At 41.1% G+C, this 55,436-nt stretch carries 63 protein-coding genes, 3 pseudogenes and 1 riboswitch (2 of these 67 cut by a window edge); of the genes and pseudogenes, 45 read left to right on the forward strand and 21 right to left on the reverse strand.

Translation table 11 applies throughout. The features are described 5' to 3' along the window. The 8 genes from ACQYAD_RS16530 to ACQYAD_RS16565 form a co-directional block, all read left to right on the forward strand. Positions 1-374, forward strand: the 3' portion of a protein-coding gene (locus tag ACQYAD_RS16530; protein ID WP_430239836.1) for a peptidoglycan D,D-transpeptidase FtsI family protein. The gene continues 1,780 nt to the left of window position 1, outside the view; 374 of the gene's 2,154 nt are visible here — the last part of the coding sequence; its start codon lies beyond the left edge, outside the window; the stop codon is at positions 372-374. Positions 375-598: 224 nt separating this feature from the next. Beyond that, positions 599-1,507, forward strand: a complete 909-nt coding sequence (locus tag ACQYAD_RS16535) for a phosphate ABC transporter substrate-binding protein (protein ID WP_430239838.1) — start codon at positions 599-601, stop codon at positions 1,505-1,507. A gap of 75 nt (positions 1,508-1,582) precedes the next feature. After that, positions 1,583-2,503, forward strand: a complete 921-nt coding sequence (gene pstC, locus ACQYAD_RS16540; RefSeq protein WP_430239841.1) for a phosphate ABC transporter permease subunit PstC — start codon at positions 1,583-1,585, stop codon at positions 2,501-2,503. Then, a complete protein-coding gene (gene pstA, locus ACQYAD_RS16545; RefSeq protein WP_430239842.1) occupies positions 2,503-3,390 on the forward strand; it encodes a phosphate ABC transporter permease PstA in 888 nt (295 codons plus the stop codon). Before pstC ends, pstA begins: the two co-directional genes overlap by 1 nt. Positions 3,391-3,419: 29 nt before the next feature. Beyond that, complete coding sequence (pstB, locus tag ACQYAD_RS16550) at positions 3,420-4,208, forward strand: phosphate ABC transporter ATP-binding protein PstB (protein WP_430240017.1); 789 nt, start codon at positions 3,420-3,422, stop codon at positions 4,206-4,208. 12 nt (positions 4,209-4,220) lie between these two features. Then, positions 4,221-4,994 (forward strand): phosphate ABC transporter ATP-binding protein PstB, encoded by a 774-nt coding sequence (pstB, locus tag ACQYAD_RS16555; protein WP_430239844.1) that lies wholly within the window; start codon positions 4,221-4,223, stop codon positions 4,992-4,994. Between the two features lie 14 nt (positions 4,995-5,008). Continuing rightward, entirely contained in the window at positions 5,009-5,668 is a 660-nt protein-coding gene (gene phoU / locus ACQYAD_RS16560; protein ID WP_430239847.1) for a phosphate signaling complex protein PhoU, read from the forward strand. 140 nt (positions 5,669-5,808) lie between these two features. Continuing rightward, positions 5,809-7,572 (forward strand): methyl-accepting chemotaxis protein, encoded by a 1,764-nt coding sequence (locus ACQYAD_RS16565; protein ID WP_430239849.1) that lies wholly within the window; start codon positions 5,809-5,811, stop codon positions 7,570-7,572. 83 nt (positions 7,573-7,655) lie between these two features. Here the strand turns inward: ACQYAD_RS16565 and ACQYAD_RS16570 are convergent, their stop codons facing one another. Next, on the reverse strand, positions 7,656-8,024 hold the full coding sequence (locus tag ACQYAD_RS16570; protein ID WP_430239850.1) for a hypothetical protein: 369 nt from the start codon (positions 8,022-8,024) through the stop codon (positions 7,656-7,658). Positions 8,025-8,369: 345 nt separating this feature from the next. Between ACQYAD_RS16570 and ACQYAD_RS16575 the strand changes: the two genes are divergently transcribed. From ACQYAD_RS16575 to ACQYAD_RS16615, 9 genes are all read left to right on the forward strand, one after another. After that, the gene (locus ACQYAD_RS16575; RefSeq protein WP_430239851.1) at positions 8,370-9,011 is read left to right on the forward strand and encodes a DUF4912 domain-containing protein; all 642 of its coding nucleotides are present in this window, start codon (positions 8,370-8,372) and stop codon (positions 9,009-9,011) included. Further along, positions 9,004-10,245 (forward strand): glycosyltransferase family 4 protein, encoded by a 1,242-nt coding sequence (locus ACQYAD_RS16580; RefSeq protein ID WP_430239853.1) that lies wholly within the window; start codon positions 9,004-9,006, stop codon positions 10,243-10,245. Before ACQYAD_RS16575 ends, ACQYAD_RS16580 begins: the two co-directional genes overlap by 8 nt. 24 nt (positions 10,246-10,269) lie before the next feature. Continuing rightward, positions 10,270-10,893: a hypothetical protein gene (locus ACQYAD_RS16585; protein WP_430239854.1), complete on the forward strand. Its 624-nt coding sequence runs from the start codon at positions 10,270-10,272 to the stop codon at positions 10,891-10,893. Between the two features lie 123 nt (positions 10,894-11,016). After that, positions 11,017-11,166, forward strand: coding sequence for a 50S ribosomal protein L33 (rpmG, locus tag ACQYAD_RS16590; RefSeq protein ID WP_430239855.1), 150 nt, complete (start codon positions 11,017-11,019; stop codon positions 11,164-11,166). Positions 11,167-11,250: 84 nt separating this feature from the next. Then, a complete protein-coding gene (locus ACQYAD_RS16595; RefSeq protein WP_430239856.1) occupies positions 11,251-11,817 on the forward strand; it encodes a 5-formyltetrahydrofolate cyclo-ligase in 567 nt (188 codons plus the stop codon). Further along, positions 11,814-12,602, forward strand: coding sequence for a DUF92 domain-containing protein (locus ACQYAD_RS16600; RefSeq protein ID WP_430239858.1), 789 nt, complete (start codon positions 11,814-11,816; stop codon positions 12,600-12,602). The genes ACQYAD_RS16595 and ACQYAD_RS16600 overlap by 4 nt, the downstream gene beginning before the upstream one ends. Before the next feature lie 79 nt (positions 12,603-12,681). Next, positions 12,682-13,641, forward strand: a complete 960-nt coding sequence (locus tag ACQYAD_RS16605) for an L-lactate dehydrogenase (protein WP_430239860.1) — start codon at positions 12,682-12,684, stop codon at positions 13,639-13,641. 60 nt (positions 13,642-13,701) lie between these two features. After that, entirely contained in the window at positions 13,702-13,896 is a 195-nt protein-coding gene (locus ACQYAD_RS16610; protein WP_430239863.1) for a hypothetical protein, read from the forward strand. Positions 13,897-14,037: 141 nt separating this feature from the next. Further along, positions 14,038-15,567 (forward strand): rhomboid family intramembrane serine protease, encoded by a 1,530-nt coding sequence (locus tag ACQYAD_RS16615; protein ID WP_430239865.1) that lies wholly within the window; start codon positions 14,038-14,040, stop codon positions 15,565-15,567. On the opposite strand, the gene ACQYAD_RS16620 is transcribed toward ACQYAD_RS16615, so the two are convergent. Further along, positions 15,530-16,402, reverse strand: a complete 873-nt coding sequence (locus ACQYAD_RS16620; RefSeq protein ID WP_430239866.1) for a hypothetical protein — start codon at positions 16,400-16,402, stop codon at positions 15,530-15,532. The two genes, ACQYAD_RS16615 and ACQYAD_RS16620, sit on opposite strands and share 38 nt — an antisense overlap. 183 nt (positions 16,403-16,585) lie before the next feature. On the opposite strand from ACQYAD_RS16620, the gene ACQYAD_RS16625 reads away from it, so the two are divergent. The 6 genes from ACQYAD_RS16625 (at position 16,586) to ACQYAD_RS16650 (ending at position 20,596) form a co-directional block, all read left to right on the forward strand. Further along, the gene (locus ACQYAD_RS16625; RefSeq protein WP_430239869.1) at positions 16,586-16,801 is read left to right on the forward strand and encodes a YqgQ family protein; all 216 of its coding nucleotides are present in this window, start codon (positions 16,586-16,588) and stop codon (positions 16,799-16,801) included. Between the two features lie 5 nt (positions 16,802-16,806). Further along, on the forward strand, positions 16,807-17,784 hold the full coding sequence (locus tag ACQYAD_RS16630; RefSeq protein WP_430239871.1) for an ROK family glucokinase: 978 nt from the start codon (positions 16,807-16,809) through the stop codon (positions 17,782-17,784). Between the two features lie 154 nt (positions 17,785-17,938). Next, positions 17,939-18,526, forward strand: a complete 588-nt coding sequence (locus ACQYAD_RS16635) for a M14 family zinc carboxypeptidase (RefSeq protein ID WP_430239872.1) — start codon at positions 17,939-17,941, stop codon at positions 18,524-18,526. Further along, positions 18,495-18,839, forward strand: a complete 345-nt coding sequence (locus ACQYAD_RS16640) for a hypothetical protein (protein ID WP_430239874.1) — start codon at positions 18,495-18,497, stop codon at positions 18,837-18,839. The genes ACQYAD_RS16635 and ACQYAD_RS16640 overlap by 32 nt, the downstream gene beginning before the upstream one ends. 211 nt (positions 18,840-19,050) lie before the next feature. Next, complete coding sequence (locus ACQYAD_RS16645; RefSeq protein ID WP_430239875.1) at positions 19,051-20,199, forward strand: hypothetical protein; 1,149 nt, start codon at positions 19,051-19,053, stop codon at positions 20,197-20,199. Positions 20,200-20,278: 79 nt separating this feature from the next. After that, the gene (locus ACQYAD_RS16650) at positions 20,279-20,596 is read left to right on the forward strand and encodes an MTH1187 family thiamine-binding protein (protein WP_430239876.1); all 318 of its coding nucleotides are present in this window, start codon (positions 20,279-20,281) and stop codon (positions 20,594-20,596) included. A 70-nt stretch (positions 20,597-20,666) separates the two neighbouring features. Here ACQYAD_RS16650 and ACQYAD_RS16655 read toward each other — a convergent pair whose 3' ends face one another. Next, positions 20,667-20,843 carry a DUF2759 domain-containing protein gene (locus ACQYAD_RS16655; protein WP_430239879.1) on the reverse strand — a complete coding sequence of 59 codons (177 nt, stop codon included), beginning with the start codon at positions 20,841-20,843 and terminating at the stop codon, positions 20,667-20,669. A gap of 182 nt (positions 20,844-21,025) precedes the next feature. Here ACQYAD_RS16655 and ACQYAD_RS16660 point away from each other — a divergent pair, with 182 nt between their 5' ends. Further along, a complete protein-coding gene (locus ACQYAD_RS16660; RefSeq protein ID WP_430239881.1) occupies positions 21,026-21,661 on the forward strand; it encodes an MBL fold metallo-hydrolase in 636 nt (211 codons plus the stop codon). Positions 21,662-21,826: 165 nt separating this feature from the next. Further along, positions 21,827-22,924, forward strand: coding sequence for a class I SAM-dependent methyltransferase (locus tag ACQYAD_RS16665; RefSeq protein ID WP_430239883.1), 1,098 nt, complete (start codon positions 21,827-21,829; stop codon positions 22,922-22,924). A gap of 122 nt (positions 22,925-23,046) precedes the next feature. Here the strand turns inward: ACQYAD_RS16665 and ACQYAD_RS16670 are convergent, their stop codons facing one another. From ACQYAD_RS16670 to ACQYAD_RS16725, 12 genes are all read right to left on the reverse strand, one after another. Further along, positions 23,047-23,289 carry a DUF2626 domain-containing protein gene (locus ACQYAD_RS16670; RefSeq protein ID WP_430239885.1) on the reverse strand — a complete coding sequence of 81 codons (243 nt, stop codon included), beginning with the start codon at positions 23,287-23,289 and terminating at the stop codon, positions 23,047-23,049. An 83-nt stretch (positions 23,290-23,372) separates the two neighbouring features. Then, positions 23,373-24,074: a helix-turn-helix transcriptional regulator gene (locus ACQYAD_RS16675; protein ID WP_430239887.1), complete on the reverse strand. Its 702-nt coding sequence runs from the start codon at positions 24,072-24,074 to the stop codon at positions 23,373-23,375. 169 nt (positions 24,075-24,243) lie between these two features. Further along, complete coding sequence (locus tag ACQYAD_RS16680) at positions 24,244-24,432, reverse strand: YqzE family protein (RefSeq protein WP_430239889.1); 189 nt, start codon at positions 24,430-24,432, stop codon at positions 24,244-24,246. Between the two features lie 37 nt (positions 24,433-24,469). Continuing rightward, positions 24,470-24,853: a competence type IV pilus minor pilin ComGG gene (gene comGG, locus ACQYAD_RS16685; protein ID WP_430239890.1), complete on the reverse strand. Its 384-nt coding sequence runs from the start codon at positions 24,851-24,853 to the stop codon at positions 24,470-24,472. Beyond that, entirely contained in the window at positions 24,850-25,329 is a 480-nt protein-coding gene (gene comGF / locus ACQYAD_RS16690) for a competence type IV pilus minor pilin ComGF (protein WP_430239892.1), read from the reverse strand. The genes comGG and comGF overlap by 4 nt, the downstream gene beginning before the upstream one ends. Continuing rightward, the gene (locus tag ACQYAD_RS16695; protein WP_430239894.1) at positions 25,277-25,615 is read right to left on the reverse strand and encodes a hypothetical protein; all 339 of its coding nucleotides are present in this window, start codon (positions 25,613-25,615) and stop codon (positions 25,277-25,279) included. The genes comGF and ACQYAD_RS16695 overlap by 53 nt, the downstream gene beginning before the upstream one ends. Continuing rightward, complete coding sequence (gene comGD, locus ACQYAD_RS16700; RefSeq protein WP_430239897.1) at positions 25,599-26,039, reverse strand: competence type IV pilus minor pilin ComGD; 441 nt, start codon at positions 26,037-26,039, stop codon at positions 25,599-25,601. The genes ACQYAD_RS16695 and comGD overlap by 17 nt, the downstream gene beginning before the upstream one ends. Next, on the reverse strand, positions 26,039-26,347 hold the full coding sequence (comGC, locus tag ACQYAD_RS16705) for a competence type IV pilus major pilin ComGC (protein WP_430239899.1): 309 nt from the start codon (positions 26,345-26,347) through the stop codon (positions 26,039-26,041). The genes comGD and comGC overlap by 1 nt, the downstream gene beginning before the upstream one ends. A gap of 17 nt (positions 26,348-26,364) precedes the next feature. After that, positions 26,365-27,396: a competence type IV pilus assembly protein ComGB gene (comGB, locus tag ACQYAD_RS16710; RefSeq protein WP_430239901.1), complete on the reverse strand. Its 1,032-nt coding sequence runs from the start codon at positions 27,394-27,396 to the stop codon at positions 26,365-26,367. Next, entirely contained in the window at positions 27,383-28,468 is a 1,086-nt protein-coding gene (gene comGA, locus ACQYAD_RS16715) for a competence type IV pilus ATPase ComGA (RefSeq protein WP_430239903.1), read from the reverse strand. The genes comGB and comGA overlap by 14 nt, the downstream gene beginning before the upstream one ends. A gap of 100 nt (positions 28,469-28,568) precedes the next feature. Further along, a complete protein-coding gene (locus ACQYAD_RS16720; RefSeq protein ID WP_430239905.1) occupies positions 28,569-29,360 on the reverse strand; it encodes a YqhG family protein in 792 nt (263 codons plus the stop codon). Then, on the reverse strand, positions 29,338-31,023 hold the full coding sequence (locus ACQYAD_RS16725) for a DEAD/DEAH box helicase (protein WP_430239906.1): 1,686 nt from the start codon (positions 31,021-31,023) through the stop codon (positions 29,338-29,340). Before ACQYAD_RS16725 ends, ACQYAD_RS16720 begins: the two co-directional genes overlap by 23 nt. Before the next feature lie 150 nt (positions 31,024-31,173). Continuing rightward, positions 31,174-31,264, forward strand: a riboswitch (glycine riboswitch). A gap of 146 nt (positions 31,265-31,410) precedes the next feature. Between ACQYAD_RS16725 and gcvT the strand changes: the two genes are divergently transcribed. From gcvT to gcvPB, 3 genes are read left to right on the forward strand one after another with little or no spacing between them, the layout of a single operon-like run. After that, on the forward strand, positions 31,411-32,517 hold the full coding sequence (gene gcvT, locus ACQYAD_RS16730; protein WP_430239908.1) for a glycine cleavage system aminomethyltransferase GcvT: 1,107 nt from the start codon (positions 31,411-31,413) through the stop codon (positions 32,515-32,517). A gap of 13 nt (positions 32,518-32,530) precedes the next feature. After that, positions 32,531-33,880 (forward strand): aminomethyl-transferring glycine dehydrogenase subunit GcvPA, encoded by a 1,350-nt coding sequence (gene gcvPA, locus ACQYAD_RS16735; RefSeq protein ID WP_430239910.1) that lies wholly within the window; start codon positions 32,531-32,533, stop codon positions 33,878-33,880. Beyond that, complete coding sequence (gcvPB, locus tag ACQYAD_RS16740) at positions 33,873-35,333, forward strand: aminomethyl-transferring glycine dehydrogenase subunit GcvPB (RefSeq protein WP_430239911.1); 1,461 nt, start codon at positions 33,873-33,875, stop codon at positions 35,331-35,333. Before gcvPA ends, gcvPB begins: the two co-directional genes overlap by 8 nt. A 48-nt stretch (positions 35,334-35,381) precedes the next feature. Here the strand turns inward: gcvPB and ACQYAD_RS16745 are convergent, their stop codons facing one another. Further along, positions 35,382-35,765 (reverse strand): rhodanese-like domain-containing protein, encoded by a 384-nt coding sequence (locus ACQYAD_RS16745; RefSeq protein WP_430239913.1) that lies wholly within the window; start codon positions 35,763-35,765, stop codon positions 35,382-35,384. Positions 35,766-35,970: 205 nt separating this feature from the next. Here ACQYAD_RS16745 and ACQYAD_RS16750 point away from each other — a divergent pair, with 205 nt between their 5' ends. The 5 genes and pseudogenes from ACQYAD_RS16750 to ACQYAD_RS16770 form a co-directional block, all read left to right on the forward strand. Next, positions 35,971-36,807: a lipoate--protein ligase family protein gene (locus ACQYAD_RS16750; RefSeq protein WP_430239914.1), complete on the forward strand. Its 837-nt coding sequence runs from the start codon at positions 35,971-35,973 to the stop codon at positions 36,805-36,807. Positions 36,808-37,154: 347 nt separating this feature from the next. Beyond that, positions 37,155-37,943, forward strand: a pseudogene (locus ACQYAD_RS16755) (ribonucleotide reductase N-terminal alpha domain-containing protein); the annotation flags it as partial. A 220-nt stretch (positions 37,944-38,163) separates the two neighbouring features. Further along, entirely contained in the window at positions 38,164-39,036 is an 873-nt protein-coding gene (locus tag ACQYAD_RS16760) for an LAGLIDADG family homing endonuclease (RefSeq protein ID WP_430239915.1), read from the forward strand. A gap of 73 nt (positions 39,037-39,109) precedes the next feature. Next, positions 39,110-39,760: pseudogene (locus tag ACQYAD_RS16765) on the forward strand (vitamin B12-dependent ribonucleotide reductase); the annotation flags it as partial. A gap of 251 nt (positions 39,761-40,011) precedes the next feature. After that, positions 40,012-41,130 (forward strand): annotated as a pseudogene (locus ACQYAD_RS16770) (vitamin B12-dependent ribonucleotide reductase); the annotation flags it as partial. A 223-nt stretch (positions 41,131-41,353) separates the two neighbouring features. On the opposite strand, the gene ACQYAD_RS16775 reads toward ACQYAD_RS16770, so the two are convergent. After that, positions 41,354-42,193: a hypothetical protein gene (locus ACQYAD_RS16775; RefSeq protein ID WP_430239916.1), complete on the reverse strand. Its 840-nt coding sequence runs from the start codon at positions 42,191-42,193 to the stop codon at positions 41,354-41,356. 5 nt (positions 42,194-42,198) lie between these two features. Next, positions 42,199-42,525: a PadR family transcriptional regulator gene (locus ACQYAD_RS16780; RefSeq protein WP_430239917.1), complete on the reverse strand. Its 327-nt coding sequence runs from the start codon at positions 42,523-42,525 to the stop codon at positions 42,199-42,201. A gap of 369 nt (positions 42,526-42,894) precedes the next feature. Between ACQYAD_RS16780 and ACQYAD_RS16785 the strand changes: the two genes are divergently transcribed. From ACQYAD_RS16785 to ACQYAD_RS16815, 7 genes are all read left to right on the forward strand, one after another. After that, complete coding sequence (locus ACQYAD_RS16785; RefSeq protein ID WP_430239918.1) at positions 42,895-43,101, forward strand: helix-turn-helix transcriptional regulator; 207 nt, start codon at positions 42,895-42,897, stop codon at positions 43,099-43,101. Beyond that, positions 43,098-43,532 carry a hypothetical protein gene (locus ACQYAD_RS16790; RefSeq protein WP_430239920.1) on the forward strand — a complete coding sequence of 145 codons (435 nt, stop codon included), beginning with the start codon at positions 43,098-43,100 and terminating at the stop codon, positions 43,530-43,532. Before ACQYAD_RS16785 ends, ACQYAD_RS16790 begins: the two co-directional genes overlap by 4 nt. Before the next feature lie 483 nt (positions 43,533-44,015). Then, the gene (locus ACQYAD_RS16795; protein WP_430239921.1) at positions 44,016-44,345 is read left to right on the forward strand and encodes a MutS-related protein; all 330 of its coding nucleotides are present in this window, start codon (positions 44,016-44,018) and stop codon (positions 44,343-44,345) included. 254 nt (positions 44,346-44,599) lie between these two features. Continuing rightward, on the forward strand, positions 44,600-45,703 hold the full coding sequence (locus ACQYAD_RS16800; protein WP_430239923.1) for a CdaR family transcriptional regulator: 1,104 nt from the start codon (positions 44,600-44,602) through the stop codon (positions 45,701-45,703). A 100-nt stretch (positions 45,704-45,803) separates the two neighbouring features. Then, a complete protein-coding gene (locus tag ACQYAD_RS16805; RefSeq protein WP_430239925.1) occupies positions 45,804-47,078 on the forward strand; it encodes a GntP family permease in 1,275 nt (424 codons plus the stop codon). Between the two features lie 33 nt (positions 47,079-47,111). Then, entirely contained in the window at positions 47,112-48,245 is a 1,134-nt protein-coding gene (locus tag ACQYAD_RS16810; RefSeq protein ID WP_430239926.1) for a glycerate kinase, read from the forward strand. Between the two features lie 126 nt (positions 48,246-48,371). Then, entirely contained in the window at positions 48,372-49,256 is an 885-nt protein-coding gene (locus ACQYAD_RS16815) for a patatin-like phospholipase family protein (RefSeq protein WP_430240019.1), read from the forward strand. A 27-nt stretch (positions 49,257-49,283) separates the two neighbouring features. Here the strand turns inward: ACQYAD_RS16815 and ACQYAD_RS16820 are convergent, their stop codons facing one another. Continuing rightward, complete coding sequence (locus ACQYAD_RS16820) at positions 49,284-49,667, reverse strand: SA1362 family protein (RefSeq protein WP_430239927.1); 384 nt, start codon at positions 49,665-49,667, stop codon at positions 49,284-49,286. 66 nt (positions 49,668-49,733) lie between these two features. After that, positions 49,734-50,678, reverse strand: coding sequence for a DUF1385 domain-containing protein (locus ACQYAD_RS16825; protein WP_430239929.1), 945 nt, complete (start codon positions 50,676-50,678; stop codon positions 49,734-49,736). Positions 50,679-50,933: 255 nt separating this feature from the next. Between ACQYAD_RS16825 and ACQYAD_RS16830 the strand changes: the two genes are divergently transcribed. The 3 genes from ACQYAD_RS16830 to efp all read left to right on the forward strand — a co-directional run bounded on the left by ACQYAD_RS16830 (position 50,934) and on the right by efp (position 53,284). Then, entirely contained in the window at positions 50,934-51,437 is a 504-nt protein-coding gene (locus tag ACQYAD_RS16830; protein ID WP_430239930.1) for a YqhR family membrane protein, read from the forward strand. 206 nt (positions 51,438-51,643) lie between these two features. After that, positions 51,644-52,705 (forward strand): M24 family metallopeptidase, encoded by a 1,062-nt coding sequence (locus ACQYAD_RS16835; RefSeq protein ID WP_430239932.1) that lies wholly within the window; start codon positions 51,644-51,646, stop codon positions 52,703-52,705. Positions 52,706-52,726: 21 nt separating this feature from the next. Beyond that, a complete protein-coding gene (efp, locus tag ACQYAD_RS16840) occupies positions 52,727-53,284 on the forward strand; it encodes an elongation factor P (protein WP_430239933.1) in 558 nt (185 codons plus the stop codon). A gap of 91 nt (positions 53,285-53,375) precedes the next feature. Here efp and ACQYAD_RS16845 read toward each other — a convergent pair whose 3' ends face one another. Further along, entirely contained in the window at positions 53,376-54,041 is a 666-nt protein-coding gene (locus ACQYAD_RS16845) for an SIMPL domain-containing protein (protein WP_430239934.1), read from the reverse strand. A 124-nt stretch (positions 54,042-54,165) separates the two neighbouring features. Between ACQYAD_RS16845 and spoIIIAA the strand changes: the two genes are divergently transcribed. After that, the gene (gene spoIIIAA / locus ACQYAD_RS16850; RefSeq protein ID WP_430239935.1) at positions 54,166-55,089 is read left to right on the forward strand and encodes a stage III sporulation protein AA; all 924 of its coding nucleotides are present in this window, start codon (positions 54,166-54,168) and stop codon (positions 55,087-55,089) included. After that, positions 55,090-55,436, forward strand: the 5' portion of a protein-coding gene (gene spoIIIAB / locus ACQYAD_RS16855) for a stage III sporulation protein SpoIIIAB (RefSeq protein WP_430239937.1). 169 nt of this gene lie beyond the right edge of the window; 347 of the gene's 516 nt are visible here — the first part of the coding sequence; the start codon lies at positions 55,090-55,092; its stop codon lies off the right edge, out of view.

Raw genomic sequence — 55,436 nt, forward strand, 5'->3', positions numbered from 1 at the left:
TGAAGGATGAATGGATTAAGCATGTTCAAGATGGAATGAAACTAGTTGTCAATGATCCGCAAGGTACTGGATATGGATATATTACAAATAAGCAATACAATATTGCGGGAAAAACAGGTACGGCACAAGCATTGTATGACGGGCCGCTGCCGGTGCATCCAATGACATGGAATGTAACGTTTGTTGGTTATGCTCCATATGACGATCCTGAAATCGCGATATCGGTTGTTGTCCCGTGGTCGACAACCGATCAGACACATGTAAACTTGGAAATTGCCAATGAGGTTTTTAAAGCCTATTTTGATCTGAAGCAAAGCAGAATGAACCAAAGCGCAACTCCGGCTGTTCAGCCGCAGCCAGCACAAGGACAATAAAACAGCTTTCAAATGAACCTGTCTAAAATGGCAGGTATTTTTTTTGCGAAGTTTTGCAAACACTAATGAAGCAGGGCCCAATTGCTAAAAAAATAAACCCGATTTACAAAATATCGACACAGATTTACAAAAGCTTTACAATTCATTAAAACTCGGTTAACACTGAAACATTATGCTAATGATGTAGGACAAAACAACCACATTACGTAGGGGGAATTAAGGAAATGAAAAGTGTTAAGAAATTGAGCCTTCTTATGGTCATTGCAGCGGTTATGGTTATTGCAGCTGCTTGTGGAGGCGGAACTTCAACGGATAAGAATACGGCAAAAAACGAACCTGCAAAACAAACAAAGGAACTTTCTGGCCAACTTGTCCTTTCCGGTTCAACTGCATTACAGCCACTTGCATCTGCTGCAGCTGAACAATTTATGAATAAAAATCCAAAAGTCAGCATCCAAGTGAACGGCGGAGGATCTGGTACAGGTTTATCACAGGTTGCTCAAGGTGCTGTTCAAATCGGAAACTCTGACGTTTTTGCTGAAGAGAAAAAGATTGAAGGTCTTGTTGACAATAAAGTTGCAGTTGTTGGTATGACAGCAGCCGTTAACCCGAAAGTCGGCATTAAGGATATTAAAAAGGCTGATTTAATTAAAGTGTTTACCGGCAAAATTACAAACTGGAAAGAGCTTGGCGGACCAGATCAAAAAATCACACTTGTAAACCGTCCAGATTCTTCAGGTACTCGTGCAGTTTTCAACAAATTTGCTCTTGACGGTGCAACGCCTGCTGAAGGAATTACAGAAGATGCTTCAAATACGGTTAAGAAGATTATCAGCGAAACTCCCGGAGCAATCGGTTACCTTGCGCTTTCTTACTTCACTGATGATTCTGTAACAGCAATGTCAATCGATGGTGTTAAAGCAACTCCTGAAAACATTCAGTCTGGTAAATTCCCTGTATGGGCTTATGAGCACATGTATACAAAAGGTGAGCCAACAGAACTTGAGAAAGCATTCCTTGACTACATGACTAGTGACGAAGTACAAACGAATATTTTACCTAAGCAAGGTTATTTACCAGTAACAAAAATGCAAGTAGAACGTGATGCAACTGGAAAAGTAACAAATAAATAAGCTTGTGATTAACGGGGTAAATGCTCGAGAGCATTTACCCTATTATGACGTAATTTAGGGGTGTATTATTTTTTTATGGAAAAATTGGTTCCTGCAAAAGACAGATTGTTAAAATCTGAGAAAAATTGGATGAATGGTGAAGTAAGGGGTAAAATCCTTGTTTTTTTAGCAGCAATTATTATGATTGCGGCAACAATTTCGATTACAATTTTTATTGGACAAAAGGGCTTGCAGGCCTTTCTTAAGAACGGTGTAAGTCTTATTGAATTCTTAACCAGCAAAGTTTGGAACCCGACAAATCAGCAAAACCCGGCATATGGAGCTCTGCCATTTATTTTTGGATCCTTTGCTGTAACTTTTTTATCGGCGCTCATCGCTGCGCCGCTCGGTATTGGAGCAGCCATTTTTATGACGGAAATCGCCCCATCATGGGGTAGAAAGGTTTTACAGCCTGTCATTGAATTATTGGTAGGAATTCCATCTGTTGTTTATGGATTCATCGGGCTTACAGTGTTGGTTCCATTTATTCGAAACCATGTGGGGGGGCTTGGCTTTAGCTTGCTTTCCGGAATGATCGTCCTTTCGATAATGATTTTGCCGACGATTACAACAATTGCTACGGATGCGATGGCATCCCTGCCAAGCGCATTACGTGAAGGCTCGTATGCCCTTGGCGCCACTCGCTGGCAAACCATTCGGAAAGTATTGATTCCAGCCGCAACACCGTCTCTTTTAACAGCAATCGTTCTTGGGATGGCAAGGGCGTTTGGCGAGGCATTGGCTGTCCAAATGGTTATTGGCAATGTCAGCAAATTTCCGCACAGCATTACAGATGCATCTGCAACCTTGACGACGATCATCACATTAAACATGGGGAACACTGTCTTTGGCAGTGTGGAAAACAATGTTTTGTGGTCGATGGGGCTTATTTTGTTAATCATTTCGTTTATCTTTATTTTAATCATCCGTTATCTTTCAGCAAGGAGGAAGGTATAATGAACAGTAGAACAGCCGATCGGATTGCGACAGGAGTTTTTATTGCCATTGCAGCTATCATTATTTCCTTGCTGATTGGATTATTTTATTTCATTTTAGTAAACGGTTTGAAGCAAATCTCCGTGCAGTTTTTAACCAGACCATCAAGCAATATGCTAGCTGGGGGCGGCATACGGGATCAATTGTTTAATTCGTTCTATGTGTTGTTTATTACCATGCTGATTACGGTTCCACTTGGTTTGGGCGGCGGCATTTACATGGCTGAATATGCAAAGCCGGGAAAAGTGACCGATTTTATTCGTGCATGTGTTGAAGTGTTGGCATCCCTGCCTTCAATTGTAATTGGAATGTTTGGATTGTTGATGTTTGTTACCTTAACCGGATGGGGATATACGATAGTAGGAGGAGCTTTGGCTCTGACCGTCTTTAATTTGCCGGTGATGGTGCGCGTTAGTGAAGACGCGATTCGCTCGGTTCCGAGAGAATTAAAGGAAGCGAGCCTCGGACTAGGAATCACGCATTGGCATACGATAAAAACTGTTTTGATTCCGAGCGCTTTCCCATCGATTTTAACAGGGGCGATCCTAGCCGCAGGGCGTGTGTTTGGTGAGGCTGCCGCCTTGTTATTTACAGCCGGATTATCAACACCAAGACTCGATTATGCAAACTGGAATCCTTTTTCAGCAACATCACCTTTAAATATTTTCCGTCCGGCAGAAACGCTTGCTGTCCATATTTGGGCAGTTAACACGCAAGGACTGATCCCTGACGTAAAAGAAGTCGCGAATGGTTCGGCTGCAGTTCTTGTCATTTGTGTATTGCTATTTAATTTATTAGCCCGGGCTATTGGCAGTCTCGTTTATAAAAAAATGACGGCGACGAAATAAGGAGTGATGAGGAAATGGCTACATCGACGATGGAAAAACCGGTTACCGTAACACAATACCAAAAAGAGCAAATTTTAATAGTCAACAACTTGGAAATTTTTTATGGCGAAAAACGTGCTGTAAATGGCATCAGCATGGATATCGAAAAAAATGCCATTACCGCCTTAATCGGACCTTCCGGCTGCGGAAAATCAACCTTCCTAAGAAGCATTAACCGGATGAACGATTTGATCCCCAGTGCAAGAGCAGAGGGCGAGATCCTCTACGAGGGTTTAAATATACTTTCAAATGATATTAATGTGGTTGCTTTACGGAAAGAAATTGGTATGGTTTTTCAAAAGCCAAACCCTTTCCCAAAATCGATTTATGAAAACATTACACATGCACTGAAATTTTCTGGAATTAAAAAGAAAAGTCTGCTTGATGAGATTGTTGAAGAGAGTTTGCAAAAAGCTGCATTGTGGGATGAAGTAAAGGATCGTTTGCATAAATCGGCTCTCTCCCTTTCCGGCGGACAACAGCAGCGACTTTGCATTGCAAGGACGATTGCAATGAAGCCTGCGGTTATGCTTCTGGATGAGCCATCTTCCGCACTTGATCCGATTTCCAATGCGAAAGTGGAAGAACTGATCGTTGAATTGAAAAAGGATTACTCGATCGTGATTGTCACACACAATATGGGGCAGGCTTCCCGGATTTCGGATAAAACAGCGTTCTTCTTAAATGGGGACTTGGTTGAATACGATGAAACGGAGAAGATTTTCACCAATCCTGAAGAGAAAAAGACGGAAGAGTATATTTCAGGAAGGTTCGGATAAGGGGGAAAAGCAGTGACTGTTGCAACTATTTCGAATAAAGCATTTGATATAAATGATTTAAATTTGTGGTATGGCGATCACCATGCACTCAAAAACATAGACTTTCCAATTTACCAAAAGGAAGTTACCGCTATTATTGGACCATCTGGATGCGGTAAATCCACATTTATTAAAACGTTAAATTTAATGATTAACACAATTCCAAACGTAAAAATGTCTGGAGAGATCAATTTTGATGGAAAAAATATTTTAACGAATAAAATTGATCTTGTGGAATTGCGGAAGCGGGTCGGTATGGTGTTCCAAAAAGGAAATCCGTTTCCTCAGTCCATTTTCGACAATATCGCTTATGGGCCAAGAATCCATGGAACAAAGAAGAAGAAGGATTTGGACGAGATCGTCGAGAAATCATTACTGGATGTCGCGTTATGGGATGAAGTAAAGGATCGCTTGGACGCCCCAGCATTGGGTCTTTCCGGCGGACAGCAGCAAAGATTATGCATCGCCCGGGCACTTGCAACAAAACCGGAAGTGCTGCTAATGGATGAGCCGACTTCTGCTCTTGATCCTATTTCCACATTGAAAATCGAAGAATTAGTGTTAGAATTGAAAGAAAAATATACGATTGTCATCGTCACCCACAATATGCAACAAGCAGCTCGAGTATCGCATAAGACGGCATTTTTCTTAATGGGCGAATTAATTGAGTTGGATTCGACTGAGAAAATATTCTCCCGGCCATCTGACGAGCGAACAGAAGGTTATATTACAGGAAGATTCGGATAAAAAGGGGGATTTTTATGCACACACGATCAAATTTTGATAGCAATTTAAAGGAATTAAAAGAAATGCTATTAGACATGGCGCAAAAAGCTGAGTCTGCTGTAAAAGAGGCGATGCTCGCACTCGTTAATCAGGATCTTGAAAAAGCGAGACAAGTGGTAGACGGAGACAACATTCTCGACCGGATTGATCATGAAATTAACGACAAGGCATTGATTCTGATAGCGAAAGAATCACCAGTGGCAACCGATCTGCGCAAAATCATTGTCGCAATCAAAATCTGTACGGAAGTGGAGCGAATTGGCGATCAGGCAGTCAATATTGCGAAGTCGACTTTGCACATCGGCAAGGAAAAACAATTTAAAGAAATCATTGATATTCCGAAAATGATGGATCTTTCCTTGGACATGCTAACAGATGCGATGACGGCGTTTTATTCTGAAGACGTGGTTCTTGCAAAACGATGCGCCGAAAAAGATGACCAAGTGGATGAAATGTACGGAAAATTGATTCAAGAATTAATGGGCTATATCCCGGAAAATCCGAATGCAACAAACCAAATCACGCAGTTGGCGTACGTCTGCCGCTACATTGAGCGGATTGCCGACCAGACAACAAACATTGCCGAAAATGTAATTTTTCTAGTTACTGGAAAGCGTTATGATTTAAATGCATAATGTTTAAAAGCGATGATGCACTGGCATTATCGCTTTTAATTTGTTGTAAATTTTGTGTAAAAATATGATAAAAATGAATTATTTTCTGCTGAAATTTTTTATGATAGCTGTATGAAACAAGCATAAGTGGGGGACAGAAGATGGATAAACGTAAAAGACAGAAAAATTTTTTTGCCTTATTATTGAATCAAAAGACCCATTCTATAAAATGGCGGAATATCCCGATTCGCTATAAATTGCTGCTATCAATGGGTTTTAGTACACTGCTCTTCATTATTGCAACAATCTTGGTTATTATGTTGCTGCAAAATGTGAAAAAAGACATGCAATTTGTTAAAGATAAAGGCGAACAAGCCGTTCTTGTCTCCGATATTGATTCGCTGATGAATGCGAAGGACACACGGATTGCCGATTACATAACCTTTTTGAAAATGGATGATGTGAAAAAATATCGAGAATTAAGAAATGAAATGAACGACAAATTGGTTGTTCTGAAGAAAGGAACAGACAACAAAGCCATCTTTGCGTTAATGAATCAAGTTGAAGCAAACAATAAAGAAATTGACCGTCTATTTATCGATCAGGTGATCCCTTCCGTTGTCCGGCTTGATCATGACCTGTACACAAAGGTGCGGAAAAATATATCGGATCTTCGAGAAAAGAATTCAGCGATCTTAAACAAGCTTAGCAAAGAAATACGGGCGGAGCGCGACACAGCGATTGCAGATGCCGAAAACCGAATGGCAGTACTAATTTTTGAAATCATTCTCATTGTGGTCTTATCGGCGTTGCTAAGTGGTGTGCTTGTCTTTTTCCTGGCTCAATCATTGAAAAAACAGCTTTCGACCATTGTAACTACAACCAAACAAGTGGCTGCTGGCCAATTAAATGCTGAAAATCTATCTTATAATGGGGAAGATGAACTGGGTGAAATCACTACTGCAGTGAACGGAATGATCGCCAGTTTGCGGGAAATGGTAAAAGGTATTAAAATCGCTTCGGAAAATTTGTTTCACAACAGTGATCAATTGAAGGATTCGTGTATTGCTGTTAAAGACTCAAGCGAATCAACTTCGGACACGATGATCTTGCTATCCCGGGGTGCTGAGCAGCAAACTTCTTCAACCCTTCAGCTGTTTTCACATTACGAATCGCTAAATGGCGAGATTAGCCGTTCAACAAAAAAAGGGGCCGCCTTAAAGAAATCCGGTCACCAGGTTTTAGAGGCAGCTTCGAATGGAAAACAATTAATGGATAATTCTGTATTAAAAATTGAAAATGTCCATCAAATGATCGAAAATACGCTTGCTGATGTGGTGGTTCTAGATGAAGAAACACGCGAAATCAATCGTTTAGCAGATGTGATTAAATCGATTGCTGGCCAAACCCATTTGCTGGCACTTAATGCATCAATTGAAGCGGCAAGAGCGGGCGAGTTTGGCAAAGGTTTTGCCGTCGTGGCACAAGAGGTAAAAAAACTTGCCAGTGAAGTCGAGTCTTCTTTAAGTGAAATTAATGGAATTGTTCATTCAATTCAAAGCATGTCAAAAGGGATCATGGAATCATTGCACAAAGGCTTCGAAGAATTAACTTCTAGTAAGAATCAGATTAATCATACAGGCAACAGTTTTGACACCATTAAAACAGGTATCGAGCAAATGGTACGAAATGTTGAGGAAATAGCCAAGTACTTAGAGAATATATCTGTTGGCAGTGAAGAAGTAAAGGCCGCTTTTGAGGCCATTACTGGCACATCACAAACATTTAGTGCCGGAGCGATTGAAACATCTGCGACAATTAAGCAGCAAGATGAAGAACTAGAGAAGATTTTGGCGCATGCACAAAAAATGAGCAAAGAAGCAAGCATACTTGCGAATTTGGTTAAAAACTTTCAAACCGCTTAATGAAAAACAAATGGTAGAGACGATGAAAGCCTGCTGAAAAAACGCTATTCAGCAGGCTTTATTTTCGCAAAAATACAATATACTTATTCTTTTTCTGCATAGGCTTCGAGAATTTCATAAACCTCTTCGGTGGATAAGGAAGATAGGCTGGCGATTTGTTCAATCGGTTTTCCTTGTTGTGCAAGAGCCCAGACTTGATTTTTTATAATATCATGAATTTCCTTTCTTTTTTTGATTGGTGGTGAAGCCGGTCTTGGAAAGGCATCATCAGCAACAAGCAGTTCCTCTTCAAGAATGTTCATTTTCTTTTTTAACTGATACAGTTCTTGAACTTGCTGCATTGTAAACTGGTCAACTTCCTCCTTTAATTCCTTATAAGGGTCTTTTTGTAAAAAAGAAAGGATAAGGAAAAAAAGGGACAGACCAAATAGCACAAGCATCGTCATTTCCATAAATTGCACCTCAACTGTTCACTTACTAGTTGTATTTTACCATTATGCATTCTTTTTTTCGACACGACTGTTCAATAATATTGGACTTCTTTTTAGCTGCTCCGTGAAGCGATGTGTCGAAAAATGTTGGTTTCTATATAAAAAGCAGGTGTCGAATTTTCTTTTTTTCAGCAGTTGAAAAAAACATTTCGTTTTAATGCCCTGCTGGATAAGGGAAGGCGGGAAACGACAAATTGCGTTTATTGTACTGTTTCTTTGTGAGTGATACTATTAAAGTAGAAAAATTCATGAATAATGGAGATAAAAGTTGCATAGACTAAGTAGTTTGCGGACTGGAGGAAAGACATGCTTGATGAAATGATCAAACGAAGACGGAATGGTTTTTCCTTCCGGCAAGTTGCAAAGGGACTAAAGACAACGGCAGGATCTGTCCGCTATCGGTGGCATAAAGAGGTAAACAGCAACGATCACGAGAAGCAGTCGGCGGATCATGCAGGCTCTTTCGTCGCTGTCACTCCCGTATATACGACAGAACTTGTCATGAAACAAACGGATACTCAAAAGGTTGCATTAAACTGGCAGGCTGTTGAGCTTCCGAAAGCGGTAGTGAAACATTTTTTTCAAGCCGATTTCGATGATCTTGTTCAAGTGATTCGAATCTATGATGTTACGAAACGAAGCTTTATTGGCTCGAATGCTCATCATTATTACGAATTGGCCGTTTCGTATTCACATGAAAGCTGGAATGTAAAAGGACTTCCTTCTAATCGAAGTTATATTGCGGAATTGGGAGTAAAAATGAAGGAAAATGACTTTTTTCCAATTCTGCGTTCAAATTCTGTTCAGCTTGGCTGTGCAAACGAAATAGATGTAGAAATAGGCAGTGAAGCAAACGGAGAAACAACTCCCGTTTGGCTGGAACATGTGAGCACTTATAGCTATTACCAAGAAACATCGCAAAAAGAAATGGAGACTAAAAATGACTGAAGCTTGCCCGCAAAAAAGACAGGATGTTGAAAGTCCAAACGTTAAAATTCTTATGCTCACATGGGAATATCCACCAAATGTTGTTGGCGGCTTATCAAGACATGTACATGGTTTGTCAAAACATCTTGCCATGATCGGTGTAGAAGTGCATGTGGTAACCGCAGGAAATGGCGGACTGCCACCATATGAATACGCTGATGGGGTTCATATTCACAGGGTTAAACCATTAAAGGAAAATGATGAGCAATTTCTTCGATGGATAGCTGGTTTGAATGTTGCAATTGCTTCAGAAGCCGCAAAATTGGCTGCGAAAATAAATTTCAAACTGATCCATGCCCATGACTGGCTTACCGGTGCTGCAGCCATGGCCTTAAAAGATGTATTGGGATTACCGCTTTTGGCAACAATACACGCCACTGAATATGGAAGAAATGCAGGAATTCACAATGAAATGCAACGGGCCATTCATGAGCAGGAACAACATTTATTGAATATGGCAGACCATGTCATTGTATGCAGTGAATTTATGAGGGAAGAACTTTCACTCGTATTTGGATTAGACAAGGAGAGAATCTCGATCATTGCAAATGGAATTGATTGCATCGAAGCCCTACCGGAAAAAGAAATCGCTTTCCCCAAATGGGAAGGAAAAAAACGTATTTTTTCCGTTGGACGTGTCGTTTCGGAAAAAGGATTTGCGACCTTGATTGAGGCAGCTGCACTCGTCAAACAAGCCAATGAAGCCATCCATTTCTTGATTGCTGGCAAGGGTCCAATGCTGGAGACATATCGGCGTCAAATTATGGAACGGAATTTGCAAGAGTACATTACGTTTGTCGGCTATATCTCGGATGAAGAGAAGGATGCCTTCTACCGACAGTGTGACATTGCTATTTTTCCAAGCTTGTATGAGCCGTTTGGGATTGTTGTTTTAGAATCAATGAATCACGGTAAACCAACCATTGCTTCAAGAGTTGGCGGATTGCAAATGATTCTTCAACACATGGAAACCGGATTATTCATTGAACCGGGTGATGCAGCGCAATTGCTTGAACAGATTCATTTTTTACTTGAAAATCCACAAAAAGCGCAAGAAATTGGTTTACAAGGCAGAAAAATGGTGAAAAGTTTATATGGTTGGACACGAATTGCAACAGAGACAAAACGAGTAATGGAGGATCTTCTTCTCCAACAGCAAATCAATCCAAATGATGAACAATTGATTCGAAAATAAATTTTTAAAAAGGTGTAAAGAGAAATGGGAAAACTAACTGAACTTGATAAAGTAGAAGAAATTTCTTTTTCGTCAACCAAACTTGATTCTCTCCATTTTACTCCGGGCATATGGCTGAATGGAAATTGCCATTGGCTTCACGACGTTCGGGAAAAAGTAATGTATTCTGAAAAAATGACTGTCAAAGTAGTGCTCGAAAGGATTCATTCAAAAATTTGGTATTATCGGCTATTTGTCAGCAATCATAGTACGGAACCGAAAGATATGAAGGTTTTAGCTGCCCATTATCATCCCAATCTGCTTGAAAAACAGTTTTCATTTGCCTCGCCAACAGACCGAAATGTGTATCATTTAATCAATGAAGATGTTTATATGGTGAATGCCCGCTGCAATGGAAAACCTGCTAACGAGTATACGATTCAACCATTCTGGAATCTCATTTCCAATCAAATTTGGAATTGTGAGCACCTCGGCAGCCTCAAATATCAGCCGATGGTTAAAGGACCGGCCACAAGCATTTTAGCGTTGGATACAACGATTGGAGCCCGTGAAACAGTGCAAATACAGTCATGGGTAATCCACGGGAAAAGCAGGCAGGAAGTTGGGCTGCTCAATCATGTGTTATTGAATAAACAGCTGAAACGATAGTTTCAACCATTCCCAAAAGGCTGTTTGCTGAACTTTTAAAAACAGTACTAGCATTTCCCTTTGAAAGATGGTATTATAGAAAAGTCGTATGAACTTTACTAGCAAGTTTGGAGGGAAATGAACATGCGTGTGAATATTACGTTAGCTTGCACTGAATGTGGAGACCGTAACTATATTTCAACAAAAAATAAACGTAACAATCCTGACCGTCTTGAGCTTAAAAAATATTGCCCAAGAGAAAAGCGGACAACAACACATCGTGAAACAAAATAAAGCAGTAGGAGCTTCCTGCTGCTTTTTTTGTTAGGATAAATTACTGAATATTTATAAAAAAGATTGGGATGAAGGAGTAAATCAATGACGGATAAAAAAGTGATTCGCAAACAGATGAAAGCCAACTTATCAGACCTTTCCAAACCGATCTATGAAGATTTTTCTTACGAAATTGCGAAGCGTCTTTACGAACAGCAGGCTTGGATAGAGGCGAATGTGATCGGGATTACCCTCTCAAATCCACCTGAAGTCGATACATATCAAATCATTCGCAAAGCGTGGGAGCAGGGGAAACAAGTTGCTGTACCAAAATGCCACCAAGCTACTAAAACTTTAACGTTTCATGCACTATCGCAATTCTCTCAACTGGAATCCGTATTCTTTGGCTTGTACGAGCCAATTGAACAACAGACGGAAAAACTGGATGCCAAGGAAATCGATCTTTTGCTTGTTCCGGGATTGGCTTTTACCAAAAACGGATATCGGATTGGTTTCGGCGGTGGGTATTACGACCGTTTTTTACAGACCTACCCGGGTGAAGCCATTTCATTAGCTTTTGATTTTCAACTGATTGAGGAATTTGCGGTTGAAGCACACGATATTCCTGTCGCAAAAATCATCACGAACAAACAGGTACTTGATCCTAAATGATGCAAGGGAGTCTGTTTCTTCTTCTGATTGCTTCTACAGGTTTAGCAGGCTTTTATGCCAAGTCGCTTTCCATAAGCGGAGCTGTTGCAGCGGTTGCGGTTGGATTGGCAGTCTACCTTGGCTTTGGAGCTCAGGGGCTCGTTCTTTTAGGTGTCTTTTTTGCATCTTCCAGTTTGTGGTCAAAATACAAAGCATCATTAAAAAAAGAAATGGAAGAGAAATTGGCGAAAGGATCCCGAAGAGATTGGCGGCAGGTGTTTGCAAATGGCGGAACAGCCGCAATTGCCGCTTTCATTTATTCTTTTGATCAGATGCCGCAATGGCTGCTCATTTTTGTGGTGTCCATTGCAAGTGCCAACTCTGACACTTGGGCCTCCGAAATTGGCTCATTAAGCAAAAAAAATCCACTTGATATAAGGTCGTTTAAGCGGGTTGAAAGAGGAACATCTGGCGCTGTCAGTTTACTGGGCAGCGCAGCTGGTCTTCTTGGTTCTTTATTAATCGCGGGATTGGCGGGTGTTTTATTTTCTTTTGATCTAAAGATGACCGTGTATAGTTTTCTTTTTGGTTATTTAGGGAATCTCATTGATACGGTACTGGGAGCCTCTATTCAGCAAGCCTACCATTGTTCGGCATGCGGGTTAAAAACAGAGAAAAAGAGCCACTGTGGACAGCCGGCCAAACAAATCAAAGGCCTCCGATTGATTGATAATGACATGGTGAATTTCCTTTCAGGATTTCTCGCAAGTCTTTTGGCGGTATCAGTTCTGCGTTTTTTTAGCTAATCGAGCTGCCAGTGTATGTTACACGGGGGAATACGAAAAAATATAGTAGTATAAAAATTGCATTTTCGGGAGGAAATACATGTTAAATCGGGTAAACAAAGTCGCACTGATCGGCACCGGGTTTGTTGGTTCAAGTTATGCCTTTGCACTTTTAAACCAAGGCATTACAGAAGAACTTGTCTTGATCGATATCAATAAGGAAAAGTCTGAGGGGGACGCAATGGATTTGAACCATGGTCTTCCATTTGCACCTTCCCGAACAAAAATCTGGTTTGGGAGCCATAAGGATTGTGCGGATGCAGATCTTGTTGTACTGACTGCAGGAGCCAATCAAAAGCCGGGGGAAACAAGACTCGATCTTGTTGAGAAAAATATCGCTATTTTCAGTGGGATTGTGAAAGAAATTATGAACAGTGGTTTTGATGGCATTTTCCTTGTCGCAACCAATCCTGTCGATATATTAACATATGCCGTTTGGAAATTTTCCGGCCTGCCGAAAGAGCGTGTAATTGGATCGGGTACGATCCTCGATACGGCACGGTTCCGCTTTTTACTTGGTGATTATTTTGATGTTGATCCGCGCAATGTCCATGGCTATATAATCGGTGAGCACGGAGACACAGAGCTTCCTGTCTGGAGCAACGCGGATATTGCCGGGACACCCATCTCCCAATGGACGAAAAAGAACTCGGGTTTTGATCAAAAAGAACTGAATGAAATTTTTGAAAATGTCCGCGATGCGGCATACCAAATTATCGAACGCAAAGGGGCAACCTATTATGGAATTGCAATGGGGCTTGTCCGATTAACAAAAGCAATCCTAAGAAACGAGAATTCAGTGTTAACTGTTTCAGCCTACCTTGATGGCGAATATGGTCAAAGGGATATTTATATTGGCGTACCTGCTGTCGTCAACCGAAATGGCGTCAGGGAGGTTGTTCAGCTTGAATTAAACGAGGAAGAGCAAAGAAAATTCTCCTATTCTGTTGAAGTATTAAAGAAAACGATGGAGCCAGTTCTGAAAAAATGGCAGCAATAACGGCAAGTGGATGGATAAAAAGCGGACTGGCGACTCAAACTAGTAGTGGGAGGGATCAAAATGTCTCGTACATTAACATCCATTTTGCTAATTGGAACGATCGGGTATACAGCCTATCGCTATCGTTACCGTCTTTTGAATCTATTAATCGGAACAGGATGGGTTCGCCGAATTGCAGTAGGCTCATTTATGAGCCTGCCATTTGTTAAAAACAAACTAATACAATCCGTTTTTGGAGGACCATCTGCCTGGTGAAAACCACAGATGGTTTTTCTTTTTAGTCATATCCAATTGGGGATTTCGTTTATAATAGAAAAAAAGAGGAAAAAATGAAAAAAAAACATAAAGAAAGTAGGGGAGCCATTGAGCTCAAAAGAGGAGTATATTTTTTGGAGGTTGGCGCAATTTTTCATAAAAAACCGTGGTTATCGCATTGTCCAACGATCGGAAAGTGATAATGAGATCTGGCTTGAAAAAATCGAAAATAAACGGACACCGATTATCCGCCTCTTGTCCCATTCATTGGACTGGAGCAACCAGATGCAAAGAGATATTGAGTTTACTGCTGCAAATGGAGAAAGGATCCGCCAGCAGCTAAACCGAGGCGAGTTGAACCTTCTTGCTATTTACGTCAGCCCATACCCGCCCGTGGATGAGTATCATCAGCATACAAAGGAACCGTTTGTTTTGCCAAATGCTAAGAAAACAGCCGTCTTAACCGTGATCATGGCACAGGGGGAGTATGAACAAAGTTTTGAAAAACTTTCGCATTTATTTGATGCTGATGCGTCTTTTCCTATTCAGGAAACCTATTCTGAACAGGAGATCCTTGCTGTCAAACAGAGTTCGCTCGATTTTGCTGCGAAAAAGGCAAAAAAAGAAAGTGAGGCGTTTGCCAATGGCAAGCCGCTTTTCACGTATGCCTTTATCTTTGTTCAAGTCGCGATGTTTGTATGGCTCGAACTTCATGGTGGGAGCACGAATACGGCCACGTTGATTCGATATGGGGCGAAATTCAATCCGCTAATTTATCAAGGGGAATGGTGGCGGTTTATCACACCGATTTTTCTCCATATTGGTTTTCTTCATTTAGCCATGAACACGCTGGCATTATACTATATTGGTATTGCCGTTGAGCGGATATACGGGAACATTCGGTTTTTTTTCATTTATTTGGTTTCGGGAGTGACAGGCTTTATCGCTAGTTTTTTGTTCAGCTCATCATTGTCAGCGGGTGCGAGCGGCGCGATTTTTGGAGGATTCGGCGCTCTCCTTTTCTTCGGTGCCATCTATCCCCGACTTTTTAATCGTACAATGGGAATCAACCTTTTCGTGATTATTGCGATAAATCTGGCATTTGGATTTTCGGCAACAGGGATCGACAATGCCGGGCATATTGGCGGACTAATTGGCGGCTTTCTTGCTGCCGGAGTGGTTTTTTTTCCGAAAAAGAAAAAGCCGCTTCTGCAGGTATTGTTTTTTCTGATGGCTGCTGCGGCTGTTTGGAGCTCTTTAACATACGGTTTCAATGAAACAGTAAGGGCAAAGGATATTGGATCGAATCTGATTTTAGCCCAGAATTATATCGAAAATCGGCAATACAATGAAGCATACACCATTTTACAGGAAACGGAGAAAAATGCTCCGAAGCCGACAGCGCAGCTTTATTTCCTGCTGTCATTTTCTGAAATAAAAAAAGGGCTGCTGCCTGAAGCGAAAAGTCATCTCCAACAGGCGATTAAGCTAAAATCAAATTTCGATGAAGCCTACTATAATTTGGCGCTTGTTTACCTTGAAGAAAACAATCTAGTTGAGGCAAAAAAATATGCCGAAAAGGCTGCGAAGTTAAAACCGGATCAGAAAGAATATGGGAATCTTGTAAATGAAATCAATGTCCATATGCAATCATCTGGCGGAGGAGTATAGGTTCTCCTTTTTCTGTTTCTGTTAAAACAAGCAACTTTGTCCGATCCTTTGCAATCAAAATAAGCGGGATTGTGCTCCCATCCGGGGGTACAATCGTTCCATCCGCTTTTTTTATTCCGAGAAAATAATTTTTATAGAGCCCTTCCCATAAGTTACCAACCACTCTTTCGGTTTCTTCTTTTGAAAAACCGGGCAAAGTCTCGCGAGTATACAGTTGGGTTAACGGATACGCATTATAGTGGTTAAGCTGAATGGAAAACGTGCGCAGTCCTTTTTTCCAGCTTGACTGCAAAACTTCAGACGTTTTGTCATCAAGAATATTCTTCCATTTTGATTCTGCTTCATTCCCCGCTTGTTGAAATGTAAAAAGGGATTCAAACGGAGAGTTGACCACATATGTTGCGGCACTTGTCATCGTTTGGGCACTAAAAATTTCCGCTTCGTTATGATGAATTTCAGCATAATGGAAGGTCAACGCTTGAAGGAGGGCACTCTCACTTCCTACCATTTTTTTTTGCTGGATTATCTGTTCCGTATTCGTTTTCCACTTGCCCAATTTTCCAATTAATCTTCCGTTTGAAAACAGCAAGCCGACATCCTGCCGTAAGTAAGCGTTTCGATCCAAGGTAGACTTCGTTTGCCAGACATACGAGTACGTTCTTTTTTTTAATGGAATGAATTGGCTTAAGGATGTTGATGCACTTTGAAACGATACCGTTGGATCTATCGGGAAATACGTAATCGTTTCCTGAACCGGATCTGTTTTGACCTTGATCGAAACGAAGACAATGGAAATCAATAAACCAATTGCAATGAAATATTTGTATTTTTTCATTTGACCACAACCTCATGCCGTTATGCTAAAAATATATGGGACAAACATGCAAAACATGCCAAAAAACAGGGAAACAGATGAGGTTTGCTGAAGCAGACAAGTACGGAAGAGAATACTCTTGAGACAAGATGGTGTTTCGATTATACTTATAGTACACTCCACTTTTCTTATATGAGGATACCAATGAAAACGGTTTATGAGATTCAGCAGTTTTTGAAACAGTTTGGCACTGTCATTTATATAGGCGATCGAGTTGCGGATCTGGAACTAATGGAAGATGAACTGACAGAACTGTATCATGCCCAGTTGATTGACGTAAAAGAGTACCAAACAGCGAAATTACTATTAAGACATGAAATTCAGTTTTTAAAAGAAAAAAATCAGAGAGAAGACAGGTGAAGAGGATGCCGGATAAATGGTTGGTCGGTGTTGATCTTGGCGGCACGACGACAAAGCTTGCTTTTATTAATACATATGGTGAAATCATTGAAAAATGGGAAATTCCAACTGATAATTCTGAATTAGGAAAATACATTACGGTCAATATTGCCAAATCCATTGACCAAAAGCTGGAAGAGCTTGGCCAAATAAAACAAAATTTGCTGGGGGTTGGTATGGGGGCTCCAGGGCCTGTTCATTATGAAACGGGCGTAATTTTAAATGCTGTAAATTTGGGCTGGGAGGATAATTTCCCGCTTAAAGATCTGTTGGAAGCGGAAACTTCACTACCTGCAGCCATCGATAATGACGCCAATTGTGCGGCTTTAGGGGAAATGTGGAAAGGTGCCGGGAATGGCGCTAAAGATCTTGTCTGCATTACGCTCGGTACCGGAGTGGGCGGGGGCGTAATCGCCGGTGGAAACATTGTTCAAGGAGTTAACGGAGCAGGCGGAGAAATCGGCCACATTACAGCGATTCCTAAGGGCGGTGCCCCGTGCAACTGCGGAAAAACAGGCTGCCTTGAAACCATTGCTTCAGCAACTGGAATTGTCCGCTTGGCGAAAGAGGAATTAGCAAAAACGAATGCCAGTGGTGAATTAAAAGACCGGCTGGATCAAAATGGGTCCCTCACAGCAAAGGATGTCTATGATTGTGCCCGCAATGGCGACATGGTTGCAGCAAAAGTAGTTGACGAGGTGTCTTTCCATTTAGGGTTGACACTTGCCAATATCGCCAACACGCTAAACCCGGCAAAAATAGTCCTTGGCGGCGGCGTCTCAAAAGCCGGAGATCGTTTGCTCGAGCCTGTTAAACGCTATTTTGACCAATTTGCCTTTCGTCCGGTACGAAAGTCAACCGAGCTTGCACTTGCTACATTGGGAAATGATGCGGGTGTTATTGGTGCTGCATGGCTAGTTAAAAAGCATTCGGAACATTTATAGACAGTAAAGGGAAAGCTTGCGGGTACCCGCAAGCTTTTTTTGCTTTTCGAAAACATCTTTTTTTATTGCTCACATAGGCTTAATACTATCAGAATTCACATCTTTCTTTGGGAACTGGTAAGATTTCCGCTAAAATGGATAGAGGAGGATAAAGATGAGGTTTCAGCCTGTGTGTGTAAAAAATAGTTCGCCATGTGATTCTATGTGGCTTGACCAATGCATCCTCAATCTTGAAAAAACATATCCGTTCATCACCCGCTGTTCGATTGGTACGAGTGTTTTAGGCAAACCGCTTTGGGAAATCCAAATCGGAAACGGACCGAAGAAAATTCATATGAATGGTTCGTTTCATGCCAATGAGTGGATTACCTCCGTTGTGCTTCTGAACTTATTGGAACGCTACTTGTTTTTAGTCGCACATGGTTTGCCTTTCATGGGGTTTCCGGCTGTTGATTTATATCGGCAAACATCATTGTCGATTGTCCCAATGGTAAATCCCGATGGGGTCGACCTTGTGTTAAATGGCCCCCCAGATCAGTATCGTGATGCTGTTTTGGCGATTAACGAAGGCAGTGATGAATTTGTTCATTGGAAAGCCAATCTACTCGGGGTTGACTTAAACAAGCAATATCCGGCAAACTGGGAAATTGATCAAAAACGAAAAGCCCCCGATCGGACCTGCCCCTCGAGATTACCCGGGGAAAGCACCATTGACAGAGCCGGAATCGATTGCCATGGCTAACTTGGCTGCAAACAGCAATTTTGACAGGCTTCTTGCTTTCCATACCCAGGGAGAAGAGTTTTACTGGGGATACGAGGGTTTGGAGCCGCCAGAATCAGCGTTAATCGCAAAGGAATTTGAACGGGTGAGCGGCTATAAAGCGATTCAATATGTTGACAGCCATGCCGGTTACAAGGATTGGTTTATTCAAGAATTCAGACGTCCCGGATTTACGATTGAACTGGGCAAGGGAATTAACCCTCTGCCGCTTTCCCATTTAGAAAAAATAATCGTAACGATGGAAGGCCTGTTTTTTGCGGCATTAGCAATGTAAAATCGAGTTGTGATAAAAAAATAATAATGGAACCGTTTTCCATTCTTGTTTAAAACCTCTTTTCTTTATAAAATTAAATATCATTAAGAAAACTTTTGTTACACGAAATCCGTTAAAATGAAAAGCCGGTGTTTATACGGCTTTTTCTTTCATCTATCATTTTTTGGCGGAAATGAACCATCGGACAACTCGGGAAAAGGGGGGGAGTGAAGTGTTTCAACCATTTTTAAAAGGAATAAAGGGTATGGGAGCCTGGATTTTTTTGCTTGTCCTTTTGTTTTTTTTATCTGCTTGTTCCACTCAGCAAGGTACAAAATCTCAACCTGGAAAGCAGCAGCAAGGTAGTCAGCAACCGAAGGACACAAGTACTGGTTCCAGCAATCGTTGGAAAATCCCAATGGCCGTTTCGAATGGCGAATTTTTCAAAGGTGTTGGCTGGCTTACGAATGATACGGTTCTCTACATTACAAATCAAGGCCAAACATCTTCTGTTTATCGTTATCATTTTCCAACGGGAAAAAGCGAAATAGTATATAAAAGTGACTACCCAATTGTGACCGCGCAAATCAGCCCAGGTAAAAAGTACCTTTTAATTCACTCATCCCCGTCAACCTATAAAGGAACGATTACGGTGACGGATTTAAAGGGGCATGTGGTGTGGAGTGAATCCATACCTTCTTACGAGCTCTCGTTTGAATGGAACCCGTATAATGAATCAGAGGTTCTTATCTCAAAGTTTAATGAGGATTGGACGTTTCAAGTTTTTCTTGTCAGCCTTGAAACCCGCTCGATTAAACAGCTTTCTGTACCGCAGCCATTTCTGAAATGGATAGACAAAGGTCATGTTGCATATTTGAATTCAGATCAGGCAAATCCTGCATTGTTTGCACCACTTGTGGTAAAATCTTTGGCTGATCAGTCGGTCCATCCCGTTTTTTCAAACATTTATCAGTTTGCCGCCTTTAAAGAGAGGGTGATGACGATTACCGTGAAAGGTCAAGATCAATCTCAGGCCGTCTATACGTTTTTCGATCAAAAAAACCGCCAGTTGGCCGCATTTTCCATGCCGCAGCTCTCCCAGTATTCGGATTGGCTTGTCCCGTTTTATGACTATATTGGAGCAAAAGATCAGTTTCTTACTTTTCAGCCTGTAAAAAGTGGAGAAGCGGATGCGTACAACGATGGTTTCGAACTTGTTTCGAGACTGCTAACGGAGAAAAAATCGGCCGTTCTTTTTCAAAATCTCAAAAATGAACCGCTTAGCTGTTCTCCATCGGGGGAAACATGTTTATACGGCTCAAGTTTAGAAAAACTCATGGACCTAAAGGCCAAAAAAATTGTGAAATGGGCTAACGGGTGAGCCATTCGTTCGCTTTCTTTCAGCAGTATGGTAAAATTATTTTGGAAAACTTAAATTATAAAAATGAAGGTGAATGAAAATGGCTATAGTGGATGTTGCGATTATCCCGATTGGAACGGATTCGCCAAGTGTCAGCAGCTACGTTGCAAATGTTCATAAAGTTTTAAAAGAATATGAACAATCGGGAAAGATACGTTTTCAGCTTACACCGATGAATACCGTGATTGAAGGGGAGCTGTCCGTTCTGTTTGAAGTGATTCAAGCAATGCATGAAACTCCATTTAAAGAAGGGATCCAGCGTGTCGCTACCACGATTCGCATTGATGACCGCCGGGACAAAACGCGAAAAATGGAAGACAAAGTGGCAAAAGTCATGGACCTGCTAAACGAGCAATAAAAAAGGCTGCCGTGATGGCAGTCTTTTTTTTAGCTAATCAGGATAAGGCATTGCTGATGAGCGCTTTTCTTTATATCGTGCTTGTTGGAACGCCGTGATGAATGATCGTCATGATTGAAAACCATCCGAAAACTAGGACTGTCGTCATTCCCCAGAATACAGCCAAGAAATTTTTGCTTTTGAGTGAACAAAATACCCCATAAGCGGCCAGAATTGTAATTAAGGCAAAGATAAAGACAAGTCCCATTAAAAATGCCCCCTTAGCAAGTAATTGGTTCTCATTTTACAAACTTTGCGTTTCTAGATATAGTATTTAGTACATTCACTCATTATTTTATCGGGTTTTATCATGATTGTCGAGAGTTAGTTAGAATTATCTGAATTATTTGGTCGCTTTGAAAAAATAAGCAGGAAGATGGAGGAAAAAGAATGAAGTGGTCGCAAATTCCTTTAGGGATTATGCAAACGAATTGCTATAGTATTGAAAAAGAGGATGGCAGCTGTTTGCTTTTTGATCCCGGAAGTGAAGGAGAAAAAGTAATCCATTGGCTTGAACAAAAAAAGCTGCAGCCGCGGGCAATTGTCCTTACACATGCCCATTTTGATCATATCGGTGCTGTCGATGAAGTCAGGAAGTATTTTACGATTCCGGTGTACGTTCATGAAAAAGAAAAAAATTGGCTAAGTGATCCGATGTTGAATGGCTCAAACGTTTTCCGGCTGCAAAAGGCGATTACTGCAATGCCGGCGGACCGCTTTTTTACAACGGAAGAGGCAGTAAAGATTGAAGGTTTCGAGTTCGATTTACTTGAAACTCCCGGGCATTCTCCGGGTAGTGTTTCCTGTTTTTTTGAAAAAGAGGGATTTGTCATTTCCGGTGACGCCTTGTTTAAGGGGAGCATTGGCAGGACAGACTTGCCAGAAGGAAACCATTCGCAACTGGTAACTAGCATACACAATAAGCTGCTCACGTTACCAGAAGAGACGATTGTAATGCCTGGGCATGGGCCGGTCACAACCATCGTCGATGAAATGGACAGTAATCCTTTTTTAAATGGGTTTTAATTGATATCTCCTCGCTGGGTAATGAAAAACCCTTCTCAACTGAGAAGGGTTTTTCTGGGGGATGTTCTATTCATTAATGGGAGGGGATATAGTTAAGCTACTGAATATACAATACAATAAAGTTAACACTATGTCAATGTTGTTAATTAAAGGAGAGGCCTGGAATTGATTTCGTTTCTACGTCAGTTAATCGAACGCTCACCGTCAAACCTTATCACCTATAGTGACTATATCGGCACTGTTCTTTACAACCCGCAATACGGTTACTATATGAAAGAAAAACAAAAGATTGGCCGGGAGGGTGACTTCTTTACAACAAGCAATGTTTCGGATGTTTTTGGCAGAATCATGGCTAAATGGTTTTCCCAATTGATCCGGCGTCACCAACTCCCGCCTGTTTTTTGCGAAATTGGCGCAGGAAACGGCAGATTTGCCCGCGCCTTTTTAGAAGAATGGAAGGAGTCGGTTCAAACACCCCTTTCGTATCGAATAGTTGAAATGAGCCCATACCACCGAAAATTACAAAATGAATTATTGCAGTCCGATTTTGATGTTGAACAATATAAAAGCTTACTCGAAGTTCCATCGTTTGAAGGTATCCTCTTTTCGAATGAACTATTTGACGCCTTGCCTGTTCATGTCATAGAAAAAGTGGATGGCCGATTGTATGAAATCATGATTGGTTTTAAAGAGGGGAAGCTGTACGAGCAAAGAGTCCCGATTGAAAATAAAGCCATACAAGCATTTTTAAAAGAATCCGGATTGCATCTTGGCAATAAGCAGCGAATTGAAATTCCGCTCTCGATGCATGATATGCTGAAGCAATTTGCTGCCGTGTTGACAAAAGGCATCGTTATTACGGTCGATTATGGCTATTCGAATGAAGATTGGATGGAGCCAGCAAAAAAAAATGGAAGTTTAAGGGGATATTATCAGCACCAAATGGTAGAGAATGTGCTACTTCATCCAGGTGAAATGGATATTACCTCCCATGTCCATTTTGATTGGCTGCGGCAAAAAGGAGAAGAATGTCAACTGGAATTTGTCACACAATTGCGGCAGGATGAGTTTTTGCTAAAAGCAGGAATTTTAAAGGAATTAGCGGATCATTATGATCCCAATCCGTTTTCCGCAGTCAGCAAGCGAAATCGGGCGATCCGCAGTTTGATCATGCCATCTGGAATGAGTTCTTCTTTTCATGTTGTCGCCCAGCAAAAAAATATGAAACTCAAAACGGAGAAAGAACTGTTCGAAAATGAATAAAAAACGCTGGAATATGTATTCCAGCGTTTTTTAGATTCATTTTTTTCTCTTTCCATTCATTGATTGTTTATAAACTGGTTATGACTTAAAGCTGAAGTTGTACGTCCATTTTTGATAGCGGGTTATTGACTTCCACCTAACGGCATCATGAAAGTAGTCCAATATGTAAAGCCGGCAAAGAAAATGGTTAAATATGCTCCGAAAATATACAAATACATACGTTCGGACAGTTTAAGATAGCTTAGTAGAACAAAGAATCCCGTTTGCGCCAGGAACAGTAATGCTGTCTTCTCCATATGGCCAAGATAGAACATTACGGTAAAAATCCCTGTCCAGAACCCCAAAACTCTAAACATGCGATCCATATGCACCCCTCCTTTAACCCTGCAATCCCATCCACCTCTAATTATAAAATAAACGGAAATGAAATGTAAATATTGGTTTTTGGTTAATTTGAAACGAAGGCTTGGTAACTGCATACATCGCAGCCGGCAAACATATTTTCTTTTTCAATTAATTGAACAGAAGTAAAGAGGGCTCCAAACATTCCTTTAAGGAACTCATGGTGCATACTGCAAACCGCTTCCGTATGTTCAAGTGCAACTTCTTTAAAAGGACAATTAAAGATTTGAAAGTAAATTTTTGTTTGATCACCGCTAGCTTCAAACTCGGGGTAGAAGCCTGCGAGTGTAGCAGCACTTTTTAAAATGCGCAATTTCTCATCAAAGGAAAGTTCGTCTCCCGGCAGACCTTGTTTTGCCAATTCTTGTTCAATCAATTCCACCCCGAAACGTTTTCCTGTTAAAAATAAGGCTTTTCTGCCCTCTTCACCAAGCGACATCATCGTTTCAATCGCCACTTTGGATAAAAGCATGTAATCACGGAAAGGGAAATGCAGTTGAATAACATCTTCTGAAAGCCGGTATAAACGACTGGGTCTCCCGCCTTTGCCCGTCTTCTTCGTTTCTGATGATAGCATGTTCACGTCTTCAAGTTTTGATAAATGTAGTCTCGCAACATTTGGATGGATATTAAAATTATCCGCTATTTCTTGAACGGTTACTTCCCGATGCCTTTTCGTAATATATTGATAAATGTAATACCTGGTAGGATCTGATAAAACGTTTGTAATCTTTAGCGTTTGTTCCATATTTATCACCTCGGCCCCCCATAATTTACTCCATTATAATACAGTGTTCAACCCATGGGAACGAGGTTAACAATGTTAACACTATATGTTTAGAAAATGTTCACAATTCCCCCAGATTTGCTTGTTTTCTAAAAAAATCATATTGCTTGTTTTGTGAATTCGTGGATGTTTAGCGCCGCCAGTTTCGTTTTTTTACCTCGGTATAAACGACATATGGAAGAATGCCGAACCAGCGGTACCAAAACGAGGCGCGCGATTCTTTCCGTTCTTGCCGCATTTTTTTTCTGGATTCCTTTGGCTGATCCATATATTGGACAAATGTTTGCGTTATATATTTCACATAGTCATTCGTTTTCATTGTTCATCTGCCTTTTTTTTACTCATTCTTTCCAATTTTAACTTTTTTCAACCCATTTTGTGAGCATTTTTAAATTCGTGTCATAAAAACCATATCCATTGACAGTTTCCCCCGACTTTAATTTCAAAGTGAGTGTGAATTTTTGAATGCTTCCACTTGGAGGATCGATTTGGTAATTGATTGTTCCGTCACGATATGAAAATGAACCGGATGTTGTGGTTCCATCCCCCGTTTGAAGGATTTTTTCCACTTTTTTTGCTGTTGTCAGCATATAGTATTCCTGCACAAGCGATATCTTTGTATTGTACGTAAATTTACGCTCGGTCAAAAGCTGGTCAACGCGTATCGAAAAGAAGATGAAAAAAATAAGCAGCAATGACAATGTCAGCGGGTAAGTAAATCCTTTTTGGCTATGAATCATGGGGAATCATTCCAATCTAGAAAAGAATACGCGACAACGCGAAAGATTTTTCCAGTCAAATCGGTTACAGTGATTTCGATTGCATTTTTGACTGGACGAAAGGATACCGCTGCTACATTTTGCAGCAAAATTTCATGCCCTGTACCATTTACTTGCCGGCGAAGCGTTTGATTGTATTTTTCATATGTAACGGAACCGGCCTCGGATGTAAAAATAACAGTTGTCTCATTCGGAGTAACAGCGTTTGAAGTCGAATGGATTTCTCTCTTGATTTGGTTGGAGAACACATCCCATTCCATCTCTTGTAAATGGCGATTAAGGTCTCGTGTTGGTAACATGATTTGAAAGAGAGGCAGAACAAAGTAAACAATGGTCGCAAAAACCGAAAGGGCAAAAAGAGTTTCAATTAAGGTGAAGCCTTGGTTATTCAGCAAACCGGCAAATGGTTTTTCCAGGTAAGCGCGCCTTTTTTTCAAGGGTGACACACACCTCCTTTTGATTCCCCGGGGAACTGCTGCCCCACGTGATCTTATACTCATTTCCATTTCGAAAAATAGAATGATTGAGGGAAGGGGTGCCATTGATCATGAGCGCGTTCAACTCTTCGAAAAGCAGTTGCTCCGCCAAGCTTTCCCGCTCTAGCTGTTGCGACTGGGCGTTTAAATCAGCCAGAAGTGGAACGAAAAACAAGGCGAGCATCAATAAAGCTGACAAAGACAGAAGCAATTCAATTAAAAAGAAGCCGTTACTTTTCCGTAACATAGAACCGCCCCTTCCCGATTAAAAAGGTCATGCGATACGTCTTGGAACCTGCTTCAATGGCAAGTGTACCAAATTTAGTAATATTCCCATCAGGGGTGAATTTAAAAAATAACGGCTGGGAAAGCGGTAGTACCTTGATATGATTCGAGTAGGTTCTCTGAACGAGTAGGGGCTGATCGAATCGAGTGCGTATATAGTATGAATGCTGATCAGCCTGAATATTGACCGTTGTTTCGATTTGATGGGTCAACGAGTACTGCTGGGCATAGTATAAATCGGTTTGAAGCTGGGTGAGAAAGGAATCGGCTTGCGCTTTTTCAAATTGAGGCTTAACTGTGAAAGCTGTAATGGAAGACACGATCATAAATACGGACAGCACAAGCAGAGATTCTGCTAAAGTGAATCCCCCTTCAGAACGGCTCATTACGGTGTACTCACTTTTGAAACCGTGCCATCCGCCCCGATGCTGACCGTTGTTTTGCCATCCGGACATTTGGTGGTATTTAAGTACTTTTCTGTGACGAGATCGTCTATACTTGCCGGATAGGCATTATGCTCTATTTCATAGGACTGTACCTGAGATTGAACCATTTTGACAAATGCCTCACAGCCCTTATTATTGATATTTGAATTGTGTTTCGTAATATTGGGAATGGTGATAATTAACAAAACAGAGATGACCAGCATGACGATCATCATTTCAATTAATGTAAACCCTTTTTCATTTTTCATTTACATTTCCTCCTTGTTTAAATGCCATCCATAAGATGAAACATTGGCAAAAGGATGGCTAAATACATTGAAACGATTAACAATCCAATCAATACATACAAAAGCGGCTGAATCATTTTTAAACTTTTTGCGGTCAACTCTTCTGCAATTGCCATGCAATGCTGGCTGTAGAAAAACAACTCCTGACCAAGTTTTCCATTCTCTTGTCCATGTTTAACAATCAAAGCAAATTCTTTTTCAAAAAAAGGAAACGACTGTAGAATAGTTTCTAATTTTTCCCCTGTTACGAGCCCATCTTTTAGCTTCTTTGCGAGAGTGGCATAAAATGCCTGTCTTGAGTTTGCTTCAAATAAAGCTAGCGCTTCTGCAACAGAAATGCCGCCCGTGATGAGAAAACTTAATTGAATGGAAAAGTAATGGGTGTAAACCAGTTTTAGAAACCGGCCAACAAGGGGAATCCGTACAAGCTGTACTTTCTGAAGGAGAATGGGTGTTTTTCGGAAAATGAATAAGTAGTAAATTGTGCTGACAGCTACAAGAGCGATAAGACTGACCAGGAAAATCGGAAAATTTTTACCGAAGCCATTGACGATTTTCATAAAGAAATTTTCTTCTAAATTCATCGATTGAAACAGAGTAGAAAACCGTGGCAGCAGGGATTTTTCAACAAAGATAAACATAAATCCCGTTAACATAATCAGCACAAGGGGATACTGGAGCAGATGCAGCAGTTTTTGCTTGTCTTTTTCTTTTTTTAACACGAGTTCGCTGCCTTGGAATAGTGCTTCTGCAAAACTCCCGTGCTGCTGGGCAAAATACACATAACCAATTAATTCTTCATGAAAGCGGAGCTCTGCCAATACGTCATGAAAGGCTAACCCTTTTTTTAAGCCTTCAAGCAGTTGGACGAGCTGTGGTTGCCGGCTGGCGGGCAATTGGAAGGAGAGTGATTCAATCGCCTCAGCAATCGGATAGCCCCTTCTTAACAATTCACCCGTCCGTTTTAGAAACTGAGCTTGTTCGAAAACCGGCCATTTAGTTTGTCTCATCATCATAAACCAAGCGATCGTATTCCGATTCCTTAATATAGCCGAGCGCTATCCCTTTCCGAATCACCTGCTTAAGGGTTCGATAGTTCAATATCACATTTTCGCCTTTTGCCCCTCTTAATGTTAAGCCTAAATTTTTTCCCGCTAATAGCTCAAACACGCTTGCCCGCTTCCATCTGCCGTATGAATAGCAATAAGGAGAACAATCACCTTCGCAAAAGGGACAAGTCAACTCAACGAGCCGCTGCGCAGTCACGGCAATAAGCGTCTGTTCAACTTCCAGCCAATTAACCCCAAATTCATGCAGGCGGTAGACGGCTCCCTTTGCATCCCTCGTATGCATGGTAGAAAGCACTAAATGCCCGGTTAGCGCGGCTCGCACTGCAATTTTCGCTGTTTCTGAATCCCTGATTTCCCCGACCATTATAATATCAGGGTCGTGGCGTAAAATCGCTTTAAGGCCAGCTGCGTACGTCACGCCTGCCTTTTCATTTACTTGTACTTGCAAAACGGAATCATAGTTCTTTTCGATGGGGTCTTCAAGTGTAATAACATTGCGGTGAAATAGATGAGCGGTTTCGTTTAGCAAGGAATAAAGGGTTGTTGACTTGCCGCTTCCAGTCGGCCCGGTAAAGATGATTAGCCCGTGGGCATGCTTTAGAAGAGCAAGCAGTTTGCGTGTCATGTCAGGGAATAATGAGAGCTGGTAAAAAGGGATTTGTTCTTGCTGGGGCAGCAGCCGGATGACGAGGCTTTCACGGTTGTTTGAGGGTAGGGTAGACAATCGCAGTCCGAGCAACTGGCCGTTAACTTCACTTATAATTGCGCCGCTTTGGGGTCTTCTTCGTTCGCCAATATCCATATTGGCTTCAAATTTAAAATGGGCAATAAGCTGATCGCATTCTTCCTTCGGCAATGTCAGCCTTGGGACGAGCTTATTGGATAAGCGGAGCTGAACCAGCGTATCCTTTTTTCGCGGCATAATGTGTATATCTGTCGCCTGGTTTCTTGCTGCATCCGAAACAATTCGATTTGCTAGCAACTCAATGGAACTAACAATAGGAAACACCACCTTTTTAATTTCTCACTTTACTTATTTCGACACGGTTCTTCGTTTTCCTTTCTTTTTTAAAAAAATTTTTAAAAAAAGAGGAGGACTGTCGACAAAGTTTTTAAAAAGCATTGTCAGTTAAATAAAAAAGTCCTCCATTTGTAAACGATATCTGGATTTTTGGTTCATACTGTTCCTGCAGTGCCTGCTTTTCGATTTCGTAATTTTCTGTTTTATCCTCCTCATTTTCATAAAAATGATTCAGCAACTTCAAATCTTTGTTCCATCGCTCAATCGCTTCATTTGCCCACGTATCCTCTTCCGTTTCAAGCTGTGATTTTAAATAGTTTTCCACACGGACAATCCCGCTTTTCGGTTTAATCAACGGTGAGAGCGTAAAAGAGTAATCCGGGATCTTTGGGGTTAAATTCAATTTCACTAAATGATCATGAAACTTTTCGACTAGCTGGCCGTTGATTAACTGCAGGCCGATTGATTTAAACACATCCCGTTTACGATCGCATTGATAGGAAATCTTGACATTCAAACAGAGCCATGGAAACAAGGGCGTTTGTTGCTGGAAAAGCGGATTATTTTCATATAGCCGGATAAACCGTGCCAATTTTTTCGTTGACTGAAAAATTTGGTGGAGCCTTGGAGAGCCAAAATAGATTGTTTCTCCTTTTAGGTGCTCCGGCACCGTATTTTGGTCAGTAATAAATGTCAATTTCATCGGGTTGGGTACTCCGCCTGTTTTCTCAAGATAATGCCAATAAAATGGCCTGTTCATTAGCTCCTTGTCAAGATCAACTGTCAGTTGAACTGTTAAATACCCGGCAGTATTTTCAAGGATTTCGCACTCGTTTGCTTGGAAATATCGTTCCAGAAAATCATGGATTTGCGGCTGCTGCATGGGAATCTCCTTTCTTCATTTGATTGGCAAACTCAATCATTGATGTGAGGTTTTCCATTTTAATCCGCATTTCTCCTTCTGTGGAGCTTCCTCCGAAAATATCGATCAAATGATCTTCAAGATTGCCGAATTCTAGTTTTGTCAAAATATCATCCAATTCACCGATTACTTTTTCAAATAGATGGATTTTTTCATACAGCAATTTTAAAATATGTTCCTCAAGTGTACCTTTGATTGCAAAGTTGTAGATCATCACATCTTTTTCTTGGCCAAGCCTGTGAATCCTGCCGATCCGCTGTTCCAGTCTCATTGGATTCCATGGCAAATCAAAATTAATAATATGGTTGCAAAATTGCAGGTTGATCCCTTCGCCGCCGGCTTCTGTCGCAATCAGCACTTGAGCATGTTTTTGAAAAAGCTCGCGCATCCAATCTTTTTTTCCCCGCTTAAAACCGCCGCGAAAGGGAACCGATGTAATTCCATGCTGGCGGAGAAACCATTGCAAATAAAGCTGTGTCGCCCGGTATTCCGTGAAAATAATGACTTTATCATTTATGTGTTGGATCAGTTCGAGCGCTTTGTTGGCTTTGGAGTTTTGCTGAACCGCCTCGACCTTTGAAATTAAAAAATGGATTTGCTGCTGAAACAAGGTGGTTGGATTTTCTTTGCGGGTAAGCATGTTTTTAAGCGTATGATAGACTGCCTCTCTGCTGCTGCATGCCTCCCGCTGCAATGTCATGACCGAAAAAGCACTAGATGCCAGCCAGTCGACTTCATTTTTCAACTCCGTAACTGCCTCGTAAAGCTCTCTTTCTTCTTTTGAAAATTCAATTGGAATGGTCTCAACCTGCCGTTTTGTCCACTCGATTCCTGTATCTGCCCGGCGATTGCGAATCATGACTTTATTGACGAGTTCTTTTAAATGCTCATCATCATTCAAGGACCTTGAATCACGTTTGTATTTTTCGTAGAATGCGGTTTCGCTTCCCAAATGCCCGGGTTTAAGAAGGGAAACAAGGTTGAAAATTTCCTCCACCCGGTTTTGAATGGGAGTGGCAGTCAGCAGTAAGCAAAATTTCTTTTTTAAATTTTGAACAAATTCATAGTTTTTTGTTTTATTGTTTTTTAGTTTATGGGCTTCATCAATGATAATTAAGTCATAGTCTTGTTTATAGATGATCTCTCGGTGAGGCTGCCGTTTTGCTGTATCAATAGATGATACAACAACATCATACTGATCCCAGACATAGCTTTTTCTCTGTGTCATTGCCGGGATAAAGAATTTTGTATTTAATTCGGAAGCCCATTGGGTTACAAGAGAGGCTGGTACAAGAATCAGCACTTTTTTCACAAGCCCGCGAATCATATATTCTTTTAAAATCAATCCGGCTTCAATTGTTTTTCCCAGTCCTACTTCATCTGCCAGAATCGCTTTTCCGTTCATATTTTCAATCACCAGTCTGGCTGTTTCCAGCTGATGCGGGAGCGGCGTTAAATGCGGTAAATAGTTTGGTGCCAAAAGACCTTCAAACGTTGGAACGGCAAGATGTTTTTCGACATCGACGGCAAGCTTAAAAAGATCCCAGTTGCCCCACGGACCGTCTTGTTCAATCCGGTGAAAAAAGTCGTCCTGCCACGCACAATCAAATACAATGTTTACCACCCTTTTTTCAGCTCCTTTTTCAGCAAAATCATATTGCCCGATTGATTGCTTTAATGGTAGGATGATAATAGCTTAGAAAGTTTTAAATTTTGTAATAATCATCTTTGTTTTTTTTTAGTATGACCAAGATTCAAAAAAATATATATGCGGATGAGAACAAGGGGAGAGACTGCATATCGCAGCGCCGAAGGAGCAAGCAAATACTTGTGAATCTCTCAGGCAAAAGAACTCTTGTTTGACGCAGCTCTGGAGAGTGCGGCACTTATACGTTCGCCACCAAAGGGGAAAGCTATTCTGGGGAAACTCTCAGGTGAAAGGACAGAGACCTTTTTTATGTTTAAGGAAGGTTTCTGTCCTTTTCTATTGGAAAAATAAGGGGGATTGTAAATGGCAGAATTGAAACGCACGCCGCTATTTGAAATTTATCAAGAGTATGGCGGGAAAATGATTGACTTTGGGGGCTGGGAGCTTCCAGTACAATTTTCAAGTATTAAAGAAGAGCACGAAGCGGTCAGGACGAGAGCAGGTTTATTTGATGTTTCCCATATGGGTGAGGTGAGAATTTCCGGTTCAGACAGCCTTGCGTATTTGCAGAAAATGGTTACGAACGATGTTTCAAAAATACCTGTCGGTGGTGCCCAATATACGGCCATGTGCTATGAAAATGGCGGTACGGTCGATGATCTGCTTGTATATAAGTTCGATGAAGAGGATTACTTGCTCGTAATCAATGCGTCAAATATTGAAAAGGATGTCCAGTGGCTGAAAAAACACCTTGAAGGCAATGTCCAACTTGAAAACCTTTCTGAAAGAACAGCTCAATTAGCACTTCAAGGCCCAAAAGCTGAGAAAGTGCTGCAATCACTTGTTCCTGGCGCGGATTTAAGCAAAATCGGTTATTTTAAATTTCAGCAAAAAGTTGCAATCAACGGAAAAGAAGCCCTCGTTTCCCGCACCGGATACACCGGAGAAGACGGCTTTGAAATTTATTGTGATGCTGCGGATGCTGTTGATCTTTGGAAAGAAATTTTAGCAGCAGGGAAGGAAGAAGGGGTTGTTCCATGCGGGCTCGGCGCCCGGGATACGCTTCGATTTGAAGCAAACTTGGCGCTGTATGGGCAGGAGCTCTCACCTGAAATCAGTCCGCTAGAAGCGGGGATTGGTTTCGCAGTTAAATTAAATAAGGCAGCTGACTTTATCGGCAAAGAAGCGCTAAAACTGCAAAAAGAAAACGGTGTACCGAAGAAGCTGGTTGGAATTGAAATGCTGGATCGGGGAATTCCGCGACATGGCTACCCGGTTTATGCTGGCGAAGAGCCCATCGGTGAAGTGACAACCGGAACGCAGTCGCCAACGTTAAAGAAAAATATTGGACTGGCTCTTGTGAAATCAGCTTACGCAGCACATGGGCAGGAAATGGAAGTGGAGATTCGCGGCAAGCGATTAAAAGCGAAAGTAGTGCCAACACCTTTTTACCGTAGAGAACAGATTTAGGGGGCGAACGAAAATGAAGCAACATCGCTATTTACCAATGACAAAACAAGATCAAAAGGAAATGCTTGAGGCGATTGGTGCGTCCTCAATTGACGACCTTTTTAGCGATATTCCGGAAAAAGTGAAATTTAAAGGGGAGTATCATCTTAAGCCGGCAAAATCGGAAACAGCGTTAATGCGGGAATTGTCGCAGATGGCATCACGCAATGCCGATTTAAAAACAAATGTTTCGTTTCTGGGTGCAGGCGTCTATGACCATTACATTCCGATAATTGTCGATCATGTCCTTTCTCGTTCAGAGTTTTATACAGCCTACACTCCGTATCAGCCAGAAATTTCTCAAGGAGAGCTACAAGCCATTTTTGAATTTCAAACGATGATTTGCGAATTAACAGGAATGGATGTCGCCAACTCCTCAATGTATGATGGCGGAACAGCTTTGGCAGAGGCCGCAATGCTGAGTGCCGGCCAGACTAAAAGAAAAAAAGTATTGATCTCAAAAGCCGTACATCCCGAATCAAAAGATGTAGTCAAAACGTATGCCAAAGGGCAATTCATTGAAGTGATTGAAATTCCTGTCAAGGACGGAATGACGGACCTCGAGGCATTAAAAGGGCTGGTAAGTGATGAAATTGCCGCTGTAATTGTCCAATATCCAAACTTTTACGGAAGAATTGAATCGTTAAAGGAATTGGGAGAAATAACTCATGCCAATAAATCGCTGTTTGTCGTTTCAAGCAACCCGCTCGCTCTTGGCGCTTTAACGCCTCCTGGGCAGTTTGGCGCTGACATTGTTGTCGGCGATGCTCAACCTTTTGGAATTCCAACTGCTTTTGGCGGCCCGCATTGCGGTTATTTTGCCGTTACAAACAAATTGATGAGAAAAGTGCCGGGCAGACTTGTTGGCCAGACGGTTGATGAACAGGGGCGCCGCGGTTTTGTTTTGACACTGCAAGCACGCGAGCAGCATATCCGCCGCGATAAGGCAACATCGAATATTTGTTCAAACCAAGCGTTGAATGCATTGGCAGCATCCGTTGCCATGACGGCGTTGGGTAAAAATGGCGTGCGCGAAATGGCGCTGGCAAACATACAAAAAGCACATTATGCAAAAACCGCACTGAAACAGATTGGATTTGAAATAATTCATGAAGGTCCTTCTTTTAATGAGTTTGTGATTAAGCTTGCCAAACCGGTCAAAGAAGTAAACAAGCTCTTGCTTCAAAAAGGAATCATCGGTGGCTATGATCTCGGACGTGATGATCCTGAATTAGCAAACCATATGTTAATAGCCGTAACCGAACAGCGGACAAAAGAAGAAATTGATACTTTTGTAAAAGAATTGGGGGATTTCCATGCATAGTCAAGATCAGCCGCTTATTTTTGAATTAACGAAATCAGGACGCGTTGGTTACAGTCTCCCTGAAATGGACATACCGGAAGTACCAATTGAACAACTGCTTCCAGATGAATATGTACGTAAAGATGCAGCGGAACTTCCAGAAGTTTCGGAACTTGATATTATGCGTCATTATACGGCTTTATCCAAGCGAAACCATGGAGTGGATTCAGGTTTTTATCCGCTCGGTTCCTGCACAATGAAGTATAATCCGAAAATGAATGAAAATGTTGCCCGCCTTAACGGTTTTTCTCATATCCACCCACTGCAGGATGAAAGCTCGGTTCAAGGTGCTCTTGAGCTTATGTATGATTTGCAGCAGCATTTGATTGAAATCACGGGAATGGATGAGGTAACACTCCAGCCAGCAGCAGGAGCTCATGGTGAATGGACGGGCTTGATGCTGATTCGTGCTTTTCATGAAGCAAATGGGGATCTGAACCGGACAAAAGTGATTATTCCTGATTCGGCGCACGGCACGAACCCGGCTTCGGCAACCGTTGCCGGTCTTGAAGTCGTAACCGTGAAATCAAATGAAAAAGGCCTTGTCGATCTCGATGATTTACGAAATGTTGCCGGTTCGGATACAGCCGCATTAATGTTGACAAATCCAAATACGCTTGGCTTATTCGAAGAAAATATTCTGGAAGTCGCAGAGATTGTTCATGACGCAGGTGGGAAAGTTTATTACGATGGAGCAAACTTGAATGCGGTATTATCCAAAGCCCGTCCTGGCGACATGGGATTTGATGTTGTACACTTAAATCTTCACAAAACTTTTACCGGACCACATGGCGGCGGCGGACCAGGTTCAGGTCCTGTCGGAGTAAAAGCGGATTTAATTCCATTTTTACCGAAGCCTGTTGTTACAAAACAGGGGGAAGAGTATGTATTGGATTATGACCGACCGCAGTCAATTGGCCGAGTGAAGCCTTATTACGGAAATTTTGGGATTAATGTCCGTGCATACACCTACATTCGGACAATGGGTCCTGACGGTTTGAAAGCTGTCACTGAGTATGCGGTATTAAATGCAAACTATATGATGAGAAGACTTGCTGAATATTATGATTTACCGTTTGACCAGCACTGCAAGCATGAATTTGTTCTCAGCGGCCGCAGGCAGAAAAAACTGGGTGTGCGGACATTGGATATTGCGAAGCGTCTGTTAGACTTTGGCTACCATCCGCCAACCATTTACTTCCCATTAAACGTGGAAGAGTGCATTATGATCGAACCAACCGAAACGGAGTCTAAAGAAACGCTCGATGCATTTATCGATGCCATGATCCAAATCGCGAAAGAAGCGGAAGAAACGCCCGAAATCGTTCAAGAAGCGCCACACACAACAGTTGTCGGCCGTCTGGATGAAGCAATGGCAGCAAGAAAGCCGATCCTCCGTTACCAAAAAAATTAAGAATGAAAAAAGGCTGATTCTAGTTGTTGAATCAGCCTTTTTTCTATATTACTTTTTAGCTTTGATCTTCCCACTCCAGCCTTTAAAACCGCCTTTGAGCTGTGTGAGGTCTTTATAGCCTTTGCGGTATAGAAACTGGGCAGCGCGGGCGCTTCTGCTGCCGCTTTGGCAGTAGAGGTAGACGGGTTTATCAGGACGAAGCTCCTGCATCCGCATTCTTAATTGTGACATTGGGATATTGCGCGCACCCAATATATGTCCCGCTTCAAATTCATTTGGTTCCCGAACATCGATAAGCTGCGCTTTTCTGTAGCCGGCTCGGAACTCCTCTTCAGCTACCGTTTTCACAATTTTTCGCTGGTAAAGCCATATGAAAACGTAATAGATGGCAATAGCAACAATAGCAATTAACAGACTGTAAATAGTGTTCACTTCGTTCTTGCTCCTTTCAAGCTATACTGCACTAATATTTATTATAGTAGTCAAGCTTCGTTTCAGTAAAGATTATTCATGAAATTTCCTGTATGAATCATGTTAAAATTATTTGCACAAAACATCATTCTTTTTTTTTGGCAGCGATTTTGTTAGACTAAAAAACGCGAAGAGCATTTAAACAACAAAAAAATGAGGGTTAACTATGGACAAAGAAATATGGCGTTTTATCGATTCGGGTTACAGTTCACCATCCTTTAATATGGCGCTTGATGAAGCTTTGCTTGATTGGCATAGTGAAGGCAAAATACCGCCGGTGATCCGTTTTTACGGTTGGAATCCGGCTACATTATCAATTGGTTATTTTCAAAAAGCAGAAAAGGAAATTGACTTTGATGCACTCAAGTATCATCAGCTTGGATTTGTCCGCAGGCCGACTGGTGGCCGCGGCGTTTTGCATGAACACGAATTAACCTATAGTGTTATTGTCTCCGAAGATCATCCGGAAATGCCAAAGACCGTCACGGAAGCCTATCGCGTTATTTCTGAAGGGATTTTAAAAGGTTTCCATCATTTAGGGCTGGAAGCTTATTTTGCAGTACCCAAAACATCGGATGAACGGGATGCGCTCAAAAATCCGCGTTCCTCTGTTTGTTTTGATGCGCCGAGCTGGTATGAACTCGTTGTCGAAGGCCGAAAAGTGGCCGGCAGCGCGCAGACGAGACAAAAAGGCGTCATTTTGCAGCATGGTTCGATTTTATTGGATCTTGATGAAGACAAGCTGTTCAGCCTTTTTAAATACCCGAATGAGCGGGTAAAGGAAAGGATGAAAAATGCATTTAAAAACAAAGCGGTGGCGATTAATGATATAAGTTCGCGCAAGATTACGCTTGAAGAAGCGAAAGAAGCTTTTTATAAAGGCTTTGCCGAAGGACTTAATGTTGAACTTGTCCCGTATGAATTAACTGAAGACGAATTGGCATGTGTTCAAACGATTGCGAAAGACCGCTATGAAAGTGACGATTGGAACTTTAAAAGGTAAAAGGAGGATGCGGCAAATGCCGCCTTTTCTTTGGCCGAAAAGGCATTCGTATCTTCCGGCAATTAAAAGCGCAAATGTTGAATTATGTTGAAATTGGTTGTTTTTTAACGAATATCAATTGATTCCCTCTATTTACTCTTAAATCTATTCTTTTTTAAGTTTGACAAAAAAATAGTTTTTTGTCTCGTATACAATATATAGTGGTGTCGAAAATATTTTATGTACTATATATTGATTTTTGGTGTTTCAATATGATAACGTTAGGGTAATCCATTTACTAACTAGATCTAGTAAAAAATCTACTAGAATCCAGATAGGGTAAGATTGATTTTGAAGGAGATGTTTCCATGGCTGTTGGTTTAAGACAAAAACTGAATATTGATTTTGAAAGATTAAACGAGGACATCGGTTTGTTCCCACAAGTACACCCTGTGACGCCAGATATGAAAATGACGCACAAGGGTGTTTCTCGTTTGGTGATGATTGACCGTTATTCGTTTAAAGACACAGAAAAAATTACGCTCACAAATGGTGACTTCGTTGTTTTAACAATAAAAGAGGATCCAAAATTTCCCGCACGCGGCCTTGGATACATTACTGAAATCGACTGGGAAAACAAAAAGGCAAAGGTTTTAGTGGAAGAGGAGTTCAGAGGAGTGCTGGACGATCCGGCAGAAGCTGAAACGGGGATTGTTTTCCGCTCTTTAGATGTAATCGAAAAGCCGCTGGAGATTTTTTATGAGCAAATCGCAAAGCGGAATGCAACCGGGCTTGCTGCTGTCGAAGAAACAGAAGAAAAGCGTCAGGAGTGGTTTGAAAAGTTTTACCAGGAACTAGTAAACTTGAATTTTATTCCTGCAGGCCGTGTGCTTTACGGCGCAGGAGCAGACACGGACGTGACCTATTTCAACTGTTATGTGATGCCTTTTGTTGCCGACTCCCGCGAAGGCATTTCCGATCATCGCAAGCAAGTGATGGAAATTATGAGCCGCGGCGGGGGAGTTGGGACGAACGGTTCTACATTAAGACCGCGCAACACCCTTGCGAAAGGGGTCAATGGCAAATCTTCCGGCTCCGTTTCATGGCTGGACGATATTGCAAAACTGACCCATTTAGTTGAGCAGGGCGGATCCCGTTAATTGCTCCAACGGCGGGATTAAAATCTCGTGAATTGCTGGAACACCCTTAGAGCTTTATCAACCACAACGTGACTGGCAACGGTGAGCGTGATGGTTTGAAAATGATAAGGATTGGGCAATCAGCAGCGAAGCATCTTTGGAAACGAAGATGAACGTTCAACGACTATTGAAACTCCCTAAATTCTTACCATTATAAATAAAAAGGTGTGTGATTAAAATGGTAGACAAGGGAGGAGTAAACCATGACAAACGGCAACGTGGTTATGGGGCACGAGACAAAGAAGAAATTATTAATTCGATTATTAAACTCCATGCAGAAGGGTATAGCCAAGTTGATATAGCTAAAATTCTAAAGATAAGCCGTGGAACCATTAAACGTTGGAATGATGATCTTCACTTTATCGAAGCAAGAACCCCAGGTGAAGCAGGAAAACTAAAAAATAAATTCTATAAATACGATCAAGATTATTTTGAAGTCATCCAAACACCTAATCAAGCTTATATAGCAGGATATATCACCGGAGACGGAACTGTTTTCGACCGAAAGAAATCTAAAAGATTGGTTTTAACACTGGCGGAGGAAGACAAACAGCTGCTATACGATATTGGAAGAGAAATGAATATAGTAGATGCTATCAAATTTAGAAAAAGAAATGCCGAAAATGAGCAGAACAAATATTCATTAACAATCAATTCAACAAAAATGTGTAATGATTTGATTTCTCTAGGAATAGGTCCAAGAAAAACTGGAAAAGAAAAATGGATTGATTTCAATGACAGCAAAATTCAATGGGCATTTCTTAGAGGCTTCTTTGATGCAGATGGGCATATAAGAGTTTATCTGCGAAATGGTTATCGAAAGGCTAGATTAGGTTTCACGGGTAATCCGGATATGTTGATATCGATCCTGGCATTTTTTAAAACTAATGGTTTTGCTAAAAATGTCCATTCAATCTCACATAAGCAAGGATGCTCTGACTTATATCTAAGCAGTGTAAAAGAAATTAGAGAAATTGGAAAAAAGCTATTCCAATATGGAGATATAAAATTAAATCGAAAATATGAAAAATTTTCTTCTTTGATGATATAGTCTGATCTCATATGAAAGTATGAGAGCTAGGCAGAAATGTCCTAGCCACTCGAAAAAAAGTGTAACAAAATAGCGTGGGGCCCAGATGATTATGCTGGCGGATTGGCATCCAGATATTATCGAATTCATTATTTCAAAGATGCAAAATCCGAAAATTTTGCGTTTCTTGATTGAAAATACAAATGATGAAACAATTCGCAGGCATGCGAAGGCTAAGTTGAAATTCATTCCTTTAACAGAGCAGGAAAAAGCGATGTATCAAGGAATTGTAAATTACAAAGCGATACCGGGATACGGCGGCTTTAGTGAAAAAATTATTGCCGATGCCGAAGAAAAGCTTGAAATTGGCGGTAATTTTGCAGTTCATAATCCTGAGTTCCTAACAGGGGCGAATATTTCTGTTACTTTAACAAAGGAATTTATGGAAGCTGTTGAAAATGATGGGGATTATGAACTTCGCTTCCCTGACGTGGAAAGCTATGATGAAGAAATCATGAAAATTTATAACGAGGAATGGCATAAAATCGGCGATGTCCGCGAATGGGAAAAGATGGGGTATAAAGTGCGCGTTTATAAAAAGATTCGTGCGAAAGAACTCTGGAACCTGATCAACATCTGTGCAACATATTCAGCCGAACCAGGTATTTTCTTTATCGATAATGCCAACGACATGACCAATGCAAAAGCATATGGACAAAAAGTCGTTGCGACAAATCCGTGTGGTAAAGTGGCTTAATTTGCCTCACGTTAAAAATTGCGGAATGAAGCGGGAACCCTGAGATGGGAATCCGAACCGAAGGCCGGTGTAAAAAACCGGTCAGGGGCAACGCATAGATCGTGAACCTGTCTTTGGCAGAATATAATCGATCCACGAGGCCGCAACACTAATTCTACTTAGTGAAAAGCTATGCTGAGCTAACGGGAAGTGAACCGTTAGAACTAAAGGATAAAAAGCCTTTAGGATAACAAATACTGGAACAGCCACTTGCACCGTTTTCTGTTTGCAACCTTGCAGCTGTGAATCTTGCCGAGATGGCAGATAAGGAAACGAAGATGGTTGATTACGAAAAATTAAAGCAAACTGTCGCAGTAGGCGTGAGGATGCAGGACAATGTGATCAATGCGACGCCTTACTTCCTTGAAGAAAATAAAAAGCAAGCACTAGGCGAACGCCGTGTTGGTCTTGGCGTTATGGGACTGCACGATCTGCTAATTTATTGCGAAACAGAATACGGTTCAGAAGCAGGAAATAAACTCGTTGACAAAGTATTTGAAACCATTGCGACAACCGCCTATGAAGCATCAGTAGAGCTGGCAAAAGAAAAAGGCAGCTTCCCATTCCTAATCGGAAGTACAGAAGAAGAAACCCAAAAATTACGCAATGCTTTTATTCATACAGGATTTATGAAAAAAATGCCTGAAAAAATCCGTCAGGAAATTTTACAATATGGCATTCGGAACTCACACCTATTAACCGTTGCTCCCACTGGATCCACTGGTACAATGGTCGGAGTTTCCACAGGATTAGAACCCTATTTTTCCTTTTCTTATTTCCGAAGTGGACGTCTTGGAAAATTTATTGAGGTAAAAGCGGATATTGTTCAAGAATACCTTGATCAACATCCCGAAGCAGATCCGAACAATCTGCCGAGCTGGTTTGTCACCGCAATGGATCTTTCACCAGAAGCCCATGCGGATGTGCAATGTGTCATCCAGCGCTGGGTTGACAGTTCCATCAGCAAAACCGTTAACGCACCAAAAGGCTATAGCGTAGAGAAAGTCCAAAAAGTATATGAGCGCCTATACCGCGGCGGTGCAAAGGGAGGAACGGTTTACGTCGACGGTTCCCGCGATTCGCAAGTGCTGACATTGAAAGCCGAGGAAAACAGCGATACAACCGAGACAACTGTTAAAGAAAAAACAAAACAGCATGTAGTGCTCGTTGATACGATCAGCGATCTTCGTTCAACCGATGTAACCATTGGCTCCGAAGTTGGCAACACTTGCCCGGTTTGCAGAAAAGGGAAAGTAAAAGAAATTGGCGGCTGCAATACGTGCACAAACTGCGGTGCCCAATTAAAATGCGGTTTGTAACTTTTAGCATTAGCATCAATCGTAACTTTGAAATAAAGTCATACCATTTTAAAAAAGATGTACCGTTTGAAACAAAGTTATACTGTTTATAAAAAGTTGCACTGTTTTACCCCTTTGGATAAAGTTGTCTAAAGGGGTGTTTTTTTATGTCTAAAAGAACGAGAACATTCTATTGGCGCCGGACATCATGTTGGCAATATAATCGAATATGTTTTATCCAAAATTAATTCTCTTCTTTCGTTTCTCGAAAAACCAACCAATTGACTAGTCCAAAAAGTGCAAGGGGCAAAATAATAACCAGAACAAGAAAAGTTGGATTTTTACCCCCTTGGAACAATTCCTTCGTTTGTGGAATCCTTAATAATAAACCAAAAACCCCTAAACTGACAATATAAGCAAGGCTCCCATAGAAGTCTCGTTTCTTCTTGAATAAAACATAAACAATTGCCATAATGAGAATAATAAGAATAGCCATCCAATCAAATGGAGAACCTATTTTCACAATGCCTTGTTTTGGTGCATACAAATTAATTAGGATAAATAAGCCAAATGGAATCATGACTAAGATCCACGCAACGAAAAATTTTATTAATTTTGGAAATTGTTTTTTTATATAAATACTCCAATGTAACAACTTAAAGGCCCAATAAACCAATGCAATTGATAGAATCCCATCCATTAATAGAATAAATACATTTACTTGTAATGTCGGTGCAATAAAGCCTCCGCCAATAGTGTAAAATGAGCTTATTAAAAATATCAAACCACTTATTTTAAAAATTGATTTCCATGAGGGTTTATCAAATTGCTTGGTTAGTTGATCGACGATTTCTTTTGGATTTTTACCAAAATACTCTTCTGCCGATTCCCCATGCTTTTGCGCTTCTAAAATATCTTGCAAGATCGTCATTAAATGTCGTTCGGTTTCTAATTCTTCGTGGAAAATTCCGAATGTGCGCATATATACAAGAATATCCTCATAGTACTCTTTATTTTCAGGGGTTAGCTGTTGTCGATCCTTATTATTTTGTTCTATTAATTGTTTGGCTGTATTATTTTTCAACCCACTCACTCTCCGTTCTTTTCTAAAATCTGATTCACCTTTACAATCAACATACTCCATTGTTCTTTAAAATCGTCTAATTGTTGTTCTCCTTCAGGTGTAATGAAGAAGTATTTTCGATTCGGTCCATCGGGTGAAGCTAACTCCATGCTTTTAATTAGCCCTTGTTTTTCTAACTTTTGCATGAGAGGATAAATCGTTCCACCTACTATTGTTGTAAAGCCATAATTACGCATCAATTGCACCAGTTCATAACCGTAAATACGTTGCTCTTTAACAATTGATAGCACACAACCTTCAAGTACGCCTTTTAATAACTGCGTCTCCTTCATTTATTCACCTCGCTAGTATGTAAAACATATTAGTTGATGATATTGTACCATGCAACAACTAGTTTGTAAAACACACTAGTTGAATATTTAGCTCTTGACATATTTAATTCTCGGTAGCAAATTGTTAAATATTTCAGTTTTAATGATCATGACGACAGATATAAGGTAATTGTTGCAGAACTTTGTCCCAATTGTAATTAATCTTTGTTCCACAAACGGGTCAGCATGGTATGTAAAAAGAACCCATTTTGATCTATTTCACAAAATGGGTTCTTTTTGTTTATCGGAAAATACTGGACTGTGAATCATGTGTAATATATAATTTACATTTAGTAATATATATGTTACGTTGTATATGGAGGATAAGCTATGAAAAACAACGTAAGGCTTGCCCGTATAAAAGCGGGATTAACACAGCAGGAGCTTGCCGATACGGTAGGCATTACTCGGCAGACAGTAAGTTTGATTGAAAAAGGAAAATATAATCCATCATTAAAATTGTGCCTGCAAATTTGTTATGCGGTGAATGCCAAATTGGATGAGATTTTTTGGATTGATAGGGAGGGATTCGAATGAAAAAAATCCTAGATGAACGGCTGATAGTACAAAATTTACAACATATAAAAATAGCATTTATAGTACAAACAATAGGGATTCTCTGTATTCTTGGCTATGAGGCCTATAAGGGCGGAGTAGAAGGAATGATCAAGAACCCATTATGGATAGTTTTCATGCTTACTTCCGTTATCTTCGGTTATCTAAATCTGAGTGTTAGTGTGGAGCATGAAAGGAAGCCGAAAAAGCCAGTAAGGGCGTTTAATATTAGTCTTATTGTAGTAACGATCATTGCGATTGCTTTTGCCACACTTACGTCCATTACCCCGAACTTCAACTGGGGCGATGGCTTACTGGTAGGTGGGATTATAGTCGTTTGCGGAATCATCCCTGTTACTTATGTGTACCGTCTAAGGATTAAAAAAGAAAAAGATCTGGAGGAAGATGACTAATTATACTAAACATTCTGGCGCGATTTCAAAAGATAACGCGCCTGTTTCATGTTTGGCAATAGAATCGAATAGGTTGTATCCAAAATTAATTTTCTTCTTTCGTTTCTCGAAAAACCAACCAATTGACTAGTCCAAAAAGTGCAAGAGGCAAAAGTCAAAAATCATATTGTATTTAATGAGAGCTTAGTGAAAAAAACATATGTATTTGGGATAATTATATTTGTGAAAATATAGAACGTTTTATTAAAATATATGTTATTATATTCCATAAGGATGTGTATATATGGAGTTACTAACACTAGACACTTTATTTTATATATCAATTTTCATATTTATAGGTTTCTTTTTGAATGCTGCTCTTATTCTTTCTGAATACAAAGTAAACCAACACGTTGGTTTACAACAAAAAGATTTGTGCATTGCGCAAAATGTCAACGCTAATCTTTTACACCTGATGTCAGAGATATCAATAAAGATCATTTCATGTACTTTTTTATTGATGAAGTTTTTAAGGGGACAAATACAATTGAGAGGATTGCTGCGGCTGAATCAGTTTTAAATTATTTAAGTGATTGTAATGAAACAAGAATTATGGCAGCAACGCATGATTTGGAACTAACTGATCTCTTATCAACAAAGTACGATAATTATCATTTTCGAGAACAGATTATAAATGATGAAATTATTTTTGACTATTTAATTAAGGCAGGTCCTTCTAAAACAAGAAATGCAATTGAATTATTGCGGATCACGAATTTTCCGGAACAAGTGTATCATCAAGCTTTACGTAAGTCCAAGGAACTTATTGGTTAGAGTTGCATTGTAAAGGGCGGACTTGTTGAAGATTGCAGTTATAAATCAACCTTTTTTATGAAATTTGTTCAATATTTTACAAATAAAGAACCCGTTTTGATCAATTTTTTTCAAAACGGGTTCTTTACATTAATATAAGATGTGGGTTTGTGATGTATTTTTTAAAACAACATCAATTAGTTCTATATTGTAAAATATCAGTGCGGGGAATTATTGCCAGGCTATTTTCATATTAGCGAAAGCAGGGTTAAAAAATGGATTATTTAAATCACCAGTTGGCACAGGAAATTGTTGATCGGACGATGCAAATTATTAAGCGAAATATCAATGTGATGAATGAAAAAGGCGTCATCATCGGATCTGGGGATAGAAGTAGAATCGATTCAATTCATGAAGGAGCGCTCAAAGTCATTGAGGGACAAACCGGTTTTGAGATCAATGAAATGGAAGCCGAGGAACTTCATGGCGTGAAAAAAGGCATCAACCTCCCAATCATGCTTCACGGGAAAATCGTTGGGGTCATTGGCATTACCGGAAATCCTGATGACGTCTCAAGCTTTGGCGAACTCGTTAAAATGACGGCGGAAATGATCATTCAGCAAGCAGTTCTGATGGAAGAACTTCAGTGGGATAAACGGCTGAAAGAGGAACTCGTCAGCCAGCTTTTGCATCAGCCGGCACAATTGGATACGTTTTTTTATGAGAGGATCAACCGTCTCGGAATCAATTTAGAAACACCGCGAGTCCCCATATTGTTTATTGCTGAGGATCGTTTGTATTTTTTTAAAAAAGTGACCGAGAGACTTGAACCACACGATCTGTACGTCATGGAACAAGAGCAACTGGTCATTTTAAAACCCGTCTTTTCAAAAATAGATACAATTGTAAATTGGATTGACAGCTTGCTGAACAGTGGTATCCCATTTAAGGTATCTGTTGGCAGTATTTGCAATACCGTAAAAGGCTTGTCTGAATCTTATGCGGACGCAAAAATAACCTTGATGGTAGGAAAAACGCTTCATCCTGAAAAAAACATTTATCGATTTGATGACTATCACATCCCTGTATTTCTGGCAAAGTCAGCCCAAAACGGGACTCCAAAAGTCGGAAAGTATTATCACCAATTGAAACAAAGTGATGGGAAAAATGGAGAATTAATTGAAACTTTGCTCGCCTATATTGAAGAAAATGGTGATATTCAAGCAACAACGCAGAGATTATTCATCCACCGCAACACATTGCGCTACCGCTTGGAAAGGATCGCAGCGATAACCGGGAAGAATCCGCAGAAATTGAAGGATCTACTCGAGCTGTATCTTTCGATTTTACAAGAGAAAGTTCATTGTGCAGATGCCTAAAAATTTTTAAGGGTATCTGCACATTTTTTGTATAAGTGAACAATGAAACCCCTTCCAAATGCGCTTACAATATGGATAAGCCAAACAAGGAGGAACTCAGATGAATGCACATGTACAAGTAAGCGCTTTAGGTGCCATTGCAGCACTCGTCATTGCCATATTTTTGATTTTAAAAAAAGTCTCCCCTGCTTATGGAATGATTGCCGGAGCACTCTTCGGCGGTCTAATTGGTGGAGTGGATATTCCAAATACCGTGAATTTGATGATGGAAGGCGCAAAAGGGATTATCCCGGCAGTGCTTCGCATTCTTGCTGCCGGCATTCTTGCAGGTGTTTTAATTGAATCAGGTGCTGCGGCTGTCATAGCAGAAACGATTGTGAAAAAACTCGGAGAAACACGGGCATTATTGGCACTTTCGATTGCGACATTGATTCTGACTGCCGTTGGTGTTTTTATCGATGTTGCTGTTATTACGGTTTCGCCGATTGCTCTGGCAATTGCAAACCGGGCTGGTATCTCCAAAACAGCAATCTTGCTTGCGATGATTGGCGGCGGTAAAGCGGGAAACATCATGTCGCCCAATCCGAACGCAATTGCTGCATCGGATGCATTTAAAGTACCGCTGACTTCTGTTATGGCAGCAGGGATCATTCCAGCTGTTTTTGGGGTTGCCATTACGTATTTGTTAGCAAAAAGGCTTGCAAAAAAAGGATCCAACGTTGATCAAAATGAAGTTCAAACACATCATGGCGGCAAATTGCCCTTCTTCTTACCTGCTCTTGCAGCACCGATCGTTGCGATTGTTTTACTGGCATTACGGCCACTTTTTAACATTAATATCGATCCAATGATAGCCCTTCCGGTGGGAGGGATTGCCGGTGCGCTTGTGATGGGGAAAGGAAGAAACCTCAACGAATACGCTGTCTCAGGACTTGGTAAAATGGCAGGTGTGGCCATCATGCTGCTCGGTACGGGAACATTGGCAGGTATTATTGCAAACTCGGGATTGAAGGATGTTTTGATCGATGGCTTGAACGCACTCGGCTTGCCGGGATACGTACTGGCACCTGTCTCAGGAATCTTTATGTCAGCAGCAACCGCCTCAACAACTGCCGGAACAGCGGTTGCCAGTCAAGTTTTCAGTTCAACCCTATTAGGAATGGGCGTATCCGCTTTAGCAGCCGCTGCCATGATTCATTCAGGTGCAACTGTCCTTGATCACTTGCCGCATGGAAGTTTCTTTCATGCAACTGGTGGAAGCGTCAACATGGAAATCAAGGAGCGATTAAAAGTAATTCCTTATGAAACACTTGTGGGACTTACGCTGGCTGTCATTTCAACCTTGATTTTCGGAGTATTTCATCTCTTTGGTTAACAAGATAGAAAAATAGATGGGAGTCGAGAGATTATGAAAATTGTCATTGCACCAGATTCATTTAAAGAAAGTTTAACTGCGATGGAAGTTGCGGAAGCGATTGAAAAGGGGATGAAGCAAGTTTTGCCCGACGCTGATTATGTTAAAATCCCAATGGCTGACGGGGGTGAAGGAACGGTTCAATCGCTCGTAGATGCAACGGGAGGACAAATGGTTTTCCAAACAGTGACTGGACCGCTTGGTGAACGGGTGAATGCTTTTTTTGGGATGCTCGGAGACGGAAAAACAGCAGTGATTGAGATGGCAGCAGCCTCCGGCTTACATTTAGTTCCTACTGTAAAAAGGAACCCGCTGTTGACAACGACAAAAGGTACTGGAGAATTAATTTTAGCTGCATTGGATCATGGTGCACAGCATATTATTATCGGACTTGGCGGCAGTGCAACGAATGATGGCGGTGCTGGTATGGCAAAGGCGCTTGGAGTGAGGCTTCTCGATGAAACCGGAACGGAAATTGGCGATGGCGGCGTTTCTCTAAATCAATTGAGAAAAATTGATTGTACCACAATGGATCCGCGCTTAAAAAACATCAAAATCGAGGTTGCTTGTGATGTGGATAATCCACTTACAGGAGAAAGAGGGGCATCTGCGATTTTTGGCCCGCAAAAAGGGGCAACACCTGAAATGGTTGCGCAGTTGGATGCAAATCTTGGCCATTTTGCCGAAATTATTGAGCGAGATCTTGCAAAAAAGATCAACGATGTAGCTGGTTCTGGTGCGGCAGGCGGACTAGGCGGCGGATTGCTGGCATTCTTGCCGGCGCAACTGAAACGAGGGGTGGATATTGTCATCGAGGCAACAGGTCTTGCCGAAATCGTAACAGATGCCAATTTAGTTATTACCGGTGAGGGGAAAATTGATCGGCAAACAATCTTTGGCAAGACTCCAATTGGCGTAGCTAAAATAGCAAAGAGCGCTGGGGTTCCAGTCATTGCCATTGCAGGAAATATTGGAGATGACAGCAAGATCGTCCATGAACATGGAATTGACGCCTTGTTCAGTATTGTCCCGGGAATTGTTTCATTGGAAAATGCTTTCGAAAACGCAGGCAAGTATGTGGAAAATACAGCAGCGAACATTGCCACAGTTTGGAATTTAAATCGGTAAGTGTTCCCTGTTCAAAAAAAGAGTTCCATGCGAAATGAACAAAAAATTTATAGCCTGTTCGGGTACTATTTTTTAAAGCTCCCGCTTAAAGATGTATCAATGAATACATCAATGGGAGTGGCGGCAATGAAGATTGACGGCGTATTCTCTGGCGGCGGGATCAAGGGATTTGCACTGATTGGGGCCTATGAAGAAATTGAAAGAAGAGGATTGAGCTTTGTCAGAGTCGCGGGAACAAGTGCAGGTGCGATTGTTGCTGCCTTTATTGCTGCGGGGTATACAAGCAGGGAAATTTTTCAACTTGTGGATGAATTGGATATGAGAAAATTGCTTGATAACCGCAAAACGTTTCTCCCCTTCTCGCTAGCCAAATGGTTGCTGGCCTATTGGAAGCTTGGATTGTATAAAGGGAATGAATTTGAAAAATGGATCAAGGAGAAGTTAGAAGCAAAAGGCGTACGAACATTTTCCGACTTACCGCCGCAAACCTTGCGAGTTATTGCCTCTGATTTAAGCAATGGGCAGATGGTTGTCATTCCTGACGATCTTGGGAAATATGGAATTGATCCAGGCTCATTTTCGATTGCCAAAGCCATTCGGATGAGCTGCAGCATTCCCTATTTTTTTGAGCCGGTAAAAATTCGGTCGATTACAGGGGTTAATATAGTGGTGGACGGGGGAGTCTTGAGTAATTTTCCGATCTGGCTGTTTGATCAAGAGGATACCGTAAAAGTTCGTCCAGTTCTCGGAATTAAGCTTAGCCACAGCGAGTTTCAACATAGAAAACATCGGATTGCAAATGCTGTCCAGCTTTTCGCCGCTCTTTTTGAAACAATGAAAGATGCGCATGATGCCCGATATATCTCCAAAAAACATGTGAGAAATATTATCTTTATTCCAACGGAAGGCGTGTTATCAACGGAGTTTCAATTAACAGAAGAAAAAAAACAAGCACTGTTTCAATATGGAAGAAAATGCGCCGAAAAATTTTTCAAGAGTTGGAGTTATTAACAGAAAGGAAACGAAGGAAAATCGAGCCTAAAAAGAGGCTCGATTTTTCTTTTTGCTTTTTTTTCCGTCAATAACGGTCAGATGAGCAGGCGTTTTCTTTTTTGTCTTTGATGATTTTTTCAATGGTGCCAATGTTCCGGAAAAGGGATTTCGCATTGGCGATTCCCCTCCCCGCTTCTGCAACCTTTTTTTCGATTGTCTAGCGGCTTTAAGAAATGCACGCTGCTCTTTTTTCTGAGGATTTGCTTTAAATATGAGCCGAACAACAAAGTAAATAGCCGCTACAATGAATCCCATGACAGCTATTTTCTGAAGAAAACCAATTGGATTTCCTATAAACATACCAGTAATGCCAATCAATGCAAGAATCAAAAGCCCAGCAACAAGAAGATTTGATGTCCGATTTTTCATGAAAGCCACCTCCCTAAGAGCATCATAAGCATTTTTTTCTTCTTTTAAACGCGGATCAAGTAAGGTTTAGACAATTTCTTCCGTTTGCAATTGGTCTTCCGTTTCTTTCTCCATTTCCAATAATTTTTTGAAGGAGAGAATGGCCACTTCAATTTGGTCATCATTCGGCTCCTTCGTTGTCAAAAGCTGAAGCCAAAGACCTGGAAGACCTAAATATTTCAACACCGGAATGTCCTTTAATTTATTTGTCCATTGAAGAACTTCAAAGGATATGCCAAGAACAACCGGGATTAATGCCAGCCGGTCAACAACCCTAAGCCAAAGCGGATTCGTTGGTACAAGCATATAAACAAACACACCTACTACAACGGTAAATAGGATAAAGCTGCTACCGCAGCGGTAATGGAGCCGGGAATGGGCACGAACATTTTCAACCGTTAATTCTTTGCCGGCTTCAAATGTGTTGATCACCTTATGTTCCGCCCCGTGGTATTGAAAAACCCGTTTAATTAAAGGGGTTAGCGAAACGAAATATATATAGGCAAGGAGCAACAGAAGCTTAAAGAAACCCTCTACAAGTACTTGCTCAAAATCCGTAGGGAAAATGGGCTTTGTTAAAACAGCGAGAAAAATAGGAACCAATGTAAAGACAAATTTTCCAAACAGAAAGGAGATGACTCCAATTGCTGCCACACCCAGGTACATGGTGAGTTTGGAAACTTCTTTTTCTTTAATTGTATGATCCTCGCTTGGCTCAACATCAAAGCGTTCCGTAGAAAAGTTTAAATGCTTTGACCCATTTGCACTTGCTTCGATGATCGAAATAATTCCCCGAAGAAAAGGGGTTTTTTTCAATTTGGCTAAAGTAGGATCGACTTTGCGTGGTAAATGAAAGTACTCGATCGACTGATCCTTTCGGCGGACAGCGGTAACATAGTGATGTTTCCCGCCAAACATCACTCCTTCAACGACAGCCTGGCCGCCATATACGGGTTTTTGCTTATTCGACATTTTGTTACACCAACCTAATTCAAAGTTGCACATCAGCAAAATAAAAATCTGTATGTACTTACATTTATTCTACTAAAAAAGTGAAAAAACCTCTAGAAAGCAAACAATATTTCCATTTTTTATTTTATTGCAGGTTTTTTCTGCAAGGAAATGGGCTTGCTTGGGTATATTACAATTATGGGTTATGCCGGGAAATCATGTAAGCGAAATTCACTCTCGTTTTTAACAGAATATGTTAATCCGGAGGTTAAAGCAATGGGAAATCAGCAAACTGAGAAAAAACGGGATTATCCAAAACCGATGTCTTTCATAGTGCTAGTGTTTTGGACAGGCCTCTTTGGCGGAATTTTTTGGAGTTTAATGGGCTATATTGCCTATCTATTCAGTTTTACCGAACTGAGTCCTCGAGTGGTTTTGGAGCCTTGGGCTCTTGGTAATTGGAAAGAAGGCTGGCTCGGTACGATTATTTCCCTTTTAGTAATAGGGATTTTTTCGGTGGCGGCAGCTTATCTTTATTATGCATTTTTAAAAAAACGAAAAGGTATTTGGCCTGGAATTGGATACGGCCTGTTTATTTTTTTGCTCATCTTTTTTGTCTTGAACCCACTTTTTCCGAGTATTCGTCCCATTACTGATCTAAGCAGGGATACAATTATCACCTCTATTTGTTTATATGCGATATATGGTATGTTTATTGGCTATTCGATCAGTTATGAATACGAAAACAAACATGGCAAAAATCAAGAAGCAGCGGACTGATACAAAATTAGCCTGCATGATCCTTCATATGATAAAATGGATCCAGGCCAAAACGCGTTTAAACAGCACCATTCGCACTATTACATATGAAGATTTGTTGTAAGAATTGAGTTTGTTGCTTTATTTTCGTAAAGGATGATGGTTTGATACGCTGATGAAAAGGAAAGCTCAAGACTCTGGATTTGAAGGCAAAGGAGAGAAACAAAGTGGAAAAATTACAGAAATTAAGATCGAGTTTTGCAAGTGCGGGAATTGACGGCCTTCTTGTTACAAGTGCCTATAACCGCCGCTATATTTCAGGCTTTACAGGAACTTCAGGTGTTGTATTAATCAGCGGCGAACGTGCTCTTTTTATCACCGATTTCCGGTATGTGGAACAGGCAGCAAAACAATGCCAGGGATTTGAAATTGTCCAGCATACTGGACCGATTATCGACGAAGTGGCAGCACAGGTAAAGAATCTGGGTATCCAAAAGCTTGGCTTTGAAGAGGAGTATGTGACGTTTTCTGCATACAAAGCCTACGAAAAAGCTGTAAAGGCAGAACTGGTTCCTGTTTCGGGATTAATTGAAAAGTTACGCTTGATAAAGAACGATGCAGAGATTAAGATATTAAAGGAAGCAGCAGACATTGCGGACGCTGCATTTAAGCATATCATCGAATTCATTCGCCCAGGAATAACAGAACTGGAAGTTGCGAATGAACTCGAGTTCTTTATGAGGAAAGCGGGTGCAGCATCTTCGTCATTTGATACGATTGTCGCCTCCGGTCTTCGGTCTGCCCTCCCACACGGAGTAGCAAGTGACAAAGTCATTGAAACGGGGGATTTTGTTACCCTTGACTACGGTGCTTATTACAAAGGCTATGTTTCAGACATTACACGAACGGTTTCTGTCGGCCATCCCGATGATAAGCTAAAAGAGATTTATGCGATCGTCCTGGAAGCCCAGCTGCGTGGAATGGCAGGTATTAAGCCGGGAATGACAGGAAAGGAAGCTGACGCCCTAACACGCGATTTGATTGTTGAAAAAGGTTATGGCGATTATTTTGGCCATTCAACCGGACACGGCATTGGTCTTGAAGTTCACGAAGGACCAGCGTTGTCTGTTCGTTCTGATACAGTTTTAGTGCCTGGAATGGTCGTAACATGTGAGCCGGGAATATATATTCCAGGTTTAGGCGGAGTACGAATCGAGGATGATACACTGATCACGGCGGATCATAATGTAGCGCTTACCCATTCAACGAAAGAACTTATTATTTTGTAATGTACTAGGAGGATATAGTGGATGATCTCAGTAAATGATTTTCGTACAGGACTTACAATCGAGGTAGACGGCGGTATTTGGCGCGTCTTGGATTTCCAACACGTCAAGCCGGGAAAGGGAGCAGCGTTTGTCCGCTCAAAGCTTCGCAACCTTCGTACCGGAGCCATTCAGGAAAAAACGTTTCGTGCCGGTGAAAAAGTTGCCAAAGCGCAAATTGATAACCGTAGAATGCAATATTTATATGCAAATGGCGACCAACATGTGTTTATGGATAATGAATCATATGAACAGATTGAACTTCCAGCAGCAAATATTGAATATGAATTGAAATTCTTAAAGGAAAACATGGAAGTATCCATTATGATGTACCAAGGAGAAACATTGGGCGTTGAACTTCCAAACACTGTTGAACTCGAAGTAACGGAAACAGAACCAGGAATTAAAGGCGATACTGCATCTGGAGGCACAAAGCCGGCTACACTTGAAACAGGACTTGTAGTTCAAGTGCCTTTCTTTGTCAACCAAGGAGACCGTTTGATCATTAACACAACAGATGGAACATATGTATCGCGTGCATAACTTTTTTAGACCCAATTCGTTTAACAAGCGAATGGGGTCTTTTTGATTTATCCAACGGCACAAACCGAACAAGTAGTTGTGAATTTTATTCTTAAATCTTGTAAAAAAATTTTGCAGTAACGGCTGCTTTGATTATCAATTGGCCTGGTTCGATTTGAGTGGAGACTGCTCCTTTCACATATGAGCCGGGCTGGGTAATGACCGGACTTCCTGCCGTTCCCGTTTCTTTCACAGCGATGGGAACAGGATTTACATGTACTTTTAAAGCGGCGGAAATTGCCGTCGCTTTTTGCACAGCGTTTTTTACTGCAGCTGTCAGTGCTTGTTGATAGATGGACTCATTATTTTTAGACATAAATTGAACATTTGCTACATAGTTTGCACCGTGTTGAACAGCTGTATCAATTACCTCACCAATCCTATTTAAGTCGTCTATTTTGATTTGCAAAAGATGCGTTACTTTGTAACCAAGAAAGATCTGTTTACCATTTTCGAAATCATACTCAGAGTCAACTCGGTAGTCAAAAGTTTGCAGTTGATTTTTTGAGATTGCAAATTTGGTTAGCGATTGAATCACCTTTGTTATCACAGTGGCATTTTCTTGCTGCGCTTGCAGCACTGTCTTCCCTTCCGAAATCACACCCAAATGAATCGAGGCCAGATTTGGAGCAACAACCACTTCTGCTTCACCTGCCACCACAAGTAAAAAATCCCCTGGAATATCCTTTTTACCTCTGAAAGAATACGCCTGAAACATAACGATCTCCCCTTTATTCAAAAAGAATGGGTTTCCAACCTAGTTCCTTCTCTTTAAAAGTCATATTGTCTAGCGGCGAGCATACATTTTAACTAATGAGACAAGCAACAGAGGAGGTGCTCATTTGGAATCCATTCTGTCTATTTTACCTAAAACAATTGCCGAACAAATAAAGCAAATTCCTCCTTTTTTACAAGATGAAATAGAAGAAATACGAATCCGTATGAATCGGCCGATTGAAATTGCCGTTAACGGGAAGCCTAGATATTTATCATATGTGATTCAACCTGAAGATGCCTTTCATTTAATGAACAAAATCAGCCATTTTTCCATTTACACGCTTGAAGAAGAGCTGAAACGGGGTTATATTACCGTTTCTGGCGGCCACCGAATTGGTCTTGCCGGAAAAGTGATTTTGGAAAATGGATGTGTAAAGGCAATTCGTGATATTTCTTCTTTTAATATCCGAATTGCACGGGAAAAGATTGGGATTGCAGATGGCATTCTTCCCTTTCTTGTAAAAGAGAATTTGATGCATACAATGATTATTGGTCCGCCGCAAACAGGAAAAACAACCCTTTTACGAGATATTGCTAGAAGTCTCTCGATGGGAGAGGAAAAAAACAGCATACCCGCCCTTAAGGTTGGAATCGTTGATGAGCGTTCCGAAATCGCCGGATGTGTAAATGGCGTTCCCCAATTGACCTTTGGTTACCGAATCGATGTATTGGATGCCTGCCCAAAGGCAGAAGGAATGATGATGATGATTCGTTCAATGAGTCCAGATGTGTTGATAGTGGACGAGATTGGCCGCAAAGAGGATACGGAGGCAATCTTGGAGGCGGTGCATGCAGGAATTAAACTAATTATCACGATTCATGGAAATAGCCTTAACGATATCCGTAAGCGCCCATCTGTAAAGGAAATTCTGGATCAGGAGATTTTCCAGCGTTTCGTTGTTTTGACGCGCAAAAAAGGCCCGGGAACGATTGCCGATATTTTGGATCATCACGGCAAAGAGTTGTACCCGAAAAGGAGCGTGATTTAAATGCTGAAGCTGTTGGGCGCTGCATTTATCCTGGCGGCGACGACATGGACAGGGTTTGAAGCATCAAGGCGGTTTAGCGATCGTCCCAAACAGCTCCGCCTGTTAAAATCGGCCTTGCAATCACTCGAGGCGGAAATAATGTATGGACATACACCGCTGCATGAAGCTGCCAGAAGGCTCGCAGAACAGCTGCCAAACCCTCTGTCAACCCTTTTTGAGACGTTTTCGAAAAACTTGACTGACACGGAAACAACGGTGAAAGAAGCCTGGGAAGCAAGCTTAAAAAATGTATGGAAGCTAACAGCATTAAAACAAGGAGAATTTGAAATCATGAAGCAATTTGGAGA

This window comes from Neobacillus sp. SM06, assembly GCF_050496765.1.
In the GTDB taxonomy this organism is placed as follows: Bacteria; Bacillota; Bacilli; order Bacillales; family Cytobacillaceae; genus JAEVLT01.

Excerpts from the sequence above, each read along its gene's own strand:
- ACQYAD_RS16535 (WP_430239838.1), top strand. The coding sequence starts at position 599 with ATGAAAAGTGTTAAGAAATTGAGCCTTCTTATGGTCATTGCAGCGGTT.
- pstC (WP_430239841.1), top strand. The coding sequence starts at position 1,583 with ATGGAAAAATTGGTTCCTGCAAAAGACAGATTGTTAAAATCTGAGAAA.
- pstA (WP_430239842.1), top strand. The coding sequence starts at position 2,503 with ATGAACAGTAGAACAGCCGATCGGATTGCGACAGGAGTTTTTATTGCC.
- pstB (WP_430240017.1), top strand. The coding sequence starts at position 3,420 with ATGGAAAAACCGGTTACCGTAACACAATACCAAAAAGAGCAAATTTTA.
- phoU (WP_430239847.1), top strand. The coding sequence starts at position 5,009 with ATGCACACACGATCAAATTTTGATAGCAATTTAAAGGAATTAAAAGAA.
- ACQYAD_RS16565 (WP_430239849.1), top strand. The coding sequence starts at position 5,809 with ATGGATAAACGTAAAAGACAGAAAAATTTTTTTGCCTTATTATTGAAT.
- ACQYAD_RS16570 (WP_430239850.1), bottom strand. The coding sequence starts at position 8,024 with ATGGAAATGACGATGCTTGTGCTATTTGGTCTGTCCCTTTTTTTCCTT.
- ACQYAD_RS16575 (WP_430239851.1), top strand. The coding sequence starts at position 8,370 with ATGCTTGATGAAATGATCAAACGAAGACGGAATGGTTTTTCCTTCCGG.
- ACQYAD_RS16580 (WP_430239853.1), top strand. The coding sequence starts at position 9,004 with ATGACTGAAGCTTGCCCGCAAAAAAGACAGGATGTTGAAAGTCCAAAC.
- ACQYAD_RS16585 (WP_430239854.1), top strand. The coding sequence starts at position 10,270 with ATGGGAAAACTAACTGAACTTGATAAAGTAGAAGAAATTTCTTTTTCG.
- rpmG (WP_430239855.1), top strand. The coding sequence starts at position 11,017 with ATGCGTGTGAATATTACGTTAGCTTGCACTGAATGTGGAGACCGTAAC.
- ACQYAD_RS16595 (WP_430239856.1), top strand. The coding sequence starts at position 11,251 with ATGACGGATAAAAAAGTGATTCGCAAACAGATGAAAGCCAACTTATCA.
- ACQYAD_RS16600 (WP_430239858.1), top strand. The coding sequence starts at position 11,814 with ATGATGCAAGGGAGTCTGTTTCTTCTTCTGATTGCTTCTACAGGTTTA.
- ACQYAD_RS16605 (WP_430239860.1), top strand. The coding sequence starts at position 12,682 with ATGTTAAATCGGGTAAACAAAGTCGCACTGATCGGCACCGGGTTTGTT.
- ACQYAD_RS16610 (WP_430239863.1), top strand. The coding sequence starts at position 13,702 with ATGTCTCGTACATTAACATCCATTTTGCTAATTGGAACGATCGGGTAT.
- ACQYAD_RS16620 (WP_430239866.1), bottom strand. The coding sequence starts at position 16,402 with ATGAAAAAATACAAATATTTCATTGCAATTGGTTTATTGATTTCCATT.
- ACQYAD_RS16625 (WP_430239869.1), top strand. The coding sequence starts at position 16,586 with ATGAAAACGGTTTATGAGATTCAGCAGTTTTTGAAACAGTTTGGCACT.
- ACQYAD_RS16630 (WP_430239871.1), top strand. The coding sequence starts at position 16,807 with ATGCCGGATAAATGGTTGGTCGGTGTTGATCTTGGCGGCACGACGACA.
- ACQYAD_RS16635 (WP_430239872.1), top strand. The coding sequence starts at position 17,939 with ATGAGGTTTCAGCCTGTGTGTGTAAAAAATAGTTCGCCATGTGATTCT.
- ACQYAD_RS16650 (WP_430239876.1), top strand. The coding sequence starts at position 20,279 with ATGGCTATAGTGGATGTTGCGATTATCCCGATTGGAACGGATTCGCCA.
- ACQYAD_RS16655 (WP_430239879.1), bottom strand. The coding sequence starts at position 20,843 with ATGGGACTTGTCTTTATCTTTGCCTTAATTACAATTCTGGCCGCTTAT.
- ACQYAD_RS16660 (WP_430239881.1), top strand. The coding sequence starts at position 21,026 with ATGAAGTGGTCGCAAATTCCTTTAGGGATTATGCAAACGAATTGCTAT.
- ACQYAD_RS16670 (WP_430239885.1), bottom strand. The coding sequence starts at position 23,289 with ATGGATCGCATGTTTAGAGTTTTGGGGTTCTGGACAGGGATTTTTACC.
- ACQYAD_RS16675 (WP_430239887.1), bottom strand. The coding sequence starts at position 24,074 with ATGGAACAAACGCTAAAGATTACAAACGTTTTATCAGATCCTACCAGG.
- ACQYAD_RS16680 (WP_430239889.1), bottom strand. The coding sequence starts at position 24,432 with ATGAAAACGAATGACTATGTGAAATATATAACGCAAACATTTGTCCAA.
- comGG (WP_430239890.1), bottom strand. The coding sequence starts at position 24,853 with ATGATTCATAGCCAAAAAGGATTTACTTACCCGCTGACATTGTCATTG.
- ACQYAD_RS16695 (WP_430239894.1), bottom strand. The coding sequence starts at position 25,615 with ATGTTACGGAAAAGTAACGGCTTCTTTTTAATTGAATTGCTTCTGTCT.
- comGD (WP_430239897.1), bottom strand. The coding sequence starts at position 26,039 with ATGAGCCGTTCTGAAGGGGGATTCACTTTAGCAGAATCTCTGCTTGTG.
- comGC (WP_430239899.1), bottom strand. The coding sequence starts at position 26,347 with ATGAAAAATGAAAAAGGGTTTACATTAATTGAAATGATGATCGTCATG.
- comGB (WP_430239901.1), bottom strand. The coding sequence starts at position 27,396 with ATGAGACAAACTAAATGGCCGGTTTTCGAACAAGCTCAGTTTCTAAAA.
- ACQYAD_RS16720 (WP_430239905.1), bottom strand. The coding sequence starts at position 29,360 with ATGCAGCAGCCGCAAATCCATGATTTTCTGGAACGATATTTCCAAGCA.
- gcvT (WP_430239908.1), top strand. The coding sequence starts at position 31,411 with ATGGCAGAATTGAAACGCACGCCGCTATTTGAAATTTATCAAGAGTAT.
- gcvPA (WP_430239910.1), top strand. The coding sequence starts at position 32,531 with ATGAAGCAACATCGCTATTTACCAATGACAAAACAAGATCAAAAGGAA.
- gcvPB (WP_430239911.1), top strand. The coding sequence starts at position 33,873 with ATGCATAGTCAAGATCAGCCGCTTATTTTTGAATTAACGAAATCAGGA.
- ACQYAD_RS16750 (WP_430239914.1), top strand. The coding sequence starts at position 35,971 with ATGGACAAAGAAATATGGCGTTTTATCGATTCGGGTTACAGTTCACCA.
- ACQYAD_RS16760 (WP_430239915.1), top strand. The coding sequence starts at position 38,164 with ATGGTAGACAAGGGAGGAGTAAACCATGACAAACGGCAACGTGGTTAT.
- ACQYAD_RS16780 (WP_430239917.1), bottom strand. The coding sequence starts at position 42,525 with ATGAAGGAGACGCAGTTATTAAAAGGCGTACTTGAAGGTTGTGTGCTA.
- ACQYAD_RS16785 (WP_430239918.1), top strand. The coding sequence starts at position 42,895 with ATGAAAAACAACGTAAGGCTTGCCCGTATAAAAGCGGGATTAACACAG.
- ACQYAD_RS16790 (WP_430239920.1), top strand. The coding sequence starts at position 43,098 with ATGAAAAAAATCCTAGATGAACGGCTGATAGTACAAAATTTACAACAT.
- ACQYAD_RS16795 (WP_430239921.1), top strand. The coding sequence starts at position 44,016 with ATGTACTTTTTTATTGATGAAGTTTTTAAGGGGACAAATACAATTGAG.
- ACQYAD_RS16800 (WP_430239923.1), top strand. The coding sequence starts at position 44,600 with ATGGATTATTTAAATCACCAGTTGGCACAGGAAATTGTTGATCGGACG.
- ACQYAD_RS16805 (WP_430239925.1), top strand. The coding sequence starts at position 45,804 with ATGAATGCACATGTACAAGTAAGCGCTTTAGGTGCCATTGCAGCACTC.
- ACQYAD_RS16810 (WP_430239926.1), top strand. The coding sequence starts at position 47,112 with ATGAAAATTGTCATTGCACCAGATTCATTTAAAGAAAGTTTAACTGCG.
- ACQYAD_RS16815 (WP_430240019.1), top strand. The coding sequence starts at position 48,372 with ATGAAGATTGACGGCGTATTCTCTGGCGGCGGGATCAAGGGATTTGCA.
- ACQYAD_RS16820 (WP_430239927.1), bottom strand. The coding sequence starts at position 49,667 with ATGAAAAATCGGACATCAAATCTTCTTGTTGCTGGGCTTTTGATTCTT.
- ACQYAD_RS16825 (WP_430239929.1), bottom strand. The coding sequence starts at position 50,678 with ATGTCGAATAAGCAAAAACCCGTATATGGCGGCCAGGCTGTCGTTGAA.
- ACQYAD_RS16830 (WP_430239930.1), top strand. The coding sequence starts at position 50,934 with ATGGGAAATCAGCAAACTGAGAAAAAACGGGATTATCCAAAACCGATG.
- efp (WP_430239933.1), top strand. The coding sequence starts at position 52,727 with ATGATCTCAGTAAATGATTTTCGTACAGGACTTACAATCGAGGTAGAC.
- ACQYAD_RS16845 (WP_430239934.1), bottom strand. The coding sequence starts at position 54,041 with ATGTTTCAGGCGTATTCTTTCAGAGGTAAAAAGGATATTCCAGGGGAT.